The 57,304-nt window shown below is 62.7% G+C and carries 56 protein-coding genes and 1 tRNA gene (1 of these 57 cut by a window edge); 45 read left to right on the top strand and 12 right to left on the bottom strand.

All coding sequences use genetic code 11. The features are described from left to right. The 13 genes from tilS to NBW56_RS06870 all read left to right on the top strand — a co-directional run. Positions 1-551 carry the 3' portion of a tRNA lysidine(34) synthetase TilS gene (tilS, locus tag NBW56_RS06930; RefSeq protein WP_250258586.1) on the top strand. Its footprint begins 550 nt before the window's first position, so the window shows 551 of its 1,101 coding nt (coding positions 551-1,101); its start codon lies beyond the left edge, outside the window; the stop codon is at positions 549-551. Positions 552-594: 43 nt separating this feature from the next. Further along, positions 595-1,140 (top strand): hypoxanthine phosphoribosyltransferase, encoded by a 546-nt coding sequence (gene hpt / locus NBW56_RS06925; protein WP_372487308.1) that lies wholly within the window; start codon positions 595-597, stop codon positions 1,138-1,140. Between the two features lie 118 nt (positions 1,141-1,258). Then, positions 1,259-3,292, top strand: coding sequence for an ATP-dependent zinc metalloprotease FtsH (ftsH, locus tag NBW56_RS06920; RefSeq protein WP_065247623.1), 2,034 nt, complete (start codon positions 1,259-1,261; stop codon positions 3,290-3,292). A 52-nt stretch (positions 3,293-3,344) separates the two neighbouring features. Continuing rightward, a complete protein-coding gene (gene folE, locus NBW56_RS06915; RefSeq protein ID WP_250258585.1) occupies positions 3,345-3,947 on the top strand; it encodes a GTP cyclohydrolase I FolE in 603 nt (200 codons plus the stop codon). 40 nt (positions 3,948-3,987) lie between these two features. Next, positions 3,988-4,938: a dihydropteroate synthase gene (gene folP / locus NBW56_RS06910; protein ID WP_250258584.1), complete on the top strand. Its 951-nt coding sequence runs from the start codon at positions 3,988-3,990 to the stop codon at positions 4,936-4,938. Then, complete coding sequence (gene folK / locus NBW56_RS06905; protein WP_250258583.1) at positions 4,935-5,861, top strand: 2-amino-4-hydroxy-6-hydroxymethyldihydropteridine diphosphokinase; 927 nt, start codon at positions 4,935-4,937, stop codon at positions 5,859-5,861. Before folP ends, folK begins: the two co-directional genes overlap by 4 nt. Beyond that, positions 5,861-6,376: a DUF3180 domain-containing protein gene (locus tag NBW56_RS06900; RefSeq protein ID WP_250258582.1), complete on the top strand. Its 516-nt coding sequence runs from the start codon at positions 5,861-5,863 to the stop codon at positions 6,374-6,376. The genes folK and NBW56_RS06900 overlap by 1 nt, the downstream gene beginning before the upstream one ends. A 31-nt stretch (positions 6,377-6,407) precedes the next feature. Further along, positions 6,408-6,968: a PH domain-containing protein gene (locus NBW56_RS06895; RefSeq protein WP_250258581.1), complete on the top strand. Its 561-nt coding sequence runs from the start codon at positions 6,408-6,410 to the stop codon at positions 6,966-6,968. Beyond that, a complete protein-coding gene (locus tag NBW56_RS06890; RefSeq protein WP_250258580.1) occupies positions 6,965-8,587 on the top strand; it encodes a PH domain-containing protein in 1,623 nt (540 codons plus the stop codon). Before NBW56_RS06895 ends, NBW56_RS06890 begins: the two co-directional genes overlap by 4 nt. Beyond that, a complete protein-coding gene (locus NBW56_RS06885; RefSeq protein ID WP_284346103.1) occupies positions 8,584-9,477 on the top strand; it encodes a Rossmann-like and DUF2520 domain-containing protein in 894 nt (297 codons plus the stop codon). Before NBW56_RS06890 ends, NBW56_RS06885 begins: the two co-directional genes overlap by 4 nt. Further along, positions 9,474-10,346, top strand: coding sequence for a pantoate--beta-alanine ligase (panC, locus tag NBW56_RS06880; RefSeq protein ID WP_250258579.1), 873 nt, complete (start codon positions 9,474-9,476; stop codon positions 10,344-10,346). The genes NBW56_RS06885 and panC overlap by 4 nt, the downstream gene beginning before the upstream one ends. Then, a complete protein-coding gene (locus NBW56_RS06875; protein WP_250258578.1) occupies positions 10,333-10,566 on the top strand; it encodes a hypothetical protein in 234 nt (77 codons plus the stop codon). The genes panC and NBW56_RS06875 overlap by 14 nt, the downstream gene beginning before the upstream one ends. Positions 10,567-10,697: 131 nt before the next feature. Next, entirely contained in the window at positions 10,698-11,024 is a 327-nt protein-coding gene (locus NBW56_RS06870) for a histone-like nucleoid-structuring protein Lsr2 (RefSeq protein WP_065247632.1), read from the top strand. Positions 11,025-11,091: 67 nt separating this feature from the next. On the opposite strand, the gene NBW56_RS06865 is transcribed toward NBW56_RS06870, so the two are convergent. Both NBW56_RS06865 and mqo read right to left on the bottom strand, forming a co-directional pair. Next, the gene (locus NBW56_RS06865; RefSeq protein ID WP_250258577.1) at positions 11,092-12,006 is read right to left on the bottom strand and encodes an aldose 1-epimerase family protein; all 915 of its coding nucleotides are present in this window, start codon (positions 12,004-12,006) and stop codon (positions 11,092-11,094) included. A 10-nt stretch (positions 12,007-12,016) separates the two neighbouring features. Continuing rightward, positions 12,017-13,507, bottom strand: coding sequence for a malate dehydrogenase (quinone) (mqo, locus tag NBW56_RS06860; protein ID WP_250258576.1), 1,491 nt, complete (start codon positions 13,505-13,507; stop codon positions 12,017-12,019). Positions 13,508-13,682: 175 nt separating this feature from the next. Here mqo and NBW56_RS06855 point away from each other — a divergent pair, with 175 nt between their 5' ends. Beyond that, positions 13,683-16,193, top strand: a complete 2,511-nt coding sequence (locus tag NBW56_RS06855) for an ATP-dependent Clp protease ATP-binding subunit (protein WP_250258575.1) — start codon at positions 13,683-13,685, stop codon at positions 16,191-16,193. A 21-nt stretch (positions 16,194-16,214) separates the two neighbouring features. Continuing rightward, positions 16,215-16,838: a DedA family protein gene (locus NBW56_RS06850; RefSeq protein ID WP_250258574.1), complete on the top strand. Its 624-nt coding sequence runs from the start codon at positions 16,215-16,217 to the stop codon at positions 16,836-16,838. A 36-nt stretch (positions 16,839-16,874) separates the two neighbouring features. Here the strand turns inward: NBW56_RS06850 and NBW56_RS06845 are convergent, their stop codons facing one another. The 4 genes from NBW56_RS06845 to NBW56_RS06830 form a co-directional block, all read right to left on the bottom strand. Further along, positions 16,875-17,777, bottom strand: a complete 903-nt coding sequence (locus tag NBW56_RS06845; RefSeq protein WP_250258573.1) for an iron-sulfur binding domain-containing protein — start codon at positions 17,775-17,777, stop codon at positions 16,875-16,877. Between the two features lie 217 nt (positions 17,778-17,994). Then, positions 17,995-18,393 carry a large conductance mechanosensitive channel protein MscL gene (gene mscL, locus NBW56_RS06840; RefSeq protein ID WP_250258572.1) on the bottom strand — a complete coding sequence of 133 codons (399 nt, stop codon included), beginning with the start codon at positions 18,391-18,393 and terminating at the stop codon, positions 17,995-17,997. Positions 18,394-18,463: 70 nt separating this feature from the next. Next, positions 18,464-19,141, bottom strand: a complete 678-nt coding sequence (locus tag NBW56_RS06835) for an SAF domain-containing protein (protein ID WP_250258571.1) — start codon at positions 19,139-19,141, stop codon at positions 18,464-18,466. A gap of 99 nt (positions 19,142-19,240) precedes the next feature. After that, positions 19,241-19,864, bottom strand: coding sequence for a 5-formyltetrahydrofolate cyclo-ligase (locus tag NBW56_RS06830; protein WP_250258570.1), 624 nt, complete (start codon positions 19,862-19,864; stop codon positions 19,241-19,243). Positions 19,865-19,955: 91 nt separating this feature from the next. Here NBW56_RS06830 and NBW56_RS06825 point away from each other — a divergent pair, with 91 nt between their 5' ends. The 11 genes from NBW56_RS06825 (at position 19,956) to NBW56_RS06775 (ending at position 29,288) form a co-directional block, all read left to right on the top strand. Then, positions 19,956-20,537 (top strand): GNAT family N-acetyltransferase, encoded by a 582-nt coding sequence (locus NBW56_RS06825; RefSeq protein ID WP_065247640.1) that lies wholly within the window; start codon positions 19,956-19,958, stop codon positions 20,535-20,537. 72 nt (positions 20,538-20,609) lie between these two features. Further along, positions 20,610-21,494 (top strand): hypothetical protein, encoded by an 885-nt coding sequence (locus tag NBW56_RS06820; RefSeq protein WP_250258569.1) that lies wholly within the window; start codon positions 20,610-20,612, stop codon positions 21,492-21,494. Between the two features lie 19 nt (positions 21,495-21,513). Further along, positions 21,514-22,734 carry an alanine racemase gene (locus NBW56_RS06815; protein WP_250258568.1) on the top strand — a complete coding sequence of 407 codons (1,221 nt, stop codon included), beginning with the start codon at positions 21,514-21,516 and terminating at the stop codon, positions 22,732-22,734. 29 nt (positions 22,735-22,763) lie between these two features. Continuing rightward, the gene (locus NBW56_RS06810) at positions 22,764-24,092 is read left to right on the top strand and encodes a D-arabinono-1,4-lactone oxidase (protein WP_250258567.1); all 1,329 of its coding nucleotides are present in this window, start codon (positions 22,764-22,766) and stop codon (positions 24,090-24,092) included. Positions 24,093-24,096: 4 nt separating this feature from the next. Beyond that, positions 24,097-24,894 carry a molybdate ABC transporter substrate-binding protein gene (gene modA, locus NBW56_RS06805; protein ID WP_250258566.1) on the top strand — a complete coding sequence of 266 codons (798 nt, stop codon included), beginning with the start codon at positions 24,097-24,099 and terminating at the stop codon, positions 24,892-24,894. A 5-nt stretch (positions 24,895-24,899) separates the two neighbouring features. Then, on the top strand, positions 24,900-25,706 hold the full coding sequence (gene modB / locus NBW56_RS06800; protein ID WP_250258565.1) for a molybdate ABC transporter permease subunit: 807 nt from the start codon (positions 24,900-24,902) through the stop codon (positions 25,704-25,706). After that, positions 25,703-26,722: a sulfate/molybdate ABC transporter ATP-binding protein gene (locus NBW56_RS06795; protein WP_250258564.1), complete on the top strand. Its 1,020-nt coding sequence runs from the start codon at positions 25,703-25,705 to the stop codon at positions 26,720-26,722. Before modB ends, NBW56_RS06795 begins: the two co-directional genes overlap by 4 nt. Positions 26,723-26,794: 72 nt before the next feature. Continuing rightward, positions 26,795-27,691 carry an inositol monophosphatase family protein gene (locus tag NBW56_RS06790; RefSeq protein ID WP_250258563.1) on the top strand — a complete coding sequence of 299 codons (897 nt, stop codon included), beginning with the start codon at positions 26,795-26,797 and terminating at the stop codon, positions 27,689-27,691. Continuing rightward, on the top strand, positions 27,684-28,172 hold the full coding sequence (locus NBW56_RS06785; protein ID WP_239378793.1) for a DUF4870 domain-containing protein: 489 nt from the start codon (positions 27,684-27,686) through the stop codon (positions 28,170-28,172). The genes NBW56_RS06790 and NBW56_RS06785 overlap by 8 nt, the downstream gene beginning before the upstream one ends. A gap of 44 nt (positions 28,173-28,216) precedes the next feature. Beyond that, positions 28,217-28,777 carry a LysR family transcriptional regulator substrate-binding protein gene (locus tag NBW56_RS06780; protein WP_250258562.1) on the top strand — a complete coding sequence of 187 codons (561 nt, stop codon included), beginning with the start codon at positions 28,217-28,219 and terminating at the stop codon, positions 28,775-28,777. Between the two features lie 43 nt (positions 28,778-28,820). Beyond that, positions 28,821-29,288, top strand: a complete 468-nt coding sequence (locus NBW56_RS06775; RefSeq protein WP_250258561.1) for an S-ribosylhomocysteine lyase — start codon at positions 28,821-28,823, stop codon at positions 29,286-29,288. Between the two features lie 19 nt (positions 29,289-29,307). Here the strand turns inward: NBW56_RS06775 and NBW56_RS06770 are convergent, their stop codons facing one another. Beyond that, positions 29,308-30,897, bottom strand: a complete 1,590-nt coding sequence (locus NBW56_RS06770; RefSeq protein WP_250258560.1) for a dolichyl-phosphate-mannose--protein mannosyltransferase — start codon at positions 30,895-30,897, stop codon at positions 29,308-29,310. Positions 30,898-30,934: 37 nt separating this feature from the next. Between NBW56_RS06770 and rsmI the strand changes: the two genes are divergently transcribed. After that, positions 30,935-31,801 (top strand): 16S rRNA (cytidine(1402)-2'-O)-methyltransferase, encoded by an 867-nt coding sequence (gene rsmI / locus NBW56_RS06765; RefSeq protein WP_250258559.1) that lies wholly within the window; start codon positions 30,935-30,937, stop codon positions 31,799-31,801. 52 nt (positions 31,802-31,853) lie between these two features. Here rsmI and rpmF read toward each other — a convergent pair whose 3' ends face one another. Then, complete coding sequence (gene rpmF / locus NBW56_RS06760; RefSeq protein WP_065247649.1) at positions 31,854-32,024, bottom strand: 50S ribosomal protein L32; 171 nt, start codon at positions 32,022-32,024, stop codon at positions 31,854-31,856. A 221-nt stretch (positions 32,025-32,245) separates the two neighbouring features. On the opposite strand from rpmF, the gene NBW56_RS06755 reads away from it, so the two are divergent. The 3 genes from NBW56_RS06755 to NBW56_RS06745 all read left to right on the top strand — a co-directional run bounded on the left by NBW56_RS06755 (position 32,246) and on the right by NBW56_RS06745 (position 35,965). Further along, positions 32,246-33,208, top strand: coding sequence for a TatD family hydrolase (locus NBW56_RS06755; RefSeq protein ID WP_250258558.1), 963 nt, complete (start codon positions 32,246-32,248; stop codon positions 33,206-33,208). Then, positions 33,205-34,101, top strand: coding sequence for a 16S rRNA (adenine(1518)-N(6)/adenine(1519)-N(6))-dimethyltransferase RsmA (rsmA, locus tag NBW56_RS06750; protein ID WP_250258557.1), 897 nt, complete (start codon positions 33,205-33,207; stop codon positions 34,099-34,101). Before NBW56_RS06755 ends, rsmA begins: the two co-directional genes overlap by 4 nt. 61 nt (positions 34,102-34,162) lie before the next feature. Further along, on the top strand, positions 34,163-35,965 hold the full coding sequence (locus tag NBW56_RS06745) for an ABC-F family ATP-binding cassette domain-containing protein (RefSeq protein WP_250258556.1): 1,803 nt from the start codon (positions 34,163-34,165) through the stop codon (positions 35,963-35,965). A gap of 7 nt (positions 35,966-35,972) precedes the next feature. Here NBW56_RS06745 and NBW56_RS06740 read toward each other — a convergent pair whose 3' ends face one another. The 4 genes from NBW56_RS06740 to NBW56_RS06725 all read right to left on the bottom strand — a co-directional run bounded on the left by NBW56_RS06740 (position 35,973) and on the right by NBW56_RS06725 (position 39,592). Next, complete coding sequence (locus NBW56_RS06740; RefSeq protein WP_250258555.1) at positions 35,973-36,302, bottom strand: hypothetical protein; 330 nt, start codon at positions 36,300-36,302, stop codon at positions 35,973-35,975. Next, the gene (locus NBW56_RS06735; protein ID WP_250258554.1) at positions 36,299-37,552 is read right to left on the bottom strand and encodes a TFIIB-type zinc ribbon-containing protein; all 1,254 of its coding nucleotides are present in this window, start codon (positions 37,550-37,552) and stop codon (positions 36,299-36,301) included. The genes NBW56_RS06740 and NBW56_RS06735 overlap by 4 nt, the downstream gene beginning before the upstream one ends. Before the next feature lie 89 nt (positions 37,553-37,641). Next, entirely contained in the window at positions 37,642-38,856 is a 1,215-nt protein-coding gene (locus tag NBW56_RS06730) for an SHOCT domain-containing protein (RefSeq protein ID WP_250258553.1), read from the bottom strand. 76 nt (positions 38,857-38,932) lie between these two features. Next, positions 38,933-39,592, bottom strand: a complete 660-nt coding sequence (locus NBW56_RS06725; protein ID WP_174233103.1) for a TetR/AcrR family transcriptional regulator — start codon at positions 39,590-39,592, stop codon at positions 38,933-38,935. Positions 39,593-39,679: 87 nt separating this feature from the next. Here NBW56_RS06725 and NBW56_RS06720 point away from each other — a divergent pair. From NBW56_RS06720 to NBW56_RS06650, 15 genes are all read left to right on the top strand, one after another. Further along, a tRNA-Gln gene (locus tag NBW56_RS06720) sits at positions 39,680-39,751 on the top strand. Positions 39,752-39,798: 47 nt separating this feature from the next. Next, positions 39,799-41,259, top strand: a complete 1,461-nt coding sequence (glmU, locus tag NBW56_RS06715; protein ID WP_284346102.1) for a bifunctional UDP-N-acetylglucosamine diphosphorylase/glucosamine-1-phosphate N-acetyltransferase GlmU — start codon at positions 39,799-39,801, stop codon at positions 41,257-41,259. Between the two features lie 4 nt (positions 41,260-41,263). Then, the gene (locus NBW56_RS06710; protein ID WP_065247658.1) at positions 41,264-42,244 is read left to right on the top strand and encodes a ribose-phosphate diphosphokinase; all 981 of its coding nucleotides are present in this window, start codon (positions 41,264-41,266) and stop codon (positions 42,242-42,244) included. Positions 42,245-42,468: 224 nt separating this feature from the next. Beyond that, on the top strand, positions 42,469-43,101 hold the full coding sequence (locus tag NBW56_RS06705) for a 50S ribosomal protein L25/general stress protein Ctc (protein ID WP_250258552.1): 633 nt from the start codon (positions 42,469-42,471) through the stop codon (positions 43,099-43,101). A 149-nt stretch (positions 43,102-43,250) separates the two neighbouring features. Continuing rightward, positions 43,251-43,853 (top strand): aminoacyl-tRNA hydrolase, encoded by a 603-nt coding sequence (gene pth / locus NBW56_RS06700; protein WP_250258551.1) that lies wholly within the window; start codon positions 43,251-43,253, stop codon positions 43,851-43,853. Further along, positions 43,850-47,518 carry a transcription-repair coupling factor gene (gene mfd, locus NBW56_RS06695; protein ID WP_250258550.1) on the top strand — a complete coding sequence of 1,223 codons (3,669 nt, stop codon included), beginning with the start codon at positions 43,850-43,852 and terminating at the stop codon, positions 47,516-47,518. The genes pth and mfd overlap by 4 nt, the downstream gene beginning before the upstream one ends. Further along, positions 47,518-48,534, top strand: coding sequence for a MazG nucleotide pyrophosphohydrolase domain-containing protein (locus tag NBW56_RS06690; protein WP_236886290.1), 1,017 nt, complete (start codon positions 47,518-47,520; stop codon positions 48,532-48,534). Before mfd ends, NBW56_RS06690 begins: the two co-directional genes overlap by 1 nt. 144 nt (positions 48,535-48,678) lie before the next feature. Continuing rightward, the gene (gene eno / locus NBW56_RS06685; protein ID WP_065247662.1) at positions 48,679-49,959 is read left to right on the top strand and encodes a phosphopyruvate hydratase; all 1,281 of its coding nucleotides are present in this window, start codon (positions 48,679-48,681) and stop codon (positions 49,957-49,959) included. A gap of 217 nt (positions 49,960-50,176) precedes the next feature. Further along, the gene (locus NBW56_RS06680; protein ID WP_065247663.1) at positions 50,177-50,602 is read left to right on the top strand and encodes an FtsB family cell division protein; all 426 of its coding nucleotides are present in this window, start codon (positions 50,177-50,179) and stop codon (positions 50,600-50,602) included. A 30-nt stretch (positions 50,603-50,632) separates the two neighbouring features. Then, a complete protein-coding gene (locus NBW56_RS06675) occupies positions 50,633-51,187 on the top strand; it encodes a DUF501 domain-containing protein (protein ID WP_065247664.1) in 555 nt (184 codons plus the stop codon). Beyond that, positions 51,184-52,149: a Ppx/GppA phosphatase family protein gene (locus tag NBW56_RS06670; protein WP_065247665.1), complete on the top strand. Its 966-nt coding sequence runs from the start codon at positions 51,184-51,186 to the stop codon at positions 52,147-52,149. Before NBW56_RS06675 ends, NBW56_RS06670 begins: the two co-directional genes overlap by 4 nt. Positions 52,150-52,188: 39 nt before the next feature. Next, the gene (locus tag NBW56_RS06665; RefSeq protein ID WP_250258549.1) at positions 52,189-53,541 is read left to right on the top strand and encodes an NAD(P)/FAD-dependent oxidoreductase; all 1,353 of its coding nucleotides are present in this window, start codon (positions 52,189-52,191) and stop codon (positions 53,539-53,541) included. 188 nt (positions 53,542-53,729) lie between these two features. Further along, a complete protein-coding gene (gene nagB, locus NBW56_RS06660; RefSeq protein ID WP_250258548.1) occupies positions 53,730-54,503 on the top strand; it encodes a glucosamine-6-phosphate deaminase in 774 nt (257 codons plus the stop codon). A 71-nt stretch (positions 54,504-54,574) separates the two neighbouring features. Then, entirely contained in the window at positions 54,575-56,071 is a 1,497-nt protein-coding gene (locus NBW56_RS06655) for an NCS2 family permease (protein WP_250258547.1), read from the top strand. Positions 56,072-56,126: 55 nt separating this feature from the next. Next, positions 56,127-56,831, top strand: coding sequence for a class I SAM-dependent methyltransferase (locus NBW56_RS06650; RefSeq protein WP_250258546.1), 705 nt, complete (start codon positions 56,127-56,129; stop codon positions 56,829-56,831). The last annotated feature ends 473 nt before the right edge of the window (positions 56,832-57,304 follow it).

Raw genomic sequence — 57,304 nt, 5'->3', positions numbered from 1 at the left:
ACGAGAAAACCGGACTGTGGAGGCGCGACACACGCGCCGTGTGCGAGGCACTCGGCCTCGACGTGTGGGACGACCCCATGAACGACGACGAGGCCTATTTGCGAGTCGCAGCGCGTTCGCGAGCGCTCCCGATGCTCGCCGACGTTTTTGGTGAGCAGGTGGCCGCGAATCTCGTGCGCACCGCCGATCTCCTTCGTGATGATGCTGACTACCTTGAACAAGAAGCGGAAGAAACTTACGCGGGCCTGCGTCGGAATCCCCCGAGCAGAACCCCCGGCCTACTCGCGCTTGACGCTTATGCCCTTGCCCCGCTCAACCGTGCCCTGCGCACTCGCGTGATTAAGCATGCGATCGCCCAGGCGAGTGCGCTCGCGGGTGCAAGTTCAGGCAAGTCGCTCCTTCGACGTCAGATCCTTCACGTTGACTCCCTCGTGAGCGCCTATCGGGGCCAAGGCCCCATCCCCCTTCCGGGTAAGATCGAAGCGATACGCGACGAGGGGCTCATCGTTTTCCGTGCGGGAGGCACCCGCTTCCATGACACGCAAGGCTGAGCCCCCGCGACCTCGACAACGCGACGCACCGGGAAGGAACCCCATGACCATGGATGAGGACGTCGAGCGCATCCTGCTCGATGAGCAGGCGATCCGCGAGCGGATCAGCGAACTCGCCGCAGAAATCGATCGCGACTACGAAGGCGAGGCGCCGCTGCTCGTTGGCGTGCTCAAGGGAGCCGTCATGGTCGTCGCCGATCTCGCGCGGGCGATCACGCTCGACGTAGACATGGACTGGATGGCCGTGAGCTCGTATGGAAGCGGCACGAAGTCCTCCGGAGTCGTGCGCATCCTCAAGGATTTGAGCGCGGATATCACCGATCGCCACGTGCTCATCGTCGAAGACATCATCGACTCTGGCCTCACCCTGAGCTGGCTTCGCACGAACCTCCGCTCGCGAGGCCCGAAGAGTGTCGAGATTTGCACGCTTTTGCGCAAGCCCGAAGCTGTCAAGGTGGATATTGACGTGAAGTACGTGGGCTTCGACATTCCGAATGAGTTCGTGATCGGCTATGGCCTCGACTACGCCGAGAAGTATCGCAACCTCCCCTACGTCGGAATCCTCAAGCCAAGCGTCTACGCCGATTGAGAACATCGGGGCGTCTGACAGCCCCGGCCCAGCGATTCGGGGTAGATTCGCGTTCATTCACGAAATGCGCGCGAGGCATAAGCCCCGCCCTACAAGAACGTAAGATTTAGCACTTCACATGGCAGAAAAAAAGAAATCCCCCGCTCGCAACCTGTGGTTGTGGAGCCTCGCGACCCTCGCGATTGTCCTTCTCGCCTTGAGCATTTTCGGCCGCGGCGGATTCCAGGATATTGACACCGAGCAGGGCCTCACGCTCCTCAAGGGCGACACCGTTGAGCAAGCGGAGATCATCGACGGCAACCAGCAGCGCGTCAACCTCGTGCTCACGAAGGACTTCGAAGACAAGGGCAAGCGCGTGGCCTTCTCCTACGTGACCGCGCGCGGCGATGACGTGGTGAAAGCCGTGAATGATGCTGCGCCATCGAAGGGGTACACGGATAAGATCGCGACGCCCTCGTGGTGGGGTCAGCTTCTTCTCACGTTCTTCCCACTCATCATCATTCTTGGCCTCTTCTGGTTCTTCATGATGAACGCCCAGGGTGGCGGCCGCGCGATGCAGTTCGGCAAGTCCAAGGCGAAGCTTTTCAACAAGGACATGCCGAAGGTGACGTTCCAGGACGTCGCCGGGGCCGAGGAGGCCGTTGAGGAGCTTGATGAGATCAAGCAGTTCCTTGTGAGTCCCGAGCGTTATCACGCGGTCGGAGCGAAGATCCCGAAGGGCGTTCTTCTCTACGGTCCTCCCGGTACGGGCAAGACTCTCCTCGCGAAGGCTGTCGCGGGCGAGGCGGGAGTGCCTTTCTACTCCATTTCGGGCTCGGACTTCGTTGAGATGTTCGTGGGCGTAGGTGCGAGCCGCGTGCGCGACCTGTTCAACACAGCGAAGGAAAACGCTCCCGCGATCATCTTTATCGACGAGATCGACGCCGTTGGTCGCCACCGCGGTGCCGGCATGGGCGGCGGTCACGATGAGCGCGAGCAGACCCTCAACCAGATGCTTGTCGAGATGGACGGCTTCGAGGAGCACCAGAATGTCATCCTCATCGCCGCGACGAACCGCGTGGACATTCTCGACCCGGCGCTTTTGCGCCCGGGCCGATTTGATCGCCAAATCGCGGTTGAGACCCCCGACCTCAAGGGCCGCCGCAAGATTCTCGAAGTGCACGCGAAGGGCAAGCCGCTTGCGGCCGACGTCGACCTCGACAACATCGCGCGTCGCTCAATCGGCATGAGCGGTGCGGATCTGGCGAACGTGCTGAACGAGGCTGCACTCCTCACGGCGCGTTCGGGAAACCAAATCATTGACATGCGCGCCCTTGATGAAGCCATCGACCGCGTATCGATGGGCCCGCAGCGCTACTCGAAGGTCATGAGTGAGCGCGAGCGGCAAATGACGGCCTACCACGAGGGTGGTCACGCACTTGTCGCCGCGGCCCTCAACAACTCGGCACCCGTGACGAAGGTGACGATCCTTCCGCGCGGCCGCGCGGGCGGGTACACCATGGTGGTGCCGACGGCCGACCGCAACTATCAAAGCCGCAATGAGCTCCTTGACCGCCTTGCCTACGCGATGGGTGGCTACGCGGTTGAGGAAGGCATCTTCCACGACGTCACGACCGGCCCGAGTTCCGACCTCAAGAACGCGACGGGCATCGCCCGCGCGATGGTCACTGAACTCGGTATGAGCGGTGTTGTGGGTCAGGTGGCTCTGAGCAAGGGACAGGACGAGGTTTTCGTGGGCATGCAGCAGGGCCAAGGGCCCGGCTACAGCGAGGACACGGCACGCTTGATAGACGAAGAGGTGCGTCGCCTCCTCGATAACGCCCTGGATGAGGCCTGGAGCGTGATCAAGACCAACCGTGCCGTGCTCGATCATCTCGTTGAAGAGCTTCTCGAAAAGGAGACGCTCGGCGAGAAAGAACTGGCGGAGATCTTTAAGGACGTGACCAAGCGTCCGCCGCGCGAGGTGTGGCAGTCGAGCGAAGACCGTCCCGTGTTCAACGAACCGCTCGCGGGTAGCGACCGCCCCGGCACGATCGGCAGCACCGTCCCGGATGGCACCGAGAACGACCAGGCCGGTGAGGAACTCGGCGGGACCCCGCCCGAGCTCCCGCAACCAGGTGACGGTTCTCCTCACATCCCGGGTGCCGAGTAGCGCATACATCACGTCCCTCGCGAGCAGTACTCGCGTGAAGAAAGAAGGATTCATGAGCGAGAACCACAATGTGGTGGAGAGCATCGATCGCGAGAGGATTGAGCGCGCCGTGCGAGAGATCCTCGAGGCCATCGGCGAGGACCCGGATCGCGATGGGCTTCTCGATACCCCGGCCCGTGTTGCCCGCATGTACAGCGAGGTATTCCGCGGACTGCACGAGAACCCGCGCGAGCACATGCATACGAAGTTCGAGGTCGAGCATCGCGAGCTGGTTCTCGTGCGCGACATCCGGTTTTATTCGATGTGCGAGCATCACCTCGTGCCTTTCTTTGGGCGTGCGCACGTGGGGTATGTGCCGGGTAGGGATGGCACGGTTGCAGGCCTTTCGAAGTTCGCAAGGCTCGTCGAAGGGTACGCGGCGCGGCCGCAGGTTCAGGAGCGGCTCACGAGCCAGATCGCGGATGCGATCCACGAAGAGCTTCACGCACACGGCACGATCGTGGTACTCCAGGCCGAGCACCTGTGCATGGCGATGCGGGGCGTGAAATCTCCCAATGCTGAGACCGTGACGAGTGCCGTGCGCGGCTCGCTCCAGTCCAATGCGGCCACGCGTTCGGAGGCGATGAGCCTTATCCTCACGGGTCTGCACCACTGATTTTGGCGAAAGCGCCGCTCGCGGCGGGAAAGGGCATCACATGAGCGCAACGCGACAGGTTCTGGACTTCTCTAGCGCCCCGGCGTGGCGGCGTGTGGAGGGCCTGCCTTCTTCGCTCACGTGCGAGCGGACCCTCGTGATGGGGGTGCTCAATGTGACCCCGGATTCGTGTTCCGACGGTGGCGAACACAACGAGTTCCACAGCGCGCTCACGCATGCCGAGCGCCTGGTAAGCGAAGGCGCCGACATCATCGATGTTGGTGGCGAATCCACGCGCCCGGGTGGAAGCCGCGTAAGTGAGAGTGAAGAACTCGAGCGAACGGTGCGGGTGGTCGAGGCGCTGGCGTCGAGAGGTATCCCCGTGAGCATCGATACGATGCGTGCCGCGGTCGCCCGTGCCGCAGTCGAGGCGGGTGCGCTGATCGTCAATGATGTCTCCGCGGGCCTTGCTGATCCAGAGATGTTCCAGACCATCGCGGGTCTCACGACTCCTCTCGGCACGCCGCCCGTCTACATTGCTATGCATTGGCGTGGACACTCCAAGGAGGCAATGTCACACGCGGGCTACGGCGAGATCGGCGCGGACGTCGCACGCGAACTCGGGGCACAAATCGAGAAGGCGGTGCACGCGGGCATCCCTCGTGAAAGCATCGTGGCGGACCCAGGCTTCGGGTTTTCAAAGACGGGTGAAGACAACTGGAACCTCTACGACCAGATCGATGCGGTTGAGGGGCTCGGCTACCCGCTTCTCATCGGTGTGAGCCGTAAGCGTTTCGTGAGAGCACTCGATATCGACCGCGACGCGGGAACCGCCGCGCTGAGCGGCGTCGCCCAGCTGAGGCGCTCGTGGGCGGTACGCGTTCACGATGTCGCTTCTACCGTCGCCAACATCCGGGTCATGCAACGCCTTATGGCTGGTCCTGAGGGGCGAGACTTGGGGCTTGGGGCGAGCATTGCCGACCGCAATTACGGGGAGGAGGCGCAAGCATGACGTGGTGCGATATCGCTTTTGCCGCGCCCGCCGCGCTTTCCCATATCGCGGTTGAGGGTGTGCGCGTGCACGGCAAGCACGGCGTGTTCGATCACGAAAAAGCGGAGGGCCACGATTTTCTCGTGGACGTCGATATGAGCGTGGACACGCGCTCGGCGGGGCGCGATGATGCGCTCGAGCGAAGCGTGAGCTACGCGGACGCCGCGGCAATCGTCGAAGAAATCGTCTCGGGGCGAAGCGTCGACCTGATTGAAACTCTCGCCGAGCGCATCGCCCAGTGTGTACTTGAGCGGCATGTGCTCGTGCGCGAAGTGAGCGTGAGCGTGCACAAACCCACCGCGCCAATTCCGCAGCCCTTCACCGACGCACGCGTACGTCTCACAAGGCGCGCGGCACCCGTGAGCGCTTTCATCGCGCTTGGCTCAAATCTTGGCGATAGCGAGGACTTCCTCGCCGGTGCTCTCGCGGCACTTGCGCGGATCCCCGAAACTCGTCTCGTTGCCGCGAGCCGCGTTTTCGAAACCGACCCCGTAAGCGACATTGATCAGGACGTGTACCTCAACGCCGCTGCGCTCCTTGAGACCTCGCTCAGCCCGTGGCAGCTTCTCGACTCACTCCATGAGATCGAGAATGCCGCAAGGCGCACCCGCACCCTTCGGTGGGGGCCACGCACCCTCGACCTCGACCTCATTTCCTTCGGGCAGTTCACGTGCGACGATGAGCAACTCACGCTTCCGCATCCGCGAGCGCACGAACGCGCCTTTGTTCTCGCACCGATGCTTGACATCGATCCCGACTGGAGCTTCCCCGACGGCCGGCAGGCGTCGGACCTCGTGAAGGCCGCCCCCGACCGTGCGGGCTTGCGCCCCGGTCCCCGCGTTGCCGGTTTCGCGAGCGAGGCTCGCCCACCCAAGGGTGTGTGATGACAAAAACTCCTGCGCTGCGGCTTCTTGGAATCGCCCTCGTGGCTGGCCTTGCGGGCCACGGGCTGTCTCTCGCGTTTGCCTCGCGAGGTGCCCCGGTTCCCGTCGCCGGCATCATGCCGGGAATGGTGTTCCTCATTCTTTCGGCCGTCGTTCTTGCCCTTGGGCTTCGCGTGAAGAGATATCTCGATGAGTCCCGTGAGCGCGCGAAAACCCATCCGCTTACGCCGCGCAAGCATCACATCGACATGGTCACGGCTTACAGGATCGTTCTCGTGGCGCGTGCCGCGGCCTATACCGGTGCGATCGGTGCTGGCTTTTACGCGGGTATGTGCGCGTTCCTCGCCACCGCAGGGGGCGGAACACTCAGCGGTGCCATTCTTCCGCTCGGCTTCGATGCGCTAAGCGCGCTCATTCTCGCGGTGATCGGGCTTATCGTAGAACGGTGGGGGACTCTGCCGCCTACCGACTCCGGGCCTATGGGGCGCGCGGGTGAGAGCGCAGGCTCCCTTTGAAGCTCTCGCCCACTGTGTTAGAAAGATTCTCATGAGTAACTCAGTAGTTCCGATGCCGACCCTCGAGCCGGCCGACATCGAGCGCACGATGCTCGACGAGCCTTTTTCCGCGACCGATCCACGTACGGCACGCGTGTCGCCGAAGCTCGTGAAGGCGCGCTTTCTCGGCAATCTTGCCTGGTGGGTGCTCATGATTGCGCCGTGCATCGCGCTCCACATTGTCACGGCCGTGTTTGCGTGGCCGTGGTGGGTGCACCTGTGCACCATCCCCGTGTACCTCCTCGTGGCCCAGTCGATCGTGTTCACCCCCCGCCGCGCACGCGCTCTTGGCTACCTCACACGCGACAACGACATCGTGTTTCGCAGCGGCATTATGTTCCGCTCGGTCACGATCGTTCCCTACGGCCGCATCCAGGACATCAATATCGACGAAGGCCCCATCGAGCGCGCGTACGGGCTTTCGACCATCACGCTGAAAACCGCGGGAGGCTCGATCTCGGACGTCTCGATTCCGGGCCTCGAGCGCAAGGAGGCCGAGCGTATTCGCGACCTCGTGACTCGCGAGGCGAGTGAAAAGATGGCGGCGCTATGACCGAACAGTCGCCTGACCTCGCCAATGACCCACCGGAGTCCGCATACTCGAGGTTCCATCCTCTTACGCCGCTCGTCATGGGGTGGAAAGCGATCGCGGCAATCGTGGCGATCGTCGGGTTCCAAAACATCGACATGATCGAGGACTTGGTCAAGCACGGAGTCGTGAACACCGACAATCTGTGGCTGTTCGGTCTCGGCGCCCTTGGCATTATCCTCGTGGCGATTCTTGCCGGTGGGCTCCCGTGGTGGATCACGACGTATGCGGTGACGGAAGACGGCGTTTTCGTGCGTGAAAAATTCTTGAGCACGAAACGTAGAATTGCCCCACGCCAGCGCATCGACTCCGTCTCTGTTGAACGGCCTTTCATGGCGCGGCTCGTGGGGCTCTCCAAAGTGCGGATCGAGCTCGCGGGCGCGGGCGAGTCCCACGTGGACCTCCAGTACCTTGGCAGGGCGAAGGCCGAAGAAATCCACTCGACGGTCCTCGAACTCGCCCGCGGGGATGTGCCGAGTCATGGCAACGTAGTGGCGAACCCCGCACCCGCTGAGACCGCGCCCGAGGCTCCCGAGAGCGCGGCGCCGAGCGAGGGAGGCGACGGTTCGCCGAGCATCGTGGAGCGCGCCGAGTCCATTGCCTATGACTCGGATTCCACCGGCGAACTGCTCGCGCGAATCCCGACCTCGCGCATCCTGCACTCGCTCGTGCTTGATATTTCGCTCATGTTCTGGCTCGCGTTTTCGATCGTCATGACGGCGATCTGGCTCATCGCCTCCTTCGCCGACGGTGAGTTCACGCTTTCTTTCGCGTCGCTCGCGGCGCTCGTTCCCGCGCTGCTTGCGGCTCCTCGAATGATGTTCTCTCGCGTCGACTCCGGTTGGGGCTTCATCTCGCGCGCGACCGCGACGGGTCTGCGCGCACGGCGAGGACTCTTGAACTCGCGCAGCGATAACCTCACAGCCTCGAAGCTTCAAGAGATGGAGATTTCTCAGCCGCTCCTGTGGCGTTCACGCGGGTGGTACGACGTGAGCGCGAAAACCGCGGGCATGGATGTGCTTGAATCCGTGACGGAAGGCACCGGTCGTATTCTTCCCGTGGGAACCGCCGCCGAACTCGAAGCGACGCTCTCGCACCTCATGCCACCGACCGGCGACCTCATCGTCCACCCCGCGATGCACGACGGGGCTCAGGCGCCGAGCCCCGCGGTGCTGGGTGCGAGCGACACGGCCCTACTTCAGGGTTTTCTCACGGCGCCGCAAGCGCAACTGCCTGGCGCGCGCCCCTTCCACTGGTCCAACCCGATCAGCCGTCGCACCCACGTGTACGCGCTTACGCGCCACGCGCTTCTTGCACGTCACGGTTGGCTTACGCGAACCGTCACCGTGATCCCGCGCGAGCGCATCCAGGGGGTTGAACTCTCCCAGGGGCCGATCTCCCGGCGGATCGGCACGGCAGACCTCGCGATCACGTATGCCGGTGGCGCCTTCCATATCTCGGACATTCCCGTCGCTGACGCGGCAGCTCTGTGTGCAACCCTCGGCGAGGACGCAGGAACGTCGCGCCGATTCAGCGAGCGTGCAAGCTGGCTTCAACCGAGATTGTTGGGCGGAACGGCGTGAGCCCTGCGGAGCCTGCGCGCATGGGCGTGGGCATCATTTCCGCGGGGCGCGTGGGTGCGGTGCTCGGGAACGCACTGCGCGCAGCGGGGCACCAGGTCACGGGGGTGGCGGCCAGGTCCGACGCTTCCCGAGAGCGCGCCGATGTTCTTCTGCCCGGCGCCCCCATCCTTAGTCCCGAAGAGGTTGTCGAGCGCAGTGAACTCGTGGTTCTCGCTGTCCCTGATGACGAGCTTGCGCCGCTCGCGGCGAGTCTCGCGCAGCGGGGTATCGTGCCCGGTGCACAGATCATCGCGCACACCTCCGGCCGATATGGGATTGAGGTACTGCGTCCGCTCGAAGACACTGGCGCGATCACCCTTGCGCTCCACCCGGCCATGACCTTCACGGGAACTTCGCTCGATCTTGCAAGGCTCGTGGGCTGCCCGTGGGCCGTCACTGCGCGTCCCATGTTCGCGCCCATTGCGAAGGCTCTCGTGCTCGAGCTCGACGGCGTGAGCATCGATATTGCGGAGGGCGATCGCACGGCCTACCACGCCGCGCTCGCCCACGGCTCGAACCATCTCGTTGTGCTCGTGAGCCAAGTGCTTCAGATCCTCGACGCGATCGGGGTCGAGGATCCACCCGCTCTCGTGCGTCCGCTTCTCAACGCGAGTCTCGAGGAGTCGCTCAGGCTTGGGCCCGGTGCGCTTACGGGACCGGTGCAGCGCGGTGATGCGGGAACCGTCGGAAATCATCTCGAAGCCCTCGAAGAGCTTGACCTCGAGCGCGTTCTGCCCACGTACCGGGCACTCGCGCGTGCCGCACTCGACATCGCACCTATCGGTGAGCGTGAGCGGGCGGCGTTAGAGTTACTGCTATCAAGCGAGAGAAAACCGAGGCAGGATTCATGACTACGCTCATCCCCACCGTTAAGGAATTGCAGGCCTACCGCGCCTCTCTTAAGGGGAGTGTTGCACTTGTGCCCACGATGGGCGCGCTCCACGAGGGACACTTGTCTCTCATCCGTGAGGCTCGTTCGCATGCCGATCACGTCATCGTGTCGAACTTCGTGAACCCTCTTCAGTTCGGCCCCGGCGAGGACTACGAGCGCTATCCGCGTACGCTCGACGCCGACCTCGAACTCGTCGACACACTTGCCGATGCGATGTTTGCCCCCGAGGCGAGCGACATGTACCCGTACCCGGAGCCGTTCCAGGTTGAAGTGGGGCCGATTGGGCGCATCCTCGAGGGCGAGATTCGCCCCGGCCACTTCAATGGCGTGGCGACCGTCGTCCTCAAGCTTTTCCTTCTTGCCCAGCCGCATGTCGCGATCTTTGGCCAAAAGGACGCGCAGCAGCTCGCGATTATTCGGCGCCTCGTCCACGATTTTAACCTTGGCCTTGAAATTGTGGGTGTGCCGATCGTGCGCGAAGAATCGGGTCTCGCACGCAGCTCGCGCAATAGCTATTTGAGCGAGCAGGCAAGGGCGGATGCCCTCGCCCTCTCGGGGCTTCTCTCAAAGGCGCTTGACTGCCCGACGGCGGCCGAGCTTCTCGCGCTTCTTCGCACGCACGAGGATTCTTCGCGAGTGACGTGGGATTATCGGCTCGCGGTCAACCCGGCGACTTTCGAAGAGATTGACCAGGCTTTCGTGGGGGAGGCTCTCGTCGTGCTCGCCGCGAGGGTCGAGGGTGTGCGTCTGATCGACAATGCGCTCGTGAACCTTGCCCCTGCAAAGGAGCAGCAACCATCGAAGGAGGCGCGCAGTGGGAAACATTGATTGGGCATTCGAGCTGGGAGCGCTCCTGCCATCGATCGGGATTGGGCTCCTTTTCTGGTTCGTCCTGCGCTCGATTTTGCGCGCCGATAAGCATCAGCGTGAGGCGGAAAGGGAAGCCGAACGCGAGTACATTGCCGCGCATCCCGAGGCAGCGCGCTTTGTAAGAACGAGGCAAACCGCGGGCGCGGAAAAACGTAAAGACGCAACGACGTCGAAATAAAAGAGCGCTTTGTTATCGCGCTAAAATGGTTGCCACTATTGTGGTGGGCGATTATCCTGCTTTTAACCGTTGACGCGCTTCGCCGCTGAATCGGTCGACCACCGTTCTAAAACTTCATGAGGATGGCCTCGATGGCAACTAAGACTTTCACCGAACTCGTCGACGATCTCGATGGTTCGAAGGCGGATCTCACCGTTTCGTTCTCCCTCGAGGGCGTTGATTACGAGATCGACCTTTCGAACGCGCATGTCGACGAACTCCACGCAGACATGACCAAATGGATCGTCGCCGCCCGTCGCGTTGGCGGCCGCGCCCGTCGCAGCTCGCGCACGCCGAGCAGCGCGAAGGAGACCGCGAAGATCCGCAAGTGGGCGCTCGAGAACAACTACAACGTCTCGGATCGCGGCCGCATCGCTGCGGATGTTCGCGAGGCGTACTACGCCGCTCACGAAGGCTGAGAGCACTGACGCATAAAAGCGCCGCGAGGGGAAAGGCCCCCGCGGCGCTTTTGTTGTTCGTGAGGACTTAGTTCAGAGCTTTGCCGCTGATCGTCCACGAGACGGTGTGTGAGGCGCCCGGGGCGAGGTGCACGAGGTTTTCGCCGGTGCGGAAAGCATCGGGCGGGCACGTCATAGGTTCGACAGCGAGCCCTGCGCGATTCTTCGAGGGATCCGGGTGATCGGCCGTGTGGATCTGTGCCCACGGGAGGGCCTCCGGGTCGAATTCGATCCATACTTCACCGCTCGCACTGCGCACCGTGATTCGCCCCTCGGAGAATCCCGTGTAGGCGTGATCGATGAACCGATCACCGATGGGTGCGCCATCGAGGTGGAGTTCCGGGTGGTTCTCGACGGGTGAGAGCGCAACTGGCAGGAGGCGTTCGTCGACTTCGAGCACGTGGGAGGCCGGCACGAGCGTTTCCCATTCATTCATGTGCTCCGCGCCGGGCACAACGTAGGGATGGGGGCATACGCCGTAGGGGGCGCGGGTTTCGCCGAGGTTGGTCGCGGTGACCTCGGTGGTGATTGCGCTTTCGTGAAGCGTGTAGCGCACGCGAATGCTAAGCGGGAAGGGGTAGCCGGGTACGGGAATAAGGTGGTGAAAGAAATCCACCGTGTTTTCCGTACGGTTTTCTACCGAGAAATCGCTCCACGATACGAGGCCGTGAAGCGCGTTGCGTCTTTCGTGCTCGTTGAGCGGCAGCTCGTATTCCACCCCGTCGTATGTATAGGTACCGTTGCCAATGCGATTTGGCCATGGGGCAATGATCCCACCGCGATAGCCGAATTGGACGTCATCGACGGCGCTCGGTACAACGAAGTCGCGCCCGCCGATGCAGAACCGATTGAGCGCTGCGCCCACGCTCGTAAGTTCGGCGCTTGACGCGCCATTCGTGAGGGTAATGATCTCTCCTCTGAATAAGGAGTGCGAGGTGCTCATGAGTGCCCTTTCATCGTGGTGGTTCCGTAAGTCCAAGAATGCGACTTGTGCGTGCGAGGTGCTCTCGGGCGTCACCTTCGGTAGAGAATATGGCGCGAAGACGTGGCTCCCACTCAGATGCCTTCGCAGGGAAGGCACGCGAAAGCAGGTCGAGCATGATCGAGGTGGCCGTTGAGGCACCCGGCGACGCACCGAGGAGCCCGCTCATGCTTCCGTCGGCTGAGGTGAGTAGCTCGGTCCCGAATTGGAGGGTGCCGCGCGTGCGCGAGAGCGGTGCGATGACCTGCACCCGCCGGCCGGCCTCGAGCAGTTCCCAATCCTCAGCCTTCGCGCCCGGCAGGTACTCGGCAAGTGCCGCGAGGCGATCGTCAAAACTCTGCGTGAGTTGCGAGGCGAGATAGGCGATCAGGTCGAGGTTGCCGGGTGCAACGGACGCCATGGGAAGAGCGTTCGAGGCGCGGATCGAGCGGAAGAGATCTGTCACGGAACCCGATTTGAGGAATTTCGGGCTCCATCCCGCGTACGGGCCGAACATGAGTTCGCGTGTGCCATTGATGATTCGGGTATCGAGGTGGGGCACGCTCATCGGGGGCGATCCGACGGCAGCCTTCCCGTACACCTTTGCGTCGTGCCGCGCGGCGAGTTCAGGATTCGTGCAGCGAAGCCACTGCCCGGAGATGGGGAACCCGCCGTAGCCGCGGATCTCGCTGATTCCAGTGCGTTGAAGGAGGGGGAGTGCAGCACCGCCCGCTCCGACGAAGACGAATGGCGCGCGAACAACGTGCGTTGAGTTGTGAGTGTGGGCCATAACGCCCCAGTCCTTGCCCATGCGGCGCAGATCCACGACGTTGGAGCCGAAGTATACGCTGGTGCCCGCTTTCGTCGCGGCCTCGAGGAGCGCACGCGTGAGGGCGCCAAAGTCCACGTCGGTGCCCGCGAGTGAGCGGGTTGCCGAAAGCGGTGTGTGCGCGGTTCGGCCCTCCATCACGAGGGGAGCCCACTCGGCAAGGCGGGAGGGATCCTCCGTGTACTCAAGTGAGGAAAACAGGGGGTGCGGGTGAAGAGCAGCGAAGCGCGCTTTGAGGAACCGCCGGTTCTCTTCACCGTGGACGAGGCTCATGTGTGCAACGGTGCGGATGAAGCGCTCAGGGTGTTCGAGCGTGCCGTTTTCGACGAGGTGCGCCCACCATGCACGCGAGAGCTGGAATTTCTTGTTGATCTCGAGTGCTTTGTCGATCGAGACGCGCCCGTGGGCATCCATGGGCGTGTAGTTGAGTTCGCACAGTGCGCTGTGGCCGGTGCCGGCATTGTTCCAGGCATGCGAGGATTCGAGAGCGGGGCCCTCGAGCCGTTCGAGAACGACGATGTGCCACGTCGGTTCGAGTTCACGAAGGAGCATCGCAAGGGTCGCCGAGGCGATGCCCGCACCGATGAGAACGGCGTCGGCCTGCTCGACCGTGAGTGCCGAGGTTGCGCGAGACGAGTGCGCGGATACTCGCATGTGCGGGGGTGCTCCTTCGGTTCGGTGGAAGCGGTCGCTGTGCTGGGCAGCGCTGGCGTTCCATTCAATCCTAGGCGCACAGGCGCGGGCCTTTCACGCCGCTGGCGAACAACGGCGCACCGAGTGGAGGCACGCAGTAGGCTCGTAAGCAACGCCGAAAAACCAAGGGAGATTCATGTTCGAGAGGTTTACCGATCGCGCCCGCCGAGTCATCGTGCTCGCGCAGGATGAGGCGCGCCTTCTCAACCACAACTACATCGGCACCGAGCACATCCTCCTGGGCCTCATCCACGAGGGTGAAGGTGTGGGAGCGAAGGCTCTCGAATCGCTCGGCATCACGCTCGAGGGCGTGCGCGAGCAGGTGCGCGAAATCATCACGGAGGGCACGCAGGCCCCCACGGGGCACATCCCGTTTACGCCACGTGCAAAAAAGGTGCTCGAGCTGAGCCTTCGCGAGGCCCTCCAGCTCGGTCACGGCTACATCGGCACGGAGCACATCCTCCTTGGGCTGTTGCGCGAGGGCGATGGTGTAGCAGTCAAGGTTCTCACGCGCATGGGCGCCCAGCCGGCTGCCGTGCGTCAGGAAGTCATCGAGAGGCTCTCGGGTTACCAGGGCAAGGAAACGGTGAACGCCGGTGGCGGCAACCAGGAGGGGACTCCGTCGGGCTCCCTCGTGCTCGACCAGTTTGGCCGTAACCTCACGCAGGCGGCGCGTGACAAGGAACTCGACCCGGTCATTGGCCGTGAGCGCGAGGCCGAACGCGTCATGCAGGTGCTGAGCCGCCGCACGAAGAATAACCCCGTGCTGATCGGTGAGCCGGGCGTTGGTAAGAGCGCGGTTGTGGAGGGTCTCGCGCAGTCGATCGTGGCTGGTGACGTGCCCGAGACGCTTAAGGACAAGCAGCTATACACGCTTGATCTCGGTTCGCTCGTGGCCGGCTCGCGCTACCGCGGTGACTTCGAGGAACGCCTGAAGAAGGTGCTCAAGGAAATCAAGACCCGCGGCGATATCGTGCTGTTCATCGATGAGATCCACACGCTCGTGGGTGCCGGCGCGGCCGAGGGCGCGATCGACGCGGCAAATATCCTCAAGCCGATGCTTGCGCGCGGCGAGCTTCAGACCATCGGCGCGACCACACTCGAGGAGTACCGCAAGCACATCGAGAAGGACGCCGCTCTTGAGCGTCGTTTTCAGCCGATCCATGTCGAAGAGCCGAGCGTTGAAGAGACGGTCGACATCCTTCGCGGCCTTCGCGATCGCTACGAATCCTTCCACAAGGTCACCATTACGGACGACGCGCTCGATGCTGCAGCGCAGCTCGCGGCTCGCTACGTGAATGATCGTTTCCTGCCGGACAAGGCGATCGACCTGATCGACGAGGCCGGTGCGCGCCTACGTATTCGCCGACTCTCGGCTCCGCCCGAACTGAAGGAATACGACCAGAAGATCGAAGAGGCGAAGCGTGCGAAGGAGTCCGCGATCGATGCGCAGGACTTCGAGAAAGCCGCGAGCCTCCGCGATGATGAGCAGAAGCTCACGGCCGAGCGCAAGGCCAAGGAAGATGCGTGGCGTAACGGTGAGTCCGACGCGATCAGCATTGTGAACGACGACGTGATCGCCGAGGTTCTCGCGGCCGCAACCGGCATCCCGATCGTGAAGCTCAACGAGGCCGAATCTACGCGCCTGCTCAACATGGAAAACGAGCTCCACAAGCGCGTCGTGGGCCAAAACGAAGCGATCAAGGCGCTCTCGCAGTCGATCCGCAGGACTCGCGCGGGTCTCAAGGATCCGAAGCGCCCCGGCGGCTCGTTCATCTTCGCGGGCCCCACGGGCGTTGGGAAAACCGAGCTCGCCAAGGCGCTCGCGGAGTTCCTCTTCGGCGACGAAGACGCACTCATTACGCTCGACATGTCGGAGTTCGGTGAAAAGCACACGGCTTCGCGCCTGTTTGGTTCGCCCCCCGGTTACGTGGGCTACGACGAGGGCGGCCAGCTCACCGAGAAGGTACGCCGCAAGCCGTTCTCCGTTGTGTTGTTCGACGAGATCGAGAAGGCTCACGTCGATATCTTCAATTCGCTCCTGCAGATCCTCGAGGACGGGCGTCTCACCGACTCGCAGGGCCGCGTCGTGGATTTCAAGAACACGGTCATCATCATGACGACCAACCTTGGAACGCGTGACATCGCTAAGGGCGTCTCGATCGGCTTCCAGGCTGGCGGCGACCTCTCGACGAGCTACGAGCGCATGAAGGCGAAGGTTAACGAGGAACTCAAGCAGCACTTCCGTCCCGAGTTCCTCAACCGTGTTGACGACATCGTGGTCTTCCCGCAGCTCTCGCGCGAAGAAATCAAACAGATCGTCGATCTCATGGTGGGCCGCCTCGACGTGCGCCTCGCGGAGCGTGGCATGTCGGTCACGCTCACGCCCGAGGCTCGCACGCTCCTCGCGGAGAAGGGCTACGACCCGGTTCTCGGCGCTCGTCCGCTTCGCCGCGCAATTCAGCGGGATATCGAGGATTCGCTCAGCGAGAAGATCCTGTTCGGCCAGGTGAAGGACGGCGACGAGATCGTGATCGGTGCCGAGGGTGAGGGTCCGCTCGGGGTCTTCACGTTTGCGACGAAGAACGAGGACGGCTCGCTCGAGCAGATTTCCGAAGATATTTCCGTGGAGGACATCGCCGGATAAGACCGTGGCGTAAGCCCGATCATGCAGATTGTCGAAGACATAGTCGTCCACGCTGGAGGAGCGTGGTGGGTCCACCTTGTGGTTGCCGCCTTCTCCTGCGTGGACGCTTTTTTCCCTACGGTTCCGAGCGAATCCCTCCTCGTGGCGCTGGGATCACTGTGGGCGACCTCGAAAAGGCCTTCGCTACTTTTTCTCGTCCTCTCCGGGTGGGGTGGGGCGGCGATCGGTGATCACGTGACCTATCACATCGGTCGCATGCTCCCGTGGAGGAAACTGCGGTTTTTCCACGAGGGGCATCGCGGTCATCGAGCGGTTGCGGCCGCTGAACGCGGCCTAGAGAAGCACGCCTTCACGTATCTCATGACGGCGCGTTTCATTCCGCTCGGGCGCACGGCCGTCAACCTCGTGGCCGGTGGGGTGAGGTATCCGCTTTCTCTTTTCACACCGAAGATCATCCTCGCGACCTTCCTGTGGGCGGTGTATTCGTGTCTCGTGGGGGCGCTCGCCGGTCAGTGGTTCGAGACGCATCCTCTTCTCGGAATCCTCGCCGCCCTCGTGTTGGCGTTCGCGGTCTCGCTCCTCGTCGAGCGCCTCGTGCGCAGGTTCCACGCGTTCAAGGCGGGGCAGGCCTCAAAGAGCGCCTAGTCGACTGGCCGCGCAATCGCGTGCCGACTATCGCGCCTAGACGTGTTCTTCCTTATGAGTTCCCGCGCCGAGCGCGATCTCGCCGCTTGCGGTACGCGAAATTAACCCCTCCGCGAGAAGGTCGGTGAGAAGCCGCACGAAGCGCTCCGAGTCGGTTCCGCTCGCGTTTTCGAGAGTTCCGACGGTTGCCGCCCCACCCTCACGCAGAGTTTTGAGGATTCTGCCTCGGATTTGGCGGTCCGTTCCCTCGTAGCCCTGCGGGCGCGTTGTTCGCTCTCCAAGACCGGGGCGACCGGCCTTGAGCCACGCACAGTGCTCCGCAAGCGGGCATGCCTCGCACTTGGGATTTCGGGCGCGGCACACGAGCGCGCCGAGTTCCATGACACCTTCGTTCCAGATGCGCGCGCTTTCGGCATCCTCGGGCACGAGTGCCTCTAGTCGGGCGCGGTCGAGCTTGGTCACGTGCGCGGGAACCGAAGCCTTCGCGTCGAGCACGCGCGTGAGTACACGCCTGATGTTGGTATCGAGAACGCATGCGCGTTGCCCCTGCGCGAAGCTCGCGACCGCCGCGGCCGTATAGTCGCCGATTCCGGGGAGGGCTGCGAGGGCTTCGACGCCCACCGGAAGCTCGCCGCCGTGCTCGCGCTCAACCGTGCGCGCGCACTCGTGGAGCCTTAGAGCTCGGCGCGGGTAGCCGAGGGAACCCCACGCACGCAGAACTTCGGCCGAGTCAGCGCGCGCGAGGGCCTGTGGCGTAGGCCAGCGTTTCATCCACGTTCGCCATGGCTCGGCGACGCGAGCGACGGGGGTTTGCTGGCTCATGATTTCGCTGACGAGAACGCCCCATGCACTCGTCCCCTCTTCTCGCCAGGGGAGGGCTCGGCGGTGGGTCGCAAACCACGCGGCGAGGGGTGAGTAGAGGTCGGGGCATGAAGGCATAGCGCTCCATGTTATCGAGGTTCCCCGAGTTTTGGCGACGGCTGCTGCCCGGGCCTACCGATCGAATTTTCGCGGGTGGATCCTTCTGCGAGATCGAGAGGCGCATGAGCGTACGGAGTACCCCGTGCGCTTGGAGGCAAAAACCCCGAGGGGCGAAACCGCGCGGTTTCGCTTCCCTCGGGGTCCGTGAGTTGACTCGCAGGTGGCGAGTGGAGGCCTACTTGGCGTTTTGACTCTTGAGGAGGTCGCGGATCTCGGTGAGAAGGTCGATATCGGTGAGTTCCGTGACCTCTTCGGTGATCCCGCGGCGCTTCTTGTCGAGGTCACGCGCCTTGTTGACAGGCAGCACGAAGACGAAGTACACGACTGCCGCGGTGATGAGGAAGGAGATGACAGCGGAGATGATCGCACCAAAGTCGAGGGTGGTCGCCGGGTTATCGGCGATGATGCGGTAGGCGAAGCCATCAACGTTTGTGCCGCCGAAAACGGCGATGACGGGCTGGATGAGGTGCTTGACGAAAGCGTTGATGAGGGCGGTGAATGCACCGCCGATGACAACGCCGACCGCGAGGTCGAGAACGTTGCCCTTCATGATGAATTCTTTGAAGCCGTTCACGGCCGTTCCTTTCGATAAGGGTATTCGGAGCAGGTTCGGTCATCGCCGAAATAATCCCGCGAAAGTCAAACTAACCGACCACGGCGATAAAAGGGGGATCGTTCAGTGTGCAATGAGCAATAGTGGAAACTTGCACCCGATCGATTTCGACTGTGGCCATGGGGCTGCTCGGGGCTGCGAGAGGCGAAGCTTCGCCCGGTGCGCCTGCAAGAGGCGCGCGCAAGACGGCACGAACGTCGGTGAGGGGTGTGTTGTCGGCGAAACCTTCGGAACTCCCTGGTGGCTTACAGATAATGCGGAGCTGTGTGCCTGGCTCTGCCGCATCCACGATCCCTCCGCTCGCAATCGGGATCGACACGAGTGCTCGATGCGCGGCAAGCGCCGATTCTTTTTCGCGCAGATGTTCGCGGAGCACGAGCGCACCTTTGCTGATCGAGCCCGCAGCGCTTTCACCAGCAATCTCTCGCGCGCTTCGCACCGCTCCTTCGGGAACGAGGTCGGGGCGCACCATCGTTGTCGTGAGATCCTGCTCCTGGATCGTGTCTCCCGGTGAAAGGTCACGCGCGGCAACGACGACCGCAACTCCGGGCAGAATGTGCGCGGCAAGTGGCGGTGCACTGACACTCATGAGCGCGGCGAGAACGACGAGGGTGACGAGCCCTCTGTTTTTGCGTACGGCACGGCGTAGGTGCGGGCCTGCTGTGGCAAGTGCGCGCTGAGCCCGCGCGAGCGATGATTCCTCTCCCATGAGCCCCACGCTAGGCGAGAATCTCCCCTCGCCTCCCGGCTCGAGGCGTCTGTGGGGAAGGCGCGCGGCTGTGGAGCATGCCCCGTAGCGCGGGCGCTACTACGAGCGAGTATTCAGAGAAACGAGACCCGACTCGGTAAGGACCTCGGGGATCGGCACGTCATGGGGCTCGCGGGGGAGCGCGTCGAAATCAAGGAGCTCGGTCTCGTGGATCAGGGTGAGGACTCGCGTACCGGGACGGGCGTGGGCGAGGGCGCGATCATAATACCCCTTGCCGTGCCCGAGGCGAGTGCCTGAACGGTCGACCGCAACCGCGGGCGTGATGATGAGGTCGGCACGGGCAAGCCCTTCGGTCCCGAAGGATTCCCCCGAGGGCTCGGAGCCGAATTTTGCGCCCCCGGAAGGGGCGAGGACTTCCTCGCCGTCCCACGCGCGCCAGCCGAGAAGCTCCCCCTCGAAGGTAGGAAGGATCACGGTATGGCCATTGCGCGCCTGACGGCGGAGCCACGTGAGGGCGCTTGCTTCGGCGGGCACCGGACTGTAGCCAGCGATCACGAAGGGACGCCCCGCGGCCTCAATCCACGGGTCAATGCTTTGCTCGAGGTGGGATCGGATGCGTGCGGCGCTTTCTCGCGCGGCTTCAGCGACGTAGGTCTCGCGCCGAGCGCGGAGAATCTCGCGGCGAAGTGCGCGCTTCGTTGCGGGCGTGGAGGTCTTATTCATAGAAATATCGTGCCACAGCGGCGCAGTTCGGAACACAGCTTTCGAACGTCGAAAGCCGGCTCTCGCGTGTGCTAGCGCTAGGCTTCCCGTCATGAGACTCCGCGATGCCCCGCTCACCCTGCGCCCATTCGTGCGCCGTGATCGCAAGGCCTACGTCCGTGTGCGCGAGAGCAGCGCCGAGTGGCTTGAACGCTGGGAAGCGCGAGATCCCGCGTGGGGAGACGGCGGCTACCCTCCGTTTGAGGCGCAGTTTAGAGCGCTCAGGCGCCAAGGACGCGAGATCGCATGGTCTTCCCTGGGAATCTTTCACAATCGCGCACTCGTGGGGCACATTGGTTTTTCCCCGATCGTGTTCGGTTCGCTTTCGAGTGCACAGGTGGGGTACTGGGTGGCCCCGGAATGGGCGGGGCGTGGAATAGCCCCTCGAGCCCTCGCTCTCGCGCTCGAAGAGGTGCTCATCGGGGAGGGGCTCCACCGCGTGGAGATTCTCGTGCGCCCCTCCAATACCGCGTCGCTCAGGGTGGTCCAGAAGTTGAGGCTTCGGGAAGAGGGGATACGCGAGCGCTGCATCTACGTTTCGGGCGCGTGGCGCGACCATCGAGTATTCGCGCTGACCCGAGAGGAGGTCCCCGCGAGAGGCCTTCTTCGCGACCGAGTTTCGCCCGTGCGGTGAGGTGCGCCCCATGGCCGCGACACGCGGTCGAATGTGCGCCCTGGCCCGGCATAAAGTCCCTACGATCGAGGGGTGAACAGCTTTAATCTCGGTGCGGTGCTGATCGCCCTCCTCGTGGGCGTGTGGCTACTGTACGCCGTCCCCAAGACCGCTGATCGGCGGTATACGCTGGGGGAGGCGGAACGAGTCGCGCAGCAGCGTCACTCCGAGAGCGCCAGGGACGTCACAGACGCCTGCCGCACCTATTCTTCGATCTCGCACGAGGTGACCGACATGCCTGAGAACCGCAGCCTTCTCCGCCCCGCGGACCCGACCTCGCGACCGCGCTTCGGTGTGGAGGAACGCACCGACCTCGTCGAGGATCGCGCACCCGGTCCGGGTCTCAACATTGCGCTTACGGCGATTCTTGTCATTCTTGTCGTCGCTACCCTCGCGAGCGTTGTCACGACCTCGCTTTCCCTCACGGAAATCTGGTTCCCGCTTGGAGCGGTGAGTGTGCTCGGGCTCTACCTCGCGCTCGTCCGTGCAACCCGTTCGATGCGTGCACGCTCAGTGAGACGCCCCGAAGACGAAAGCGATGCCGGCGCGCCTACTGAGGGCGCCCCCGAAGCCGAAGAAGAAGGTGCTGCCGAACTGAGCGACGCCGTCGCTGAGCAGGCGTCGGAAACCGAAATCTCGCGCCCGAGCGAGATGAGCCCTGCCGAGCGTCACGAAGCGTTCCTTCGCCAGGTGCTCGAGGCGCGCGAAGCGGGTCGAGGCAAGGCGCTTGCCGATGAGCGTTTCGCCTCCCGCGTGAGCTTCCGTTACGGCGCACTCTCGACCGGAAACAGCCTCGAAGCCGCAGACGTCGAAGAACGCGAAGCCGAAGCCGAACAGGGCACGTATGTCGCGTCCAATGCTCAGGTCATCGGCTCGGGTCTCACCGTCGACGACGTCATGCGCCGCCGCCGCGCCTGATCTTCACGGGCTTCGTACCGTGGCAGCGGCGTCGGCAACCCCGAGTGCGCGTGAGATCGCGCGCTACGAACGCGCCCTCGCGGCTGCGGGTCTCAATCGTCGCCCCATTGCAGTTCTCGACCTCGAACGGTTTGATGCCAATGCTCGCGCGCTGACAGAGCGCGCGGGCTCTACCCCCATCCGCGTTGCGACGAAATCTTTGCGCGTCCCCTTCCTTATCGAACGTGCCGAACGCCTCTTCGGCGGCGGGCTTTTGGCCTTCTCGCTCGCGGAAGCGCTCGACCTCGCCGAGCAGGGCTTCGAGGACATCCTCGTCGCCTATCCCACCGCCGACCCGGATGCTCTCGCGCGCTTCGTCACGAGTGAACGCGCCCTCGGTGCCGTGACGCTCATGGTCGATTCGATCGCCCACGCCGAGATGATCACGGCTGTGCGTCGCTCCCGGCCCAGGTGCGAAGCACCCGTGCGCGTGTGCCTCGAACTCGATTGCTCGTATGCGCCCGTGCGAGGCGTGCACCTTGGCGCGCTTCGCTCGCCGCTCTTTACACCAGACCACGTCGAAGATCTCGCCCGGCGCCTTACCCAGTATTCAGGCCTCACGCTTGTGGGTCTCATGGGGTACGAGTCGCAAATCGCCGGCACGCCCAATCGAGGATTCACCCCCATGCGGCTGCTCACACGCGGCATGCAAAAGCTCAGCGCGCGCGACGTCGCCGCGAGGCGAAGCGAAGCTGTGAGACGCGTGCGAGCGATAAGCGATCTCGAGTTCGTGAATGGGGGCGGAACGGGAAGCATTGAATCGACGTGCGCTGATCCAAGCGTGACGGAGGTGGCCGCCGGTTCGGGACTCATCGGTCCCGCGAGCTTCGATCATTTCGTAGGGTTTCGCCCCGAACCGGCGCTTGTCGTCGGTTTTCCGGTCGTGCGGCGCCCTGCGCGTAACGTCGCGACGATCCTTGGCGGGGGATGGGTCGCAAGCGGCCCGCCTGGTCTTGACAAACTTCCGAGCGTCGTACACCCGCGTTCGCTGAAATACGTGGGGCTCGAAGGTGCGGGCGAGGTGCAAACGCCGCTGCGTGGTCGTGCGGCCGAACGGCTGCGCGTGGGTGACACCGTGTGGGTGCGACACGCGAAGGCCGGCGAGGTTGCGGAGCACGTCGACACCTATGCCGTCGTGAGCGAGGATAGCGTCGTGGATATTGTCCCCACATATCGTGGAAGTGGACGCGCGTATATTTAGGCTTCTGATCCTTAGGGGAAGGCTGGGACATGGCAAAGGTCGCTTTGGGCTCGGCGCGCGAGATTCGCGCGAACTGGTCGAAGAACGTTGAGTTTGCGCCAACTCAGGTTGTGCATCCGCGTAGTGAGCGGGAGATCGTGCACCACATCGCGCGCGCCACCGCCCATGGAATCGGCATTCGCGCGATGGGCGCTGGGCACTCGTTTTCTGCGATCGCGAAGCCTGAGGGGGCCCTACTCACCTTGGATCACTATCGCGGTCTCGTGCACCTCGATAGCGACACCGGCGAGGTGACTTTACGCGCCGGTACGCGGCTGTGGGAAATTGGGCCCATGCTCGCCCAGCACGACCGTGCGCTCGAGGTGATGGGCGATATCGACCGGCAATCCATCGCGGGGGCGGTCAGCACCGGCACCCACGGGACGGGTGGGCGATTCACGGGCGTTTCCGGTCTCGTGACAGGCCTCAAGATTGTGCTTGCAAACGGCGATGCCGTGTGGGCCGACAGCGAGCATAACGTGAAGCTTTTCGAAGCCGCTCGGCTCGGCCTCGGCGCGATCGGCATTATCGTTGAGGTGCGGCTGCGCACCGTCCCGCTCTACAAGCTCCACAGGCGCGAATACTCAGCTCCGCTCGAAGAGACCGCCGCGAGGTTCCTCGAGACGAGCATGGAGCAAGACCACCAGGAATTCTTCTTCGTTCCGAGTGGCCGCAGGGCGGTCGTACGCGAGCTTAACCACGTGCCCGCGGAATCGTCGAATCGAGGTATGGGCCGCGTGCGCACCTCTATCGAGAGCGAGGTCGTGGGCAATGGTGCGCTTGCACTGGCCAATCGGCTCGTGCAGGCCGTTCCCGCGACGAAGAGCCCTCTTTCGAGTGCGGTTTCCGCCCTCATGCCCGCGGGCGAGGCCGTGCACTTTCCCTACCGCCTCTTTGTGGCCTCTCGGCGCACGCGGTTTCGCGAGTGCGAGATGGCGATTCCCGCGAGCCGTTTCGGCGAGGCGTTCGAAGCCCTCACGCGCGCGCTCGAGGGTTCGACCCGTTCGCTCATCTTCCCCCTTGAAGTGCGTCGGGCAGCAGCTGACGACGTGTGGCTTTCCACGGCGAGTGAGCGCGACACCGTGTACGTTGCGGCTCACAATCCTCTCCACGCGAAGGACGACGACTACCTCCACCTCGTCCACGACACTCTCGCTGAGTTTGAGGGGCGCCCGCACTGGGGCAAAATGCATTGGCTTCGGGAGACTGAACTGCGCGAGCTGTATCCGAACTTTGAGCAGTTCGTTTCCGTGAGAGACGAATTGGATCCCGATAGACTTTTCTCCACCCCTTATCTCGATTCCCTTCTTGGAGGATGACACGATGAAGCGCCTCGTAGGCTTGGCAGCAGCAGTGACGCTGGTTGCCGCGTCGCTCGCGGGATGTAGCGGCGGTAGTGTCACTGAGGGGGCCGACGCCTCCCAGGACCGCACTACGGTCACTGTTTTTGCCGCGGCTTCCCTCAAGAGCACTTTCGAGAGGCTTGAAAAGGATTTTGAGAAGGAACATCCAAACGTCGATATCGTCTTGACGTTTGCCGGATCTCAAGACCTCGTGACCCAGATGGATGCTGGCGCACCTGCGGATGTCTTCGCTTCCGCCTCGCACTCATGGATGCAGAAGGCCAAGGACAAGAAACTCGTGACGGCTTTTCCTGAAGTTTTTGCACGAAACTCGCTTGAGCTCGCCGTTGCCGAGGGGAATCCGAAACGCATTGAGGGCCTCTACGACCTTGCTGCACGTCCCGAGCTTGTCGCGGTGCGGTGTGCAAGCGCTGTGCCGTGTGGAGAGCTCACGGATCGTCTTCTCAAGAACGCGGGACTTGACGCTATCGAGTTCGATACCGAGCAGAACTCTGTGACGGACTCGCTCGGTTTAGTGGTCGCCGGGGAGGCCGATGCCGCGATCGTGTACGAGACCGATGTTGCCGGCGCCGAGGACACCGTTGACGGGGTCGAGCTCGCGGGTGCGGAGCGGCTCGACAACACCTACGAAATCGCGGTCACGAAAGAAGCCGAAACGGCGAACCGCAGCGAGGCAGCGCAGGAATTCGTCGACCTCGTTATGAGCCACGAAGGCCAGATGGTTTTTGAAGATGCCGGTTTTGCACCGGTGAAGTGAATCCCGTGAACCGTAAAGGTGGAACGCGATTTCCGGCAACCGTCGGACTCCTCGCACTCGTGGCGGGCCTGAGCACCCTGTTCCCGCTCCTGTCCCTCGTACGTGGAACGCCATGGGCGAGCCTCCCGGCGCTCGCGAGTGCACCCGAAAATCTCACTGCCGCCGCGCTTTCTCTCGCTACGGCGAGCCTCGCGTGCATACTCTCGACCGTGCTCGGATGTGCCCTCGCCCTCGTGCTCGCACGCGCTACGGGTCCCCTCGTCGCCGTTCTCAGAGCTCTCGTACTCGTTCCCCTCGTTCTTCCGCCCGTTGTGTCGGGACTTGCGCTCGTACTGGCGTATGGCCGCCAGAGCCTCCTCTCGCCCCTTTTTGAGACCGTGGGTGTGCAAGTCGTTTTTACGACGAGCGCGGTCGTGCTCGCGCAGATTTTCGTGTCCCTCCCGTTCGTGGTGCTGACGCTCGAAAGTGCGTTTCGTGCGCGAGGGTTCGCTGAGGAGAGAGTTGCGGCAACGCTTGGAGCACGACCGATGCGCGTGCTCCACACCGTGACTCTCCCTCGTTTTGCCGGCCCTCTTCTCATCGCCGCCACGCTCGCCTTTGCGCGCTCGCTCGGGGAGTTCGGAGCGACCCTCACTGTGGCCGGCTCTCTCGCGGGCACAACTCGCACGCTTCCACTCCAGATCTACCTGGCTCGCGAGGCTGATCTCTCGCACGCCGTGGGGCTCTCGATCCTGCTCGTGGCGTTTTCGCTCATTGTGGTGTCTCTTGCCTACGCGCGTGGCCCGTTGAACGGCGAGGGTGAGGCGCGATGACACTCTCGATCGAAGTGGTGTGCCCCGAGCGCGGTGTCGAGGCTCGTCTCGAGCTGGCCGAGGGGGAGCACGTTGCGCTCGTGGGACCGAACGGCGCGGGAAAATCCACGGTTCTCGAGGCAGCCGCGGGTGTTCTTCGTGAGGGTCGCCGAACTCGAGTGCGGGTCTCGCTCGGCGGTAGAGAACTTTCGGGAGTGCCCGTTCACCGGCGCGGCTTTGCTTCTCTTTCGCAATCCGCTCACCTCTTTGGGCACATGAGCGTCCTTGACAACATTGCTTACGGGCTCGTGAGCGGCGGCATGAAGAAGCGTGCTGCTCGCGCGAAAGCGATCGCCCTCGCCGCAGCGGTGGGGCTCGAAGGGCTTGAGCATAGGCGCCCCGCGACACTCTCGGGCGGTCAGGCGCAAAAATGCTCGCTTGCGAGGGCCCTCGCGATTGAGCCGCGCGTGCTTCTTCTCGACGAGCCCATGGCAGCGCTTGATGTGCGGGCCGCTCGCGAGCTGCGCGGCCTTATTGCTCGACTTTCACGTTCGCGCACGCTTATTTTCGCGACTCACGACCTACTCGATGTTCTCGCGTGGGCGGATCGCGTGTGTGTTCTCGAGTCTGGGCGCGTGGTTGAAGTAGGGGAGTGCGACGCTGCCCTCGCTTCACCGCATTCGGAGTTTCTCGCGGAGCTCGCAGGCCTTCAATGGGTGGAGGGCGAAGTTCGGGCGCGCGGAGTCTTCGTGACGCGCGGAGGCATCGCTCTCGAAGCGACGGGAGAGTGCAGGCTCGGCCCAGCGCGAGCATTGATCGATCCTCGGGCCCTGCGCCTTCGCGAGGAGAACCCTTCGGCCGCATCCGGTGCGGGGATCATTCGTGGCCTCTCTAGGATCGGGCACCGCCCCGTGGTCTACGTCGAAGACGTCCCCGTTGAGTTGAGCGCGCACGAGGAAGCGCGGGGAACGGTTGCGGAAGGCCAGACGGCGACGATCCTGCAATCTGCTCCCGTCAAGGTCGAGCCGCGACGCTGACGGCATGGCACGGTTCTGAGACGCAAAGACACGTTTCCAGGTTGAGAGAAATCTCTGTGATGGAATAGACGCGTGAACACGGACTCTTCGGCGACGGCAAACACGGTCGAGCACGCGAAGCTTGCGGCCATTGCCCGCGAGGCGGCCACCGCTGCCGCGAGCTACCTCGCCGAAATCGGCGCCGGACCGGTTGAACGTGAGTACAAGGCAAACGCTCATGACATCGTGACGGTTCACGACCGCGCGTGCGAGGACCGTATCCGGGAGGTGTTGCTTGAGCGATGCCCGAAAGCGAGCATCGTGGGCGAAGAGGGAGGAACACTCGAAGGAACGAGTGCCGTAACCTTCTACGTTGACCCGATCGATGGCACCTCGAACTTTGCGACGGGAAACCCGCTTTACGCTATTTCGATCGGCGTGGCCGTCGAAGGCGTTCTCGTGGGCGGTGTCGTGAATGCTCCCGCTCTCGGGCGTGAGTTTTGGTCGGATCCCAGCGGCGCCTACCTCGGCGACACGCGCCTCGGGCCGAACCCCGAGCGCGACTTCGCCGATGCCCTCGTGCTCACCGGATTCCCCGGGTTGCGCGACTTGCGCGACGACCGTGCCTTTGCTGAGCGCGAGCGCCATGCGCTCCTCGAGAGAGCCGGGGCGGTGCGTCAGCTCGGATCGGCCGCGCTTGAGCTCTGCTTTGTGGCCGCAGGCTGGGCCGACGCCACGACACTCACGCGCATTAACCCGTGGGATATCGCCGCTGGTTTCCACATTGTCGAACAAGCCGGCGGAAGCGTGCGCACCTGGACATGCCGTCCCGAGGGTGGCAACACTTCCGCAATTCCTCCCCAGGAATGCCCCGCCTACGTTGCATGCGCGAGCGCGAAGCGCTACCCCGAACTCGATTCTCTTCTCCAGTCAATCCATGAATCCCGTTGTGAACGGTCCCTACTCAACGAAGGAGCACACCATGAGTGAACAACCCTCGAATCCATACGGCTTTAGCAATCCCACGTCCGGCAACAAGGGCACCGGTGCATCTGGCTTTAGCGGCCCTACCGGCCCCGGTGGTGTGACGAGCGATGAGCGCACCTGGGCGATTCTCGCGCATCTCAGCGCGCTTGTGGCCACCGTCGTTTCGGCCGGCTGGCTCGGCTGGCTGGGGCCGCTCGTGATCTATTTGCTCTACCGCGACAAGAGCCCATTTGTGCGCAACGCGTCGGCGGGTGCACTCAACTTCGCGATTAATCTTTTTGTGTACAGCGTCATTGCGTGGGGCTTTTTCTTCATTGGAACGTTCCTGTCGTTCCTCCTCGTTCCGCTCCTCTTCGTGGTGATCGCCGCGATCATTGGGCTGGCGGTGTTTGTGGCAACGATCGTGGTGCCGATTATTGCCGCGATGAAGGCCAATAACGGTGAGGCCTACACCTACCCCTTCACCGTGTCGATCATCAAGTGAGTCGGCACCAGGCAGGAGACCGAGAGGTCCCTCCTACGCTCCGGGTGGGATTCATCCCCGGGGTGGAACCTGATGTTTTCGCGCGGCGCTGGCGCGCGAACCGGGAGAGGGTCGAACTGGAATTGATTCCGCTCGATTCTCGCGCACCCGAGGAAGCACTCTCGAGCGGTGCGGTCGACATGGTCTTCGCACGGCTCCCGTGGGCCAGTGCCCCGGGCGGTGAGGTTCCCGTGCTTGAGCGGGACGAGGTTCATGCCGTTCCTCTGTGGGAGGAGAGACCGGTCGCCGTTATGGCAAAGGACAACCCGCTGAGCCTTTTCGACGAGATTGCAAACGAGGATCTCGAGGGGGAGCACCGCTTCAGCCTCGAGGAATGCGGCGGAGCGAAGGGTGCCGTCGCGACAGTCGCCGCAGGTCACGGCTACGCGGTTATGCCCATGTCCCTCGCGCGCCTGCACGCGCGACGGGATGTCACCCACCGGCCGCTTGCCGAGCGCGAAGGTACACGCATCGCGCTCGTGTGGCCAAAGGATGCCGACGACGACGTGCGACAGGAGTTTCAAGGCGTGGTACGGGGCCGCACCGCGCGAAGCTCACGTCGTTAGGATGGAACGGAAATGACGAAGAAAGACCATTGAGGAAGTCACGATGAACGACCGCATGAACGTTGAAAGCTTTAATCTCGACCACCGTACGGTAGCGGCGCCCTATATCCGCGTCGCCGATCGCAAGGATCTCGGCGGCGCCGTTCTCACCAAGTTCGACATCCGCTTTACCCAGCCGAACGTGGATGCCCTCGAGTCTGAGACGGTGCATTCGCTTGAGCACATGATGGCGGAGTTCTCACGCAACCACAGCGAAGACATCCTCGATATCTCGCCCATGGGTTGCCGCACAGGCTTCTACATGCTCATGCGCGGCGAGCACACGAGCGAGGAGATTGCTCCGCTCGTGGAGGCGACCCTGAACGACCTGCTCGAGGCGAGCGAGGTTCCCGCCGCGAACGAGGTCCAGTGCGGCTGGGGCGCCCACCACAGTCTCGAGGGCGCGAAGGCCGCGGCGAAGACTTTCCTCGCGAAAAAGAGTGAGTGGCTTCAAGTCGAGCAAGCCGCCTAAAGAATCAGCCGCGATTCATTCAGATCCACGAATCGAACCACATGTGGGCCCGCCACAGGTCGTAGGGAATGACCTGGGCGGTCCACAGTGGCCACCAGAAAATCGACATGAGTGTCATCGTGACCACGAGTGAAGCGATCGCCAAAAGCGCGATGCGTTTCCTCGTCCGTGACGCCGCGTGGCCCCCGAGCATGAGGGCGAACACGAACACGATCGCCATGATGAGCCACGGCTCAAACACGACCGAATAAAACTGAAAGATCGTGCGGTCGAGATACTGAAACCACGGCAGGTAACCGGCGATGAGGCCCGAGAGAATTGCTGCCGCCGTTCCGTTGCGCTTAGCGATTGCGACGATGAGCGTGACGAGTAGCGCGAAAGTGCCGAACCACCAGATGAGCGGATTGCCGATATTGGTGATGGCCGCCGAGCACTTCTCTACCTCGCATCCCGCCTCGCCGTAGGTGTACGACTCGTAGTAGAAGCTTGTGGGGCGAAGCTGAAGGAGCCACAGCCACGGCTTTGCGGCATACGTGTGGGTCGAATCGAGCCCCACGTGGAACGAGTACATCTCCTCGTGGTAATGCCACAGTGAGAGGAGTGCTTCGCTCACGGGGTTCGAGGAGTGAGCATTTTCTGCTGCCCAGTTCCGAAAGTACCCGCCTTGAGAGGCGAACCATCCGCTCCACGACAGCACGTAGGTCACAAACGCACTGCCCACCATCGCAAAAAATGCGGGGATCGCATCGAGTGCGAAGCCGCGAAGTTTCCAGCGAGGATCGCCGTAGCGTTTCCTCGCAGTCCAGTCCCACAGCACCGTCATGATGCCGAACACTGCAAGGAAGTAGATTCCCGACCACTTCACGCCGCACGCGAGGCCGAGCGAAATCCCCGCGGCAATACGCCACCAGCGCACCCCAGTGACATGCCCGAAGCCTTCCCCAGCGCCCTCGATCCGCCCGAGCGCATCGCGAAAGTGATCGCGGTCCCTCAGGAGAAAGTAGAACGCGAGAAGGCAGAAGAAACCAAGAATGAGGTCGAGAAGGCTTGTGCGGGAATGGGTGAGGTGAACGCCGTCGATAGAGAGCAGGTATCCCGCGAGAAACGCGAGTGCAGTATTCTGCAGCAAGCGTCGGACCGTGAAAAATAACAGGAGCACGCCAAGCGTTCCAAGGACGGCCACGGAGATGCGCCAGCCCCACGGATTATCGGCTCCAAGGGCCCACTCGCCGAGCGCGATCACCCATTTCCCGACCGGCGGGTGGACCACGTACTGCGGATCAGGGAGATACGAGTCGATATCGCCGCGCTCGAATGCGGCCTTCGAGATGTCTTTCGCCCACGCGCGCTCATGACCTTCGCGAAGAAGCGTGTAGGCGTCGCGCACGTAATACACCTCGTCAAAGATGAGGGTCTTGACGTGGCCGAGTTTGTAAAGGCGCAGCGCCCCCGCCCACACAGCGAGCACCGCGGCGAGAATCCACTTCGTCGCCCGATCGCTCAGACCGAAAAATCCGCGGGGCTTCTCGAATGAAGGCCGTGCGGCGCGTTTTCCCGTAGAGGGCACCGCTGTAGAGCCGCCGCTTGGCATCGCTTTCCTTTTACTCACCAGGCCATACTAGAGGGCCGCGCGATAGGATCGCACGGTGGAAACCGAGAACAAAACCGTGCTCACACCTGGAACTATCGCACTTGCCGCAACGCCCATCGGAAATCCTCTCGATGCGTCATTCAGGCTCGTCGCTGCGCTGCGAGAAGCCGATCTGATCGCCGCTGAGGACACGCGCCGCGTCAAGAGGCTCGCGACCGAACTCGGGGTGAGGCTCACGGCGCGCACGCTCGCCTACCACGAGCACAACGAGAGGGAGCGAACCGAGGCGCTTCTCGATGCGGCGCGCGAAGGCCAAAAGGTGCTGCTCGTGACCGACGCGGGCATGCCCGCTGTTTCCGACCCTGGTTTCCGGGCCGTCGACGCGGCACACCGCGCGGGCATCGCCGTGAAAGTCTTTCCCGGGCCTTCAGCACCGCTCACCGCTCTCGTACAGTCGGGTATCGCCCCCGATCGTTTCGCGTTCGAGGGATTCCTTCCACGGACCGCCGGGAAACGCTTCACCGCCCTCGAAGCACTGGCGCACGAACAGCGCACTCTGCTCTTTTTTGAATCGCCGCGGCGCACCCGCGACACCCTCGAAGTCATGGCCGAAGTATTCGGTGAGGACCGCGATGCCTGCGTGGCGCGCGAACTCACGAAAACCCACGAGGAAATCGTGCGGGGCCCGCTAAGCTCACTCGTCGAATGGGCGCGCGCGAACGAGGTTCTTGGAGAAATCGTGATCGTCGTGGCACCCGCTCCGCCGAGCGAGGAAGACCCGGCTGATCTCGCCGCGCTTGTGCTCGAGCGAGCGGAGTCGGGGGAGCGCCTCAAAGACGCAGCAAAGGCTGTGGCTCGCGCGCACCAGGGCGTTTCGGCGCGAGACCTCTACGATGCCGCCCTCGAAAGAAAGAACGATTAAACCGAAAGGGCGCCCCACCCGCAGGTGGAGCGCCCTTCGCGACGTGCTGAAATTAGCCGTCGATCTCAATGAGGCCGCGCTGGTACGCCTTCGCGAGGCGGCGCGGAACCGCGGCGGTGCGACCGCGCACGGTGACCTTAACGAGATCGGTGGTCTCGGCCTTCCAGTTCGCGCGGCGCGAACGGGTGCGGGCCCGGGACATCTTATACTTAGGCACTGCCATGATGCGCTCCTTGCTCGAACTGCGTGAAAATCGGGGTGGTGGCGGGCGTGATCCACAAGAGATCACCGTAAGGTGCACGCCCACGCACAACAGGAATCAATCTAACCACATTTTCGCGCATCGTGCGCGCGGGTAGGGGTCGCGTGTGTTGGGCTTCACGGCCTTGTGAGGCTGGGTGCTGGGACGGGGGTCCGACGCTTGCCCCGCACTAGACTAGCCCCATGACTAAGGCAGTGAACTCCCGTTCCGCGACCGCCGAGACCGGCCACCACCGCGACCTCTCGTGGCCTGAACCGCCCGAAGCTCTGCCCGGTGCCGTGATCGATAACCACGCACACCTCGATTTTTCCGACGGCGAGGGCTCCCACGGAATCGAGGAGCATGTGGCGTGGGCAGATCGAGTGGGCGTGCGCGGCATTATTACGATCGGTTGCGATCTTCCCTCGGCGCGCTGGACGGCCGAGGTCATGCGCGGCGAACATGTCGCCGAAGAGCACCGCGCTTTCGTGCGAGAGCGTCTTCGAGGCGGTTGCTCGATCCACCCCAACGATGCCGTGAATCACGTCGTGACGGGTAAGGGCCGTAGTGGTGAGGAGCTCTGCTCACTCGACGAGGCGATCGCCGAAATTTCCGAGCTACTCGATACGCCCGGAATGGTGACCGTTGGCGAGACAGGATTGGACTGGTTCCGCACGTCGAAGAAGAAGCCCGAGAAACGCGACGCGCAAATCCAAAGTTTTCGCATGCACATTGCGCTCGCGAAAGAGAAGGGCTTGCCGATGCAGATTCATGATCGTGACGCCCACCGGGACGTTCTTGACGTTCTCGATGCGGAGGGTGCGCCCGAGCGTACGGTTTTCCACTGCTTTAGCGGCGATGCAGAATTTGCGCGAGAGGCGCTCGAACGCGGGGCTTACCTGTCGTTTTCCGGCACCTCAACGTTCAAGAACGCCGCCTACCTGCGCGAGGCGCTTGCCGTGACCCCGTTGAACCGCATCATGGTGGAGACCGACGCACCGTTTCTCACTCCAGAGCCATACCGCGGCCGCCCTAACTCGAGCTACCTTATTCCGCACACGATGCGCGTGATTGCCGAAGCGAAGGGCGTAAGTCTTGAAGAAGCGTGCGCCGGGGTCCTCGCAACCGAGCGCGAAGTGTACGGATTTGCGGGGGCCGAGGGGTGAGCGAGGAGTTTCCCGCGCTCGACGCGGGCACGAGGCTGCTCACGCCGCGGGATATTCGAGCGCTTGCCGCCTACCGCGGAATCACCCCTACGAAAAAACGAGGGCAGAACTTCCTGCTCGATGCGAATACCGTGCGTGCCATCGTCGAGCGGGCCGGCGTGGGCGAAGGCGACGTGGTGCTCGAAGTGGGGCCGGGGCTCGGCTCTCTCACCCTTGGCCTGCTTGAGGCTGGGGCGCACGTGGGGGCGGTTGAGCTTGACGGCGCCCTCGCCGAAATCCTGCCCTTGACCGTCGAGGCGAAGAACCTTGACCTCGCGTGTTTTTCCCTCGTCGAGGGCGATGCGCTCGCCCTTACGGAACGTCCCGTCCCCGAGGCGGCATCTCACGCACCCACGCGCCTCGTGGCAAATCTCCCGTATAACGTCGCGACTCCCATTCTCTTGACCATTCTCGAGCGCTTCGATGACCTCACGGAGGCTCTTGTGATGGTGCAGCTCGAAGTCGCGGAGCGTCTCGCTGCGAAGCCGGGTTCAAAGATTTACGGCGCCCCTAGCGCGAAAGCCGCGTGGTACGGAAGCAGCGAACTCGCGGGTCGCATTTCGAGGCGCGTTTTCTGGCCCGAGCCGAACGTCGATAGCGCCCTTGTGCGCGTCCGTCGAGACCGGGTGAGGGAGCCGGGGGAAGCACCTCGCGAGGAGGTCTTCGAGGTGATCGACCAGGCCTTCCTCCAACGTCGCAAAACGTTGCGGGCGGCTCTCAAAACGTGGGCTGGGGGAGGCGAGCGTGCGGGCGAAATCCTCGAGCGCGCCGGCATCGACCCTCAGCGTCGCGGTGAAACGCTCGAGGTCGTAGAGTTCATCGCGATCGCGAACGCCGCACGTGACCTCTCGTAAGAGGTCACAACCCGGTCGTGTGCATTTCACGGGCCTTGGCGAGTACGCGTAGGCTCTCGGTGTGAGTCTTCTTCTCGGCGCCGAACAGCTGCACCTGCAATACCCGAATAGGGTCGTTCTCGATTCCGTGACCCTCGGCATCTTCGAGGGCGACAGAATCGGGATCGTTGGTCGCAACGGCGATGGTAAGAGCTCCCTCATTCGCCTTCTCTTTGGCGAACTTGAGCCCTATAGCGGTCGTGTGACTCCCAGAAACGGCGTACGCATGGGCTTGCTTTCCCAGTCGGATTCGCTTGACGAAAACCAGACCGTGCGTCACGAGATTGTGGGCGACGCCCCCGAACACGAATGGGCTTCCGACCCGAAAATCCGCGACATCATCCAGGGCCTCCTCTCCGACATCCCTTTCGAGCGGAGCATTGGCGCGCTTTCGGGTGGGCAGCGCCGCCGCGTGGCCCTCGCACAATTGCTTGTGGGTGACTGGGACGTGATCGGCCTCGATGAGCCCACAAACCACCTGGATCTCGAGGGCATCCACTGGCTTGCCCGCCATATCAAAGGCCGCTGGGGCGCTGGCCAGGGCGCTTTCATCGTCATCACTCACGATCGTTGGTTTCTCGATGAAGTGTGCACGAGCACGTGGGAGGTGCACGATGGAATCGTCGAGCCCTTCGAAGGCGGGTACGCAGCTTACGTTCTCCAGCGAGTCGAGCGTGACCGCATCGCCGCCGCAACCGAACAAAAACGCCAAAACCTTGCGCGCAAGGAGCTCGCGTGGCTGCGCCGCGGAGCGCCGGCTCGCACGTCGAAGCCACGTTTCCGTATCGAGGCCGCCAACGCGCTCATCGCCGACGTGCCCGAGGTTCGCAACCCGCTCGAGCTCAAACGACTTGCGACGGCGCGCCTTGGCAAGGACGTTGTTGACCTCATCGATGCCGGCGTGAGCTACGGCGACACCACGATCTTTTCGGACGTCACCTGGCGCATTGCGCCCGGTGAGCGCACCGGCATTCTTGGCGCGAATGGCGCCGGTAAGTCCACGCTTTTGGGCCTCATTGCGGGCACTCTCGAACCTACCGAAGGGCGGGTGAAGCGTGGGAAGACCGTCCAGGTGGCGGTGCTCGACCAGCAATTTCGCGAACTCGAAGAGATCGCGGATGATCGAGTGCGAGACGTACTCGCGCGCTCCAAGACGACCTTCACGATCGACGGGAAAGACTTCACGCCGGCGAAGCTTCTCGAACGTCTCGGCTTTGCCAAGGATCATCTGTCCACGCGTGTGGGTGACCTGTCGGGTGGCCAGCGTCGGCGCCTCCAGCTTTTGCTTGTGCTTTTGAGTGAACCGAACGTGCTGATTCTCGACGAGCCTACGAACGATGTGGACACCGACATGCTCACGGCCCTCGAGGACATGCTGGATTCGTGGCCCGGAACCCTCATCGTCGTGTCGCATGATCGCTACCTGCTCGAACGCGTGAGCGATCAGCAGTATGCGGTGATCGGAGGAACTCTCCGTCACCTTCCCGGCGGGGTGGACGAATACCTTCAGCTGCGCGCACAGGAAGAACACGAACGTGCGGGTGCGGGCGGCGGCAGTGCAAAATCCGACGCTTCCTCGGCCTCTTCCAGCGGCCTTTCCGGCGCGGAGCGCAGAGCCGCAGAGAAGGAAGCCAATGCGATTGAGCGGCGCATCGATAAGCTCCGCTCACAGATCGAGAACATTCACGCGGAACTTGCCGCGCACGACCCTTCTGATTTCGAAGGGTTGACCGTGCTTGGCCAGAAGGTGCGCGAGCGTGAAGACGAGATCGCCGAGTGCGAAGAACGTTGGCTCGAGATCCTCGAACAGATCGACGAGGCGTGAAGCGGCATCACACCGACATGCGCCGAACACGCTCGCGGGGACTACCGTTATTGCGCCCCGACATCGTCGTGCTCTTGACGCCGTTGCGGCGCCGCCCGGCATCATCAAAAGCTTGGACGTTCGAGACACCAATGCGCGTTTCACTCTCGAAGCGGTATTTCTTGTCCGTGTTGCGGTAACGCAAATAGAAGAACGAGTACACCGACGTAAAAACGACGAACGCGAGAACGAACGGGGCCGCGATGACGGCGACACTCGCGTCCCCACTGCCGGAACTCGAATCAGCGAGGACGTGACCGAGCGTAAGGAGCTCGTGTATGGCGACTGCAGTTCTCATAGGACCACCGCCCCGAGTGCGAGAGGGAGAGTGACGGCAAATGTTGCGATCGCGGAGATTGCGGCGCAGCCGAAGAGCTTGAGTTTGTCTACGGGAACGGAACCCATGGTGCGACCGTTTCGGCCGTTGACGGCAATGTAGTGGATCAAACCATTGCGCTCATCCTGGTAGCTGTAGAGCCAGATTGGAAGGTAGAGCGCGACCCAGCGCGTGCCGTGGATCTCGAGCCCCTCGCTTTCCCAACGAACGCCGCGATCGTAATCGCGGATCATGAGGTCGGCGCGTGAGCGAGCGATCGAGAGGAAGTTGTTTTCGACCGTGTCGTCAATGTCGTCGATATCGAGGTCGCGGCGCTCCGAGGTGAAGCCCGCGAGGTAGTTCGAGTTGTAGGCGACGGCATTCTTGGTGTCGAAAGGGAGAATCGCGTTGAGAACGTTGTTGGTATTCACGCTCGTGTTCATGTTCGCGCGTGAACTGTTGGTTTCCGCGATCAGATCGTCCACCGTGAAATCGAATTTTCGCCCGAGCGTGTATTCCTGGATGTCCGAGACGCGCTCGGTTTGATTTTCGCTTACGCGCCTCGTGTAGCGGCGAAGAGTCACTTCACCCCGGCCCTCGACGGTAGCGGTGAGGTTTCCGTCAACGGTCATGTAGGGAACGTAGACGCCCACGACATTTTCGGGTGTGAAGTTCGACTTGAACTGGCTCGTGGCGAAGAAGCGCCGGTCGCCCGCGAACTCGCGAACCTTCTCGACGCCCTGCTCGTGTGTGAGCACAAAAGGCAGCACTGCATCGGGGACCGCACCGTTAGGGATTTGCTGATTGAGCGAGAGCACCTGGCGGCACCAGTGGCAGCGCGCCTGGAGCGATTCGTTCGCTTTGATAACGACCTCGGCACCGCAGCCCTGGCACTTGAGCGTCACGACTGAGGCATCGACCGCGATGTCGTTCGTGCCCGAACCGCGCACGGTGCCACGAAGCTGTTCAATGGGGGAGTCGAGCCCGAAGGCCGTCTCCGCGATCTTTTCGTTGAACTCAAAGCGGCAGTACCGGCACACGAGTGCCTGGTGTTGGAGCGAATAGCCGATGTCGGTCGAGCCGCACCTCGGGCACTTGTCGAACCCGTCGGTTTTCCCGCTCGCGGTATTGATGACTCGCTCGGCGGTGGGCTCAACGAGCGTATCCACGATGTCTTGAGCGGCGGTGCGCCCCTTGACGACGTTCACGTCGTTGAGATCGGGGCCGCTCACGTGAGGTGCTCCTTCGGGCCTCGGGCGTGCAGAACCGGCCCCCTGGCCTTCATAAGGTGTGGGGACCGGTCCCGTGCCAGGTGCGTAGGTCAAAGGCCGAGTGCCTTCTTCTTCGCGGCCTCGTAGTCAGCCTCGGTGATGAGACCCTGGTCGAGCATTTGCTTGAACTGGGCGAGTTTCTCCGCGGGGTTCGGCTCGGCGCCGCCTTGGTTGGACTGCGCCTGCTGGCTCTGCTGGCCCTGCGGGCTCTGGCCCTGGCCGGCGAACGGGCCCGACGCTTGCGCAGGCTGCATGAAGCCGCCCACGGCCCCGGCGCCCATGCCCATCATGGCGAGACCCGTGCCCCCACCACCGTTTTCGCCCGCAGACTGCACGCCGCGCGCCACCGCTTGGTTGACGAAGCTCTGATTACGGTTGCCCGAGAGAGCGTCCGCCGCCTGGACGTCCTTGAGGAGCTTGCGGGTGTTTTCGTCGTACTCGATCGAGGCGATCGCGACTTTTTCGATGACGAGGCCGCGGTCGGTCGTCCAGCGGTAGTTTTCCTCGACGACGCTCGAGAGCGAGGCTGCGAGGCCGAGGGAATCGGACTGGATCTTCGTGATGCGGTTGTTCTTATCCGGGTCGTTCGTGTAGCGGGAGAACGCTGGTGCAAGCGAGGACACGACTTCCTGGAACAGTTGGTTCGCAGCGTCGTTGTTCGTATCCGTGAAGTCGAACACCGGGGCGTTCGCCGAGATATAGGTGGCGGGCACCCAGTTATGAACGAAGAGGAGGGGATCGACGATGCGCATCGTGTAGGTACCGCGTGCAACGGCACCAACCTGCGCGTTCATGTATTGGTCATCCCAGTAGATTTCCGACTGCGTACCGAAGCGATTGTTCGGAAGCTCCTTGAGGCTCACGAAGAACGCGAGCTGCTGCGAGCCGGGCTGACCACCGAACTTGAAGCGCTCCCACGACGTGCCGAGGGTCGAAGCGAGAATCCCGTCGTTCGCGAAAATTGTGCGCGAATTCGGGTCGCCCGAGCGCCACTCGTAGCCGCCGGCTTCCGTGATGAGGCCGGTCACGCGACCGTCCTGAAGGGTGATGAGGCCGTAACCGGCCGGCACGACAATCCGCGAGCCGTTCGAGATAATGTTCTCGCTCCCGCGGGTGTTTGAGCCGCGGCCAGCATTGGTGCCACGCGGAACCGCGGGGAAGAGCGCCGCGGTGGGCGCGAGACCGGAGGGAACGGTCAGGTAGTCCTTCCACTGATCGGCGAAGCTGCCGCCGAGTGCGTCTTTGAAAGCTTGAATGAAACCCACGAAAACTCCTCTGATAGGGGCCGACAGCCCCGATTATATAAGGGCTATGTCACAGTCAGAAGCTGTCTCCTGAGAGTTATTTCGTCTTCGTCTTGCCCTCCACGGTGAGGAGCTGAGGGCTGGCTTCGAGGCCGCGAAGACCGTTCCACGCGAGATTGACGATGTGGCTTGCGACCACCTCTTTCGAGGGGCGGCTCGCCTCGAGCCACCACTGTCCCGTGTAGGACACGATCCCCACGAGCATCTGCGCATACATCGCTGCATACAGGGACGTGTATTTCTGTGCGTGCATGTGTTTGACGAGCAAGTCCTCGACCTGGTGTGCAACGTCCACGAGCAGCGCCGAATACGTGCCCGATGTTTGCGTCGCGGGGGAGTCGCGCACGAGAATCTGGAATCCGTCCTCGTTTTCCTCGATGTAGGTGAGGAAGGCGAGCGCGGCCTTTTCTACGAGAACGCGCGGATGCTGGTGAACGTCCTGAAGTGCTTCCTCGAGTACGCGCAGGAGGTGGTCGGTTTCGCGATCGACAATGACGGCGTAAAGCCCTTCCTTGCCACCGAAGTGCTCGTAGACGATCGGTTTCGAGACTCCTGCCTTAGCCGCGACCTCCTCAACGCTTGTCGCGTCATAGCCCTTCTGTGCAAAAAGCGAGCGGCCAACGGTGACAAGTTGCTCGCGGCGCTGGCGCCCCGTCATGCGAGGGGAGCGGGCGCGGGGAGAGCGTGAATCAGACATGCGTAACATTTTCTCACGCCGCGGTGTGGATTTTTTTCGCTCGCGGGCCTTGAGGGGCTAGGCTTATCTTCGGCGCCCTCGGGCCCCTCCGCGATGGTGTAATCGGCAACACCCCAGTTTTTGGTTCTGGTATTCTAGGTTCGAGTCCTGGTCGCGGAACGATCCATCACCGGATTGATCGCACCGGATACAAGGAGCACCCTCCCGTGGTCACTCACTCGCCCGCAGCAGTTGTCGTTCTCGCGGCAGGCGCCGGGACACGTATGAAATCCGCACTTCCGAAGGTTCTCCATCCCGTGTGTGGAACCTCGATGCTCATGCACGCCATTACCGCAGCCCGTGCAACGGGAGCCGAAGAGATTGTTGCGGTCGTGCGCCACAAACGCGAACAGGTGCTCGCTCATCTCGAGGAAAACGCCCCCGAGGTCACGGTCGCCGATCAGGATGAGATCCCCGGGACAGGCCGTGCCGTGCAGTGTGGTCTCGACAAGGTCGAGGCAGCCGTCGGAACCGTGCTCGTGACGTACGGTGACGTGCCCCTCCTTCAAGGTGACACCCTCCGAGCCTTTGTGGAGGCTCACGAGGCAACCCACTCGAGCGTGTCGATCCTCACCGCGCGCGTCGAGGACCCGACCGGATACGGCCGAATCGTGCGAAGCGCTGACGGCACCCAGGTTGACGCCATCGTGGAGCACAAGGACGCGAGCGAAGAGCAGCGCGCCATCAACGAAATCAACTCTGGTATCTGCGCATTCGACCTCGAGTTCCTGCGCGAAGCGCTCACGAAGGTCGGCACCGATAACTCGCAGGGCGAGATGTACCTCACCGACGTCCCCGGCATCGCGCGTGCCGAGGGAAAGAAGGTCAGCGCCTACGTCACTGACGACCCGATCCAGGTCGAAGGCGCAAACGACCGCGTGCAGTTGAGTGCCCTGGGCGCTGAAATGAATCGCCGCACGCTTGTGCGTCACATGCGCGCCGGCGTGAGCATTATTGACCCCCACTCAACCTTCATCGATCCCGATGTCGAAATTGGCGAGGACACGACGATTCTTCCGGGCGTGCAATTGCACGGACGCTGCGTCATTGGCAGTGAGGTGACCGTCGGACCAGACACCACGTTGACGGACGTCACCATCCACGACCGAGCCGAGGTTGTGCGCACCCACGGTTTTGGTGCCGTCATCGGGGAGGGCGCTACCGTTGGCCCGTTCACCTACCTGCGCCCCGGAACTGTGCTCGGCAAGGCCGGCAAGATTGGCGGTTTCTGCGAAACGAAGAACGCCCAGATCGGCGATGGTGCCAAAGTTCCCCACCTCTCCTACGTGGGTGATGCCGAGATCGGTGAGGGGACAAACATCGGCGCGGCAACGATTTTCGCGAACTACGATGGGGTGCACAAGCACAGGAGCGTCGTAGGCAAGCACGTGCGCGTGGGGAGCGACAGCGTTCTCGTGGCGCCCGTGACGATCGGCGACGGTGCGGCGACGGGAGCCGGCACGGTCGTTCTCAAGGACGTCCCGCCGGGCGCACTCGCCGTCAATAACACCAAGCCTCGAATTACTGAGGGGTGGACGCTCACGAAGCGCGCGGGCACTGCCGCGGCCGAAGCCGCCGAAAATGCGCTTGACCACAACTCTGCAAACGCAACCACCGAGGAGAAGTAAAACGATGAGTGGCATCATCACCAGCGGAGAAAAGCACCTCGTTCTCGTGTCGGGACGTGCTCACCCCGTTCTTGCCGAGGAAGTCGCCAAGGAACTCGGCGTTGACCTTCTCCCGATGGACGCGTGGGATTTCGCGAACGGCGAGATCTATGTGCGGTATGGCGAAAGCGTGCGCGGCGCCGACGTCTTCGTTCTCCAGTCGCATCCTGCACCGATCAACAACTGGCTCATGGAGCACCTCATCATGGTGGACGCGCTCAAGCGCGCTTCCGCCAAGCGCATCACGGCGATTGCCCCGAGCTACCCGTATGCGCGCCAGGATAAGAAGCACCGCGGTCGCGAACCGATCTCGGCCCGCCTCGTCGCCGACCTTTACAAGACCGCTGGCATCGATCGCCTCGTCTCGGTGGACCTCCACGCCCCGCAGGTGCAGGGCTACTTCGACGGTCCCGTTGACCACCTCATGGCGATGCCGATCCTCGCCAAATACGTCGAGGCAACCTACGGCGAAGAGGACCTCTGTGTCGTTTCCCCGGATGCCGGCCGTATCGGCGTCGCTGAGAAGTGGGCGAAGCGTCTCGGCGGTGTGAACCTTGCCTTCGTGCATAAGTCACGCGATCCGCGCCGCCCCAACCAGGCCGTCGCCAAGCGGATCATCGGCGATGTGCAGGGCAAGACCTGCATCCTCGTGGACGACATGATCGACACGGCCGGAACGATTGTGCAGGCCGTTGAAGCCCTCACGAAGAACGGGGCGAAGTCCGTTGTTGTTGCAACGACCCACCCGATCTTTTCCGACCCTGCCGTTGAGCGCCTCAAGAACTCTGGCGTGCGCGAGGTCATCGCGACCAACACGCTTCCCGTGCCCGAGGAGAAGCAGTTCGAGAAGCTCACGATCCTCTCGATCGCCCCGCTCCTCGCACGCGCCATCCGCGCGGTCTTCGACGACGGTTCGGTGACGTCACTGTTTGACGGGGACGCGTAAACACTCTCCCCTTTTGCCGGCCGCGCTCTCGCGACGAGGTGACGTGCCTCGCTTCACGTCGCCGATAGCCACCCGAGTGTGCGGCCGTGCATTATGCTTGGACAGTACTTCGGCGAGGGAGGGGCACGCGCTCACTCCGTTATCGACGCGGTTAATTCCTTGGGTGCGCACCTGCGTGCTCGGGGCGCGCCGTCTCGCCCCGCTTGACACTCAAGGAGTTTCACATGGCCGAGAACATCAAGGTCGATATCCGTTCTGACTTCGGCAAGGGCTTTGCGCGCCGCATGCGCGCCGAAAGCAAGATCCCCGCGGTTCTGTACGGTCACGGCACCGAGCCGGTTCACCTCGCGCTTCCGTACCACGCGACCGCACTGGCGGCGCGCCACTCGAACGCTCTTCTCGAGCTCGAGATTCCCGAAGCTGACAGCGAGCTCGCAATCATCAAGGACATTCAGCGTCACCCGCTCTCGCGCGACATCCTCCACGTTGATCTGCTCATCGTGAAGCGCGGCGAAAAGGTCGAGGTCGACATCCCCGTCGTCGTCGAGGGCGAGCCGGAGTCGCCCGCCGTTGCCGTGGTCGACATCCAGGAGATCACCGTTCTCGCCGACGCGCTCAGCCTGCCCGAGCACATCGTCGTTGACGTTGAGGGCAAGGTCGAAGGCGACGCCATCCACGCGGGCGACCTCGATCTCGGCGATGCCGAGCTCGTCACCGATCCCGAGTACCTCGTGATCTCGATCCAGGTCCCGCAGGTTGATGAAGCTGACCTCGAGACCCCGGGCTCCGAGGACGACGAGGACGAGGAAGCAGCTGAGGGCACCGAAGAAGAGTCGTCGGAGGGCGACGACGAGTGAGTTCTGATCCGCGGCTTCGCGGATCGTGAAATCTGAGGCAGGGGCGTCGCACGAGGTGCGGCGCCCCTGTAGCCTGTTCAGGGGCCGACGGTTGCCGGTCTTTCGTTGTGACGGAAATGTTCCGATCGACACGTGCGGAAAGTGGAGTTGTGAGCGAGACGATGCTGATCGTGGGACTCGGGAATCCGGGTTCTAAATATGAAGCGACGAGGCACAACGTGGGGCACATGGTGCTTGATCGACTTGCCGATTGGGCAGGGGCGTCGTTCAAACGTCACAAGAAAGCCAATGCCTCGGTGATCGAAGGGCGCATGGGGGCACCCGGTACTGGTCGCCGAGTGGTTCTCGCGAAACTCGGGTGTTACATGAACACCTCGGGTGGGCCCGTGTCGGCCCTCGCCCAGTACTACGGGGTCGACCACGGAAACGTCGTCGTGGTACACGATGAGATCGACACGCAGTTCGGCGCGATCAAGGCGAAGCTTGGCGGGGGAGAAGGCGGGCACAACGGCCTTCGCGACATTACTCGTGCGCTCGGCACGAAAGATTACTTGCGCGTCCGGGTGGGTGTGGGGCGCCCGCCGCAGGGGCGCGACACCGCTGACTATGTTCTGGCGCCGTTTTCTATGGCGGAGCGTAAGGTGCTCGACGACCTTGTGACGTCAGCCGGGCAGTGCGTGGAAATGCTTGTGGAAAAGGGACTCGTGGAAGCGCAGCAGGAATTTCACTCGCGCGAGGCGATTCGCCCGTGAGTATCGCCCCCGTTCTCGCGGCTGCCGCGCAGTCCGCCGATCTTGCCCGATTTGCCGAGGCCGATTTCTCGCACGATTCGCTTAGCGTTATCGCCACGAGCGGCATGCACCCGCTCTATCTTGCGGATGCAGCTTCGCGCAGGGGGCCGATGGACCCACTCGTGGTGGTCACTGCCACGACGCGTGAAGCCGAGGACCTCGCCGCCCAGGTTGAAGCATTCGTCCCCGGTGCCAAGGTGGCGCTTTTCCCAGCATGGGAAACACTCCCACACGAGAGGCTTTCGCCGCGAAGCGATACGGTCGCGCGCAGGCTTTCGACTCTGTATACGCTCGCGCATCCCGAGGAAACGGGTGGTGTGGAGGTCCTCATGATGCCCGTGCGTGCGCTCGTGCAGCCCATGGCGCGGGGCCTCGAGAAGCTCGCACCCGTGCATCTTGAACGCGGCGAGTTTATCGAGATCGACGAGCTCGTGGAAAAGCTCGTGGGCGCAGCGTACTCGCGCGTGGATATGGTGTCCGCGCGTGGCGAGTTTGCTGTGCGCGGTGGGATTGTAGACGTGTTCCCACCGACTCTTTCGCATCCCGTTCGCCTCGACTTCTTTGGTGATGAGCTCGAGGAGATCCGCTACTTTTCTGTCGCGGATCAACGCTCGTTGGAGGAGACCCTCGAGATCGTTGACGCGCCCGCGTGCAGGGAAATTCTCTTGACGGACGAGGTGCGCGAGAGGGCGCGCGCCGCGATTGAGCAGCTTCCCGGCGCGGCCGATCTTCTCGGTCGTCTCGCAGAGGGGATCGCCGTTGAGGGCATGGAGTCCCTGACCCCGCTTCTCGTGGGGGAGATGGTCAGCCTCGTGGATGTGCTTCCGGCAAAGTCGAGTGTCGTTTTCGTGGAGCCGGAGCGGATCTGCACCCGCGTGGAGGAGCTCGTGCGCACGACGGACGAGTTCCTTGAAGCCGCATGGACCAGTGCGGCACAGGGCGGCGCTGTACCGATCGACGTGGCGCAAGCAAGTTTTTCGACGCTTGAAGACACGCTCGGAGAGCTTGAAGCTCGGCAGATTCCCGTCTCGAGTATTGCACCGTTTGGGCTCGATGCTGATCTCACATCACACGCAAAGCCGCACCCGGGCTATGGTGGCTCGATTGCGAATGCCGCGCGTGATCTCGCACAGCACGTGAGCGAAGGCTGGCGGGTGGTCCTCACAACCGCCGGCGCGGGAACCGGGCGCCACATCGCCGATGCGCTCACGGAGGCGGGGGTGGCGGCGCGGTTCAGCGCCGATCTCGACGAGGAACTTCCGGCCACGCACGTCAGTATCACGACCGGCCCGATTACCGAGGGCGTTCTCCTCGAGGACGTCAAGATTATGCTCATGTGCGAGCGTGACATGACGGGCAAATCCGCTGCGCGGCGATCACACACCAAGAAGCTTGCTTCCCGCAGGCGCGCCAGTGTTGACCCCCTTCAGCTGTCGCCTGGGGACTACGTTGTGCATAACCACCACGGGGTGGGCCGGTTTGTCGAAATGACAAGCCGTACAGTGGGCACGGGTGACAAGCGCGCGACTCGTGAGTACCTCGTGATTGAGTATGCAAGCTCGAAGAAGGGGCAGCCGGGGGACCGGCTCTACGTGCCGAGCGACCAGCTTGATCAGGTCACGAAGTACGTCGGTGGCGAAGCACCAAGCGTGAACAAGATGGGCGGTAGCGACTGGTCAAAGACCAAATCGCGCGCACGCAAGGCCATCCGCGAGATCGCCGACGAGCTCGTGAGGCTCTATAGCGAGCGCCAGCGCAGCTCTGGTTTCGCCTTTTCTCCCGATACGCCGTGGCAGCATGAACTCGAGGATGCTTTCGAATATACGGAAACTCCCGATCAGCTCTCGACGATCGACGATATTAAGCGGGACATGGAAAAGCCGCTCCCGATGGATCGTCTCGTGTGTGGCGACGTGGGCTATGGCAAAACCGAGGTTGCGGTACGCGCAGCATTCAAGGCCGTCCAAGACGGTAAGCAGGTTGCGGTTCTATGCCCCACCACCCTTCTCGCCCAGCAGCACATCGAGACCTTCACCGAGCGATACGCGGGATTCCCCGTGAACGTGCGAGGCCTTTCGCGGTTCCAGACTCCATCCGAGTCGAAAGCTGTGATCGAAGGACTCAAGGACGGCTCGGTTGACGTGGTGATTGGCACCCACCGCCTGATCACAGGGCAGGTGCGGTTTAAGGATCTTGGCCTCATCATCGTCGATGAGGAGCAGCGCTTTGGCGTTGAACACAAGGAAACGCTCAAGGCGCTTCGCACGAATGTTGACGTGCTCGCGATGTCGGCGACGCCGATCCCGCGAACTCTCGAGATGGCCGTGACCGGCATTCGAGAACTTTCCACGCTTGCCACGGCCCCCGAGGAGCGCCACCCCGTGCTGACGTACGTCGGTGCTCACGAGGACGCGCAGGTAAAGGCCGCGATCAGGCGCGAGCTGCTTCGTGAGGGCCAAGTGTTTTACATTCACAACCGCGTGGAAGATATTGACCGTACCGCCGAGCACTTGCGCGAGCTCGTGCCCGATGCGCGCGTGGAGGTTGCCCACGGCAAACTGAATGAGGCTCAGCTCGAACGGGTCATTCTTGACTTCTGGGAAAAGCGCTTCGACGTGCTCGTGTGTACGACGATCGTCGAGACGGGACTCGATATCTCGAGCGCGAACACTCTCATTGTTGAAAACGCCGACCGTTTTGGGCTCTCGCAGCTTCACCAGCTCCGCGGCCGCGTGGGTCGTTCGCGAGATCGTGCCTACGCCTACTTCCTGTATCCGCCGGTAAAACCGCTCACGGAAACGGCTCACGATCGCCTGACGACCCTTGCAACGCATTCCGAGCTTGGCGCCGGCATGCAGGTCGCGATGAAAGACCTCGAAATCCGTGGCGCCGGAAACTTGCTCGGCGGAGAACAGTCGGGCCATATCGCCGGAGTTGGCTTCGACCTCTACGTGCGCATGGTTGGCGAGGCTGTCGCGGCGTTCAAGGGTGAACTCGACCAAGGCGCGAAGGAGACGAAGGTCGAACTCCCACTCAACGCACACATTCCCGTCGAATACATCGATTCCGAGCGTTTGCGCCTCGAAGCGTATTCAAAGATTTCGGCGGCGAAGAGCGCGGACGAACTCGAAGGCGTGCGTGCCGAGGTCGAAGACCGCTACGGTAAGCCACCAGCCGAGGTTGAACGGCTCTTCCACGTCGCGCGTTTCCGCTTGGATGCCTCCGAGGCGGGCATCGACGAGGTGCAGGTGCAAGGCAAGATGATTCGTTTTGCCCACGTCGAAGTCTCCGACAGCGTCCAATTGAAGCTTCGCCGGCTGTACCCGGGAACTGTTCTCAAGCCTGCTCTTCGCCAGGTGCTCATTCCACACCCGCGAACCCAGCGCATTGGGGGCATTCCGCTTGCTGATGAGGAACTGCTTGAGTTTTGTCGCGGCGTGCTGGCGCACCTCAAGCCCGAGTGGGCGAAAGAACGCGGCATCGAGGTCGCTGAGCAACCGTCGGAACCTTCCCGCCCCCGTACTTTCGGTCAACGTTCGCCACGCGCGAGCAGGCTCGAGAATTCGCGTCGCGATGCGCCGCAAGGGACACGCCAGGCGGGTCTTGGACGAAAGGGACATGCGTGATGAACGGTTCTTTTTCGGGTGAGCTCAAGGTTGTTCCCGTCTCGCCTCTGAACGCGCCGGGGCTCATGACCTCGCGGGGCTGGGATGTTCTCAGGGAAGCCCAAAGCGTGGCACTGTCGTGCGCGCACCCGGCGTGGGAGGCACACGTGCGCGAGGCCGGGATCGAGTGCGTGCGACTTGAAAGCGCAAGTGCACACGAGCTTGCGCGCTCGGTCGGCGAGTGGCTCGGGGATTCCGACGGCTGCCCGGGTGGGTATCTCGCCTGGCTCTGCGATTCCGAGCACCCCCACCTTCCGTCGCCGATCGAGACGATTGGCGCGCTCGAAGAGGCCTCCGGTGGGCCCATCGATGCGGATTATGTTTTCGCGTCCCCCGTCGCTCCCGGCGCTGCGGTCGTCGAGTCGGTGAGGATTATGCACGAGCTTCGCAGCCCGGGGGGCGATCCGTGGAGCGCTGCCCAGACACACGGTTCTCTTTCGCGATACTTGCTCGAGGAAACCCACGAGGTTCTTGCCGAACTTGAGCGCGAGCCGATTCGTACATCGGAGCTCGTTGACGAGTTCGGGGACCTGCTGTTTCAGCTCGTGATTCATGCGCGAATCGGCATGGAGGAAGCTGAGCCGTGGACGCTGGATTCGGTTGCCCGGTCTCTCAACGCGAAGATGTATCGCCGAAACCCGCATGTGTTTGGACCCGAGCGCGAGGATTTGAGCGTCGAAGAGATTACGGCGCGGTGGGACCGCATCAAGTCGCAGGAGAAGCCGCGCCGGAGCCTCGGCGAAGGCATTCCGCTCGCGCTTCCGGCGCTTCAGCGCGCCTTCAAAATTGCCGCGCGTGCCGAGGCAGAGGGGCGCACAGAAGAGCTACGTGAACTCCTCAGCGAGGTCGCCCCGCACGACAGCGACGGAGCGCGACTCATGACCATTGCGATCGCGGCGGCGCGACGTGACGACGACCCGGAATCGGCGCTGCGTACGCTCGTGTCTCGGCTCGAAGCCGAGCTTCTTCGCGACTGAAGTCCCACCCTGTGACGTGGGACACATGCGCCGCGCCCGAGGTGTGAGTGCCCCTTCAGGGAGATCACACATTTCACACTAGACTTGAGGGCGAAGGTCAAAGGCGACCCGCCACTTGAAAATCCTGACTAAGGAGGCCATCTCATGGCATTCATCTTCGACGTTCGCGGTCGCGAGATTCTCGATTCGCGCGGCAACCCCACCGTTGAGGTCGTTCTGACGACCGACGAGGGCTACCAGTTCCTCGGCCAGGTTCCTTCGGGCGCCTCGACCGGTGCTTTCGAGGCCGTTGAGCGCCGCGATGGTGACAAGGGCCGTTACCTCGGCAAGGGCGTTTCGCAGGCTGCTGCCGCGGTCGCCGAAGAGCTCTCCGAGAAGATCGAGGGCATGGATGTTACCGACCAGCGTGCGATTGACCTTGCGATGATCGAGGCTGACGGCACCGACAACAAGGGCAAGATTGGCGCAAACGCCATCCTCGGCGTGTCGATCGCCGTGGCAAAGGCCGCTGCTGCCGAGGCTGAACTTCCCCTCTACCGTTACGTGGGCGGCCCGAACGCGCACGTGCTCCCCGTTCCCATGATGAACATCCTCAACGGCGGCTCGCACGCTGATTCGAACGTGGACATCCAGGAATTCATGATCGCCCCGATCGGTGCCCCGACTTTCGTTGAGGCCGTCCGCATGGGCGCCGAGGTTTACCACAACCTCAAGAAGGTTCTTCACGATCGCAGCCTCGCCACCGGTCTTGGTGACGAGGGCGGCTTTGCCCCGAACCTTGAGTCGAACCGTGCCGCTCTCGACCTCATCATCGAGGCTATCGAGAAGGCGGGCTTCACCCCGGGTAAGGACGTCGCACTTGCGCTCGACGTCGCTGCCTCGGAGTTCTACGAAGACGGCTCCTACCTCTTCGAAGGTGAGAAGAAGTCGGCCGAAGACATGATCGCCTACTACAGCGAGCTCGTGGATGCCTACCCGCTCGTGTCGATCGAGGACCCGCTCGATGAGGAAGACTGGGACGGCTGGGTTGCCATCACCGAGAAGCTCGGCAAGAAGGTCCAGCTCGTTGGCGACGACCTCTTTGTGACCAACCCCGTGCGCCTCGGTAAGGGCATCGAAAATGGTGCCGCCAACGCGCTCCTCGTGAAGGTCAACCAGATCGGCACTCTCACCGAAACCTTCGAGGCCGTGGATCTGGCGACCCGCAATGGCTTCTCCTCGATGATGTCGCACCGTTCGGGCGAGACCGAGGACACGACCATTGCTGATCTCGCCGTCGCGCTTGGCACCGGCCAGATCAAGACCGGTGCTCCCGCTCGCGGCGAGCGCGTGAACAAGTACAACCAGCTCATCCGCATTGAAGATGAGCTTGGCGACTCGGCCGTGTACGCGGGCGCTTCGGCATTCCCGCGCTTCAAGGCCTGAGCAGTTTACGATAGGGCGTATGCCTGATTCAGTAACGCGCCGTAGGAGCGCCCCGTCGTCACCGGCGGGGCGCTCCTCGGCGTCACGGCGGCGCCAAAGCGCCGCCCCATCGGCCCTGGCTGCACGGCCGAGCCGCCGCCCGGCATCCGGCCGCACAAAGACCCCCCGTAGGAATACCTCCCGTGCGCAAGGATCGGTAAGAGCTGGTGCCCGCAAGGTGCTCACGCCCATCGCGGGGCTTACGGGCCGCTCGCTCGTGTTGCTCGCGATTACCCTGATCGCGCTCGTGGCGCTCGTACCAACCGTCAACGGGTACGTCATGCAGCAGCAACGACTCAGCAGCCTGCGGGCGCATGTTGCCGAGCAAGAGCGAGAGGTTGAGGGCCTCGAAGCCGAGGTGGCCCGGTGGCAGGATCCAACGTTCGTCTCCGCGCAGGCTCGCAAACGCTTGCTGTTTGCCTACCCCGGGGAAACGCAATATCGTTTGACGGATTCGAGCGGCGCCGAGGTGCCCCAGACCGAGCAGGCGGCTCATGAGGAAGAAGCCGCAAAAACCGCGTGGTTCGGCACGATGTGGGATTCGCTTGTGGCTGCGAGTCAGGCTGCACCGCCCGAGGATCCCGCCGCTACTTTAGGCCCGTAGGGTCCATAGACCGAAAGGTTTCATTGCTCCATGCCCACCCCGCTTGAACCACTTCCGTTCGAGAGCGAGGCAACCGAGGGCGATCTTGCCCTCATGGCCCGTCAACTTGGCCGCACGATGCGCGGCGTCCACTCGATTGCACGTCGCTGCGCGTGCGGAGCGCCCGCCGTCGTCCGCACGACACCACGGCTTCCCGATGGTTCCCCTTTCCCCACCAGTCTCTATCTCACGCTACCGTCGATGGTCGAGGCCTGCTCGCGTCTCGAAGCGCGCGGGCTGCTCGCCGAGTGGACGGCTGAACTCGAGGGGAGCGAGGAGCTCAAAGAGCGCTATGCGCGCGCCCACGAACGCTATCTGGTGCGTCGCGCCGAGCTTGGCAACGCCGAGGAAATTGAGGGCATCAGTGCGGGCGGAATGCCGTCGCGAGTAAAGTGCCTGCACGCGGTGGTTGGTCAGGCCCTCGCAGAGGGGCCCGGCGTGAATCCCTTTGGTGACCGCGCGCTTGAGATGGCTTCCGCTGAAACAACTATCGACCGATGTCGCTGCGAGGTTACGCCTGCAACGCTTGAGGAGGCAGAAAAGTGAGCCGCCGCGTCGCCGCGATTGATTGCGGCACCAATTCGATTCGACTTCTCGTTGCCGAGGAGGATTCCGACGGCTCCCTGCGCGACATCGCCCGCGATATGAAAATTGTGCGCCTTGGTTACGGGGTCGATCGCACGGGGCGCCTTGACCCCGAGGCGATCGCGCGCACGCTCGACGCGACGCGCGAATACGCGAAAGTCATTGAAACGAGCGACGTCGAGGGCGTGCGGTTTGCCGCCACGAGTGCAAGCCGTGATGCTGAGAACCGCGCCGAGTTTATCGATGGCGTGCGGGAAATTCTCGGGATCGAACCCGAAGTTATTGAGGGAACGGAAGAAGCAAGTCTCAGCTACCGTGGCGCTGTGGCAACGCTCCCGGATCCTGGACCATCGCCGCGCCTCATTGTTGACATTGGCGGGGGCTCGACCGAGCTCGTGTATGGCGAAGATGAGCCGCTCGCCGAAGTAAGCCTCGATATGGGCTCGGTGCGCCTCACTGAAAGGCATTTGAGCGCGGATCGCGTAAGCGAAGGCGACATCGAAGCCGCGACGCGCGACATAGATGCGCTGCTCGACTCAGCCGCGCGCGCAATCGATTTCGCGTCGGTGCGAGGCATCGTGGGCGTCGCAGGAACCGTGACGACGCTGACTGCCATCGCCCTGGGTCTCGAGGAATACACGCCTGAGTTGAGCCACGGTGCGAGCATCGATCCCGAGGATTTCACGGCGCTCAGCTACCGAATTCTTCGCTCGAGCTCCACGGAGCTTTCGGCGTTTCCGGCGATCCACCCCGGTCGGGTTGACGTGATCGGCGCGGGAGCGCTGATCTGGGCGCGAATTCTCGAGCGCGTGGCGAACGAGGGGAGCCTCGAACGCGTCACCACAAGCGAACACGACATCCTGGATGGGCTCGCCATGAGCGTGCTCGATTCACTCAGTTTGGAAAAGCCCCAGCGTGATTGAATTGCATCGTTAGCGATGTGGAAAGGCAAGTTCACACACATGAACATCAATTCAGGAAACAAGCCGCACGTTCTCGTTCTCGGTGGCGGCAGCGTTGGCATGAACGTCGCAGCCGAACTGCGTAAGAAGGCTGGCAACAACGTTGCCATCACGGTCGTGGACACGCGCCCGTACCTCACGTACCAGCCGTTCCTGCCCGAAGTTGGCGCCGGTGCGATTGACCCGCGCAACGTTCTCGCTCCGCTGCGCAAGATCCTGCAGGGGACGAAGGTCGTGACGGGCGCGGTCGAGAAAATCTCGCATGCGGATCGCGTCGTGACCGTCGCCCTCGAAGGCGAAGAGTCGATTGAGATTAGCTACGACTACCTTGTCGTGGGGCTCGGCTCCGTTCCGCGTACGCTCCCGATTCCGGGCCTCGCGGAAAACGCGATTGGCTTCAAGTGGGTCGAGGAAGCCGTCGCTGTGCGCGACCGCATTCTCAGCAACCTCGCTGAGGCTGCGTCGACCAAGGATCCGGAAACCCGCAAGCGCCTGTTGACCTTCACGTTCGTGGGCGGCGGCTTCGCGGGCTCGGAAGCCCTTGCTGAAGCAGAAGACATGGTCTCCGCTGCCCTCCAGTACTACCCGGATCTCCACCCCTCGGATGTCCGCTTCGTCATGATCGAAGCCATGGGCCGGATTCTCCCGGAGGTGGGCGAGGAACTCGGCAAGTATGCGCTCAAGCAGTTCCGTGAGCGCGGTATCGAGGTGAAGCTCGAAACGTTCCTCAACTCGTGTGAGAACGGCATCGTCAAGACCTCCGATGGCGACGAGTTCGCCTCCGACCTCATCGTGTGGTGCGCCGGCATCAAGCCGAACCCCGTTCTCGAGAACTCGGATTTGCCGCTCAACCAGACCGGTCGACTCGACTGCCTCGCGGATCTGCGCGTCAAGAGCGAAGATGGCCCCCTCGAAGGTGTTTTCGCCGCGGGCGACTGCACGACCGTGCCGGACCTCGCCTCGGGCGAAGGCAAGGTATGCCCGCCGAACGCTCAGCATGCTGTGCGCCAGGCCAAGACCCTCGCCGACAACGTGGCACGTGCGATCGATTCGCGCCCGCTCGTGGACTACTACCACAAGAACCTCGGCACGATGGCAACCCTCGGCATGTTCAAGGGCGTTGGCACGCTGTTCATCGGTGACAAGAAGGTGGAGCTCAAGGGCCTTCCGGCATGGCTCGGCGCCCGCGCCTACCACGTTTACGCGATGCCTACGCTCGGTCGAAAGGCCGGTGTCGTCGCGGGTTGGGCAAGCTCCCTTCTTGGCAACCGCGAAATCCTCGGCATTGCGCAGACGACCGAACCGCGCAAGGCCTTTGAACTCGCAGCAGCTTCAACTCCGAAGAAGAAGTAACTTTTGAGCATAAGCGCGTAGTTTTCTCGTGCGCATACGCAAGGCCCGGCACCTCGAGGTGCCGGGCCTTGCTGCTCTCGAAGCGGGGTAACTATGCTTGAGAGAGCGCATGCGCGAGAACAACACAGGCGTTGATGAAGGCCGGCAAGCGTCGGCCCCACGCGCCCCCGAACTGAGCCGGAGATGCCATGGAAATTTACATCCGTCCACATGCCGATGACGCGAGCAAGATCGTTGCCGATCACATCGAAGCGGTGATCCGCGAGGCGAACGGTGGCCCGGTCACGCTCGGTCTTGCCACGGGCTCGTCCCCCATTGCTGCGTATGACGAGCTCGCACGCCGCCACCGCGAGGAGGGGCTGAGCTTTGCGGAGGTCACGGTGTTCATGCTGGACGAATACGTGGGACTTTCTCCCGAGCACCCGCAAAGCTACGCACGCTTTATTCGCGAGCACCTCGTGGAGAAGGTTGACCTTGATCCCAAAAAGGTCTTTTGCCCCCGCGGTGACACCGGCGACCCGGCTCTGGAAGCAGCGCGCTATGACGCCGCGATCAAGGATGCGGGCGGTGTCAACCTTCAGCTTCTCGGAGTGGGGGCGACCGGCCACATCGGATTCAACGAACCTGGCACGTCGCTCGCCTCGCGCACGCACCTCGTGACCCTTACACCGAAGACCATTGCGGATAACGCACGATTCTTCGAGTCGAAGGATGATGTTCCCGTACACGCGATTAGCCAGGGCGTTGGCACCATCCGCGAGGCCAAGAAGCTCCTCCTGATCGCCACTGGCGAGAATAAAGCCGAAGCCATTCGCCAGACGATCGAGGGTGGCGTGAGCGCACGCTGGACTTCGACCGCGCTTCAGCTGCACGAAGATGCGACGATCGTCGTGGACAGCGCCGCGGCTTCGAAGCTTGACTACCTCGACTACTACCGCTTTATCGACGCGAACCGTCAGTAAGCAGCCCCTGCGCGAGGTTTTCGTCTCGCTGGCCCGGTGCAAAGCTTCGCTTTGACCGGGCCTTTCTTACAATGGGCTGCATGTCCCAAACCCAAAATGCACCCTCAACAGGCGCGCCTTCGTCGCGCCTCGATTCTTTCTTCTCGATTTCGAAGCGCGGCTCGACCGTTGGGCGTGAAGTACGCGGCGGCATGGTCACGTTCTTCGCGATGTGTTACATCATCGTGCTCAACCCGCTCATCATCGGCACAGTCCCGGATTCGACCGGCATGTATCTCGGAGGCGGGACCGAGCCCAACATGCCCGCCGTCGCTGCGGGCACCGCGCTGATCGCCGCAATCTGCTCGATCTTCATGGGGGCGTGGGCGAACTTCCCGCTCGCGATGGCTGCGGGGCTCGGCCTCAACGCTTATCTTGCCTACGGTGTCGTTTCGTTGCCCGGAATGACGTGGGCGGGGGCTATGGGTCTCGTTCTCGTCGAGGGTGTCATTATCCTTCTGCTCGTGCTCACGGGTTTCCGTAAGGCCGTGTTCCTGGCGGTTCCGCAGTTCTTGAAAACCGCCATTGCCGTGGGCATGGGGCTCTTTATCGCTTTCATTGGCCTCATCAACGCGCGCTTTGTGACAACCGGTGGTGGCACGCCTGTGCAACTCGGCAACTCCGGTTCGCTCATTGGCTGGCCCACTGCTGTGTTCGTCTTTGGTCTCGTCCTCATGATCCTTCTCTGGGTGAGGAAAGTTCCCGGCGCCATTCTCATTGCCATCATCGCCGCCACCGTGCTTGCCATTGTTGTGGAGAACACCGTGGGAATCGGCCAGTTTGCTCCCGCGACTGACGCCGATGCCGGTAATCTCTACGGTTGGTCCATGAATGTGCCTGCGCTCAGTACAAGCGCCTTCGCGCTTCCGGATCTTGGCACGCTGTTCCAGGTCGACCCGATCGGCGGCTTGCGCGCGGTAGGCGTCGTAGGCGCCATCATCGTGGTGTTCTCCCTCCTTCTCGCGGACTTTTTCGACACGATGGGCACGATGGTTGCCGTGGGCACGGAAGCTGGCCTCGTGGACGAGAACAGTGACGTCGAAAATAGCCAGCGTGTGCTCGTCGCCGATTCCGTGGGCGCAATCATGGGTGGCGTCGGCGGTGTCTCCTCCAACACGAGTTTCGTGGAAAGCGCGACGGGTGTGGGCGAAGGTGCTCGTACGGGTCTCGCCACCGTCGTGACGGGCCTGTGCTTCCTCATCGCGATGTTCTTGTCGCCGATCGTTGCGCTCGTTCCCTACGAGGCGGCAACGCCAGCGCTTGTTCTCGTCGGCTTCCTCATGATGAGCCAAGTGGTCGAGATCGACTTCAGCGATCTCACGAAGGCGATCCCGGCCTTCCTCACGATCATCCTTATGCCGTTCGCGTACTCCATCACCGTTGGCATGGGTGCGGGCTTCATCATGTATGTGGTGATCCAAATCGTCGTGGGTAACGCTAAGAAGGTGCACTGGCTCATGTACGTTGTGAGCGCGCTTTTCGTGCTGTATTTCCTCCGTGACGCTCTCACTGGGCTGCTCGGACTCTGACGCGCTTGCGACGCGCCACGCGCGTTTAGTGCGGCGATCAGGCACAATGGAAGTCATGACGCGAGCCGACTTGACGAAGAACCCCGCCGATGTTTCCACGATGTTCGACGACGTCGCGGGGCGCTACGACCTCCTCAACACCGTTCTGGCCTTTGGGCAGGACCGCGGATGGCGCACCGCCATGGTCGAGGCGCTTGATCTGCCGAAGGGGAGTGGGGCTCGAGTACTCGATGTTGCCGCGGGCACGGGCACGTCGAGCGCAGCCATTGCGCGCGAGGGGCTTCAGGTGCTCGCCTCGGATTTCTCTGCTGGCATGATGGCTGAGGGGCGCAAGCGGCAACCGCATATCCCGTTCGTGGGGGCCGACGCCACCAACCTTCCGTTCAAACCGCACTCTTTTGATGCGGCCGTGATCAGCTTCGGATTGCGTAACGTCGTGGAACCGAGGAAGGCGCTTTCCGAGATGACCCGCGTGGTCAAGCCCGGTGGCGCGGTCGTGGTGTGTGAATTCTCGACCCCGAAAAATCGGGCGTTCAGGCACGTCTATTCGCGCTACATCATGGGGTTGCTCCCTCGCGTGGCCTCGCAGGTCTCGGCGAACGGTGCAGCCTATAGCTATCTCGCGGAATCGATTCTCGCGTGGCCAGACCAAGAGGGGCTTCGCGAGTGGTTTCTCGACCTCGGCCTTGAGCGCGTGCAGTATCGCAACTTGAGTGGCGGCATTGTTGCGCTTCACAGGGGCTACGTTCCTGCCCACTAGAACTGCCGCTTCGCGGAGCGTTCCGTCTCCTCCTTCACGACCCCCCAAAAACGTTCACCGCAGCGGCGTTTGGGGGTTTTTATGGTGTGGGCCACGAATGGGTGGTGTGGGGTTGCGTGGTGGTGGGGGTGTGGGTAGTGTTTTTCCTCGTTGCCCCGGAAGGGATGCGGCGGATGCGGACCGGTTGAGACTGGTTTGTGTGTGGCGTGTTTTGGCTTGGTGGGCTGGGTTTTCACTCTTGTTGGTGTTGCGGATCACGCGGCATGGATTTGACGGGGTGGGCCTGGTTCGGTAAGTTGTAGGGGTTGCTCCAAAACGAAGTGCTCTGGTGGGTGCGGGTGTTTGGGTGCGCATGTTGTTTGATATCTCAATAGTGTGTCTGTTTATTGATGCCAATTTTTTTTGGCAGGAACATTGAATTTCTTGTTCAATTTCTGGATGGTCAGCGTAATGTTGATTGTTTTGTTTCTGCT

This window comes from Dermabacter sp. Marseille-Q3180 (assembly GCF_940792985.1).
GTDB classification, from domain to species: Bacteria; Actinomycetota; Actinomycetes; order Actinomycetales; family Dermabacteraceae; genus Dermabacter; species Dermabacter vaginalis.
The sequence above is the reverse complement of the archived record's forward strand: the minus strand, read 5'-3'. Positions and strand labels throughout refer to the sequence as shown.

Bases quoted from the DNA above. Each gene is read 5' to 3' on its own strand.
- hpt (WP_372487308.1), top strand. From the start codon at position 595: ATGACCATGGATGAGGACGTCGAGCGCATCCTGCTCGATGAGCAGGCG.
- ftsH (WP_065247623.1), top strand. From the start codon at position 1,259: ATGGCAGAAAAAAAGAAATCCCCCGCTCGCAACCTGTGGTTGTGGAGC.
- folE (WP_250258585.1), top strand. From the start codon at position 3,345: ATGAGCGAGAACCACAATGTGGTGGAGAGCATCGATCGCGAGAGGATT.
- folP (WP_250258584.1), top strand. From the start codon at position 3,988: ATGAGCGCAACGCGACAGGTTCTGGACTTCTCTAGCGCCCCGGCGTGG.
- folK (WP_250258583.1), top strand. From the start codon at position 4,935: ATGACGTGGTGCGATATCGCTTTTGCCGCGCCCGCCGCGCTTTCCCAT.
- NBW56_RS06900 (WP_250258582.1), top strand. From the start codon at position 5,861: ATGACAAAAACTCCTGCGCTGCGGCTTCTTGGAATCGCCCTCGTGGCT.
- NBW56_RS06895 (WP_250258581.1), top strand. From the start codon at position 6,408: ATGAGTAACTCAGTAGTTCCGATGCCGACCCTCGAGCCGGCCGACATC.
- NBW56_RS06890 (WP_250258580.1), top strand. From the start codon at position 6,965: ATGACCGAACAGTCGCCTGACCTCGCCAATGACCCACCGGAGTCCGCA.
- panC (WP_250258579.1), top strand. From the start codon at position 9,474: ATGACTACGCTCATCCCCACCGTTAAGGAATTGCAGGCCTACCGCGCC.
- NBW56_RS06870 (WP_065247632.1), top strand. From the start codon at position 10,698: ATGGCAACTAAGACTTTCACCGAACTCGTCGACGATCTCGATGGTTCG.
- NBW56_RS06865 (WP_250258577.1), bottom strand. From the start codon at position 12,006: ATGAGCACCTCGCACTCCTTATTCAGAGGAGAGATCATTACCCTCACG.
- mqo (WP_250258576.1), bottom strand. From the start codon at position 13,507: ATGCGAGTATCCGCGCACTCGTCTCGCGCAACCTCGGCACTCACGGTC.
- NBW56_RS06855 (WP_250258575.1), top strand. From the start codon at position 13,683: ATGTTCGAGAGGTTTACCGATCGCGCCCGCCGAGTCATCGTGCTCGCG.
- NBW56_RS06850 (WP_250258574.1), top strand. From the start codon at position 16,215: ATGCAGATTGTCGAAGACATAGTCGTCCACGCTGGAGGAGCGTGGTGG.
- NBW56_RS06845 (WP_250258573.1), bottom strand. From the start codon at position 17,777: ATGCCTTCATGCCCCGACCTCTACTCACCCCTCGCCGCGTGGTTTGCG.
- NBW56_RS06835 (WP_250258571.1), bottom strand. From the start codon at position 19,141: ATGGGAGAGGAATCATCGCTCGCGCGGGCTCAGCGCGCACTTGCCACA.
- NBW56_RS06830 (WP_250258570.1), bottom strand. From the start codon at position 19,864: ATGAATAAGACCTCCACGCCCGCAACGAAGCGCGCACTTCGCCGCGAG.
- NBW56_RS06825 (WP_065247640.1), top strand. From the start codon at position 19,956: ATGAGACTCCGCGATGCCCCGCTCACCCTGCGCCCATTCGTGCGCCGT.
- NBW56_RS06810 (WP_250258567.1), top strand. From the start codon at position 22,764: ATGGCAAAGGTCGCTTTGGGCTCGGCGCGCGAGATTCGCGCGAACTGG.
- modA (WP_250258566.1), top strand. From the start codon at position 24,097: ATGAAGCGCCTCGTAGGCTTGGCAGCAGCAGTGACGCTGGTTGCCGCG.
- NBW56_RS06795 (WP_250258564.1), top strand. From the start codon at position 25,703: ATGACACTCTCGATCGAAGTGGTGTGCCCCGAGCGCGGTGTCGAGGCT.
- NBW56_RS06785 (WP_239378793.1), top strand. From the start codon at position 27,684: ATGAGTGAACAACCCTCGAATCCATACGGCTTTAGCAATCCCACGTCC.
- NBW56_RS06775 (WP_250258561.1), top strand. From the start codon at position 28,821: ATGAACGACCGCATGAACGTTGAAAGCTTTAATCTCGACCACCGTACG.
- rpmF (WP_065247649.1), bottom strand. From the start codon at position 32,024: ATGGCAGTGCCTAAGTATAAGATGTCCCGGGCCCGCACCCGTTCGCGC.
- NBW56_RS06755 (WP_250258558.1), top strand. From the start codon at position 32,246: ATGACTAAGGCAGTGAACTCCCGTTCCGCGACCGCCGAGACCGGCCAC.
- NBW56_RS06740 (WP_250258555.1), bottom strand. From the start codon at position 36,302: ATGAGAACTGCAGTCGCCATACACGAGCTCCTTACGCTCGGTCACGTC.
- NBW56_RS06725 (WP_174233103.1), bottom strand. From the start codon at position 39,592: ATGTCTGATTCACGCTCTCCCCGCGCCCGCTCCCCTCGCATGACGGGG.
- NBW56_RS06710 (WP_065247658.1), top strand. From the start codon at position 41,264: ATGAGTGGCATCATCACCAGCGGAGAAAAGCACCTCGTTCTCGTGTCG.
- NBW56_RS06705 (WP_250258552.1), top strand. From the start codon at position 42,469: ATGGCCGAGAACATCAAGGTCGATATCCGTTCTGACTTCGGCAAGGGC.
- NBW56_RS06690 (WP_236886290.1), top strand. From the start codon at position 47,518: ATGAACGGTTCTTTTTCGGGTGAGCTCAAGGTTGTTCCCGTCTCGCCT.
- eno (WP_065247662.1), top strand. From the start codon at position 48,679: ATGGCATTCATCTTCGACGTTCGCGGTCGCGAGATTCTCGATTCGCGC.
- NBW56_RS06675 (WP_065247664.1), top strand. From the start codon at position 50,633: ATGCCCACCCCGCTTGAACCACTTCCGTTCGAGAGCGAGGCAACCGAG.
- NBW56_RS06665 (WP_250258549.1), top strand. From the start codon at position 52,189: ATGAACATCAATTCAGGAAACAAGCCGCACGTTCTCGTTCTCGGTGGC.
- nagB (WP_250258548.1), top strand. From the start codon at position 53,730: ATGGAAATTTACATCCGTCCACATGCCGATGACGCGAGCAAGATCGTT.
- NBW56_RS06655 (WP_250258547.1), top strand. From the start codon at position 54,575: ATGGGCTGCATGTCCCAAACCCAAAATGCACCCTCAACAGGCGCGCCT.
- NBW56_RS06650 (WP_250258546.1), top strand. From the start codon at position 56,127: ATGACGCGAGCCGACTTGACGAAGAACCCCGCCGATGTTTCCACGATG.